General features: G+C 56.7%; 51 protein-coding genes and 1 tRNA gene (2 of these 52 only partly in view). 24 read left to right on the forward strand and 28 right to left on the reverse strand.

The window, feature by feature from the left end:
• Positions 1-414, forward strand: partial view of a type II toxin-antitoxin system HipA family toxin gene (locus tag ACP3PW_RS09050; RefSeq protein ID WP_426416374.1) — the 3' end only. Its footprint begins 693 nt before the window's first position; 414 of the gene's 1107 nt are visible here — the last part of the coding sequence; its start codon lies off the left edge, out of view; it ends in the stop codon at positions 412-414.
• 572 nt (positions 415-986) lie between these two features.
• Here ACP3PW_RS09050 and ACP3PW_RS09055 read toward each other — a convergent pair.
• Positions 987-1063, reverse strand: a tRNA-Met gene (locus ACP3PW_RS09055).
• 339 nt (positions 1064-1402) lie between these two features.
• Here ACP3PW_RS09055 and edd point away from each other — a divergent pair.
• From edd to ACP3PW_RS09080, 5 genes are all read left to right on the forward strand, one after another.
• On the forward strand, positions 1403-3232 hold the full coding sequence (gene edd, locus ACP3PW_RS09060; protein WP_426416375.1) for a phosphogluconate dehydratase: 1830 nt from the start codon (positions 1403-1405) through the stop codon (positions 3230-3232).
• Between the two features lie 14 nt (positions 3233-3246).
• Positions 3247-4263, forward strand: a complete 1017-nt coding sequence (gene glk, locus ACP3PW_RS09065; RefSeq protein ID WP_426416376.1) for a glucokinase — start codon at positions 3247-3249, stop codon at positions 4261-4263.
• Positions 4253-4891 (forward strand): bifunctional 4-hydroxy-2-oxoglutarate aldolase/2-dehydro-3-deoxy-phosphogluconate aldolase, encoded by a 639-nt coding sequence (gene eda / locus ACP3PW_RS09070; protein WP_426416377.1) that lies wholly within the window; start codon positions 4253-4255, stop codon positions 4889-4891. The genes glk and eda overlap by 11 nt, the downstream gene beginning before the upstream one ends.
• Positions 4892-4988: 97 nt before the next feature.
• The gene (gene pgl, locus ACP3PW_RS09075) at positions 4989-5705 is read left to right on the forward strand and encodes a 6-phosphogluconolactonase (protein ID WP_426416378.1); all 717 of its coding nucleotides are present in this window, start codon (positions 4989-4991) and stop codon (positions 5703-5705) included.
• Between the two features lie 401 nt (positions 5706-6106).
• Positions 6107-6973: a MurR/RpiR family transcriptional regulator gene (locus ACP3PW_RS09080; protein WP_426416379.1), complete on the forward strand. Its 867-nt coding sequence runs from the start codon at positions 6107-6109 to the stop codon at positions 6971-6973.
• Between the two features lie 110 nt (positions 6974-7083).
• On the opposite strand, the gene ACP3PW_RS09085 is transcribed toward ACP3PW_RS09080, so the two are convergent.
• The 4 genes from ACP3PW_RS09085 to ACP3PW_RS09100 form a co-directional block, all read right to left on the reverse strand.
• On the reverse strand, positions 7084-9822 hold the full coding sequence (locus tag ACP3PW_RS09085) for an EAL domain-containing protein (protein WP_426416380.1): 2739 nt from the start codon (positions 9820-9822) through the stop codon (positions 7084-7086).
• A 189-nt stretch (positions 9823-10011) separates the two neighbouring features.
• The gene (gene acs, locus ACP3PW_RS09090; RefSeq protein ID WP_426416381.1) at positions 10012-11964 is read right to left on the reverse strand and encodes an acetate--CoA ligase; all 1953 of its coding nucleotides are present in this window, start codon (positions 11962-11964) and stop codon (positions 10012-10014) included.
• 281 nt (positions 11965-12245) lie between these two features.
• Complete coding sequence (locus ACP3PW_RS09095; protein WP_426416382.1) at positions 12246-12872, reverse strand: 3'-5' exonuclease; 627 nt, start codon at positions 12870-12872, stop codon at positions 12246-12248.
• A 5-nt stretch (positions 12873-12877) separates the two neighbouring features.
• Positions 12878-14689, reverse strand: a complete 1812-nt coding sequence (locus tag ACP3PW_RS09100; RefSeq protein ID WP_426416383.1) for a putative nucleotidyltransferase substrate binding domain-containing protein — start codon at positions 14687-14689, stop codon at positions 12878-12880.
• A gap of 406 nt (positions 14690-15095) precedes the next feature.
• On the opposite strand from ACP3PW_RS09100, the gene ACP3PW_RS09105 reads away from it, so the two are divergent.
• Positions 15096-18590, forward strand: coding sequence for a PAS domain-containing hybrid sensor histidine kinase/response regulator (locus ACP3PW_RS09105; RefSeq protein ID WP_426416384.1), 3495 nt, complete (start codon positions 15096-15098; stop codon positions 18588-18590).
• Positions 18591-18608: 18 nt separating this feature from the next.
• Here ACP3PW_RS09105 and ACP3PW_RS09110 read toward each other — a convergent pair whose 3' ends face one another.
• The gene (locus ACP3PW_RS09110; protein WP_426416385.1) at positions 18609-19292 is read right to left on the reverse strand and encodes a response regulator; all 684 of its coding nucleotides are present in this window, start codon (positions 19290-19292) and stop codon (positions 18609-18611) included.
• A gap of 89 nt (positions 19293-19381) precedes the next feature.
• Positions 19382-20878, reverse strand: a complete 1497-nt coding sequence (locus ACP3PW_RS09115) for a diguanylate cyclase domain-containing protein (RefSeq protein ID WP_426416386.1) — start codon at positions 20876-20878, stop codon at positions 19382-19384.
• Between the two features lie 311 nt (positions 20879-21189).
• On the opposite strand from ACP3PW_RS09115, the gene dinB reads away from it, so the two are divergent.
• Positions 21190-22278 (forward strand): DNA polymerase IV, encoded by a 1089-nt coding sequence (gene dinB, locus ACP3PW_RS09120; RefSeq protein WP_426416387.1) that lies wholly within the window; start codon positions 21190-21192, stop codon positions 22276-22278.
• Positions 22279-22320: 42 nt separating this feature from the next.
• Here dinB and ACP3PW_RS09125 read toward each other — a convergent pair whose 3' ends face one another.
• Positions 22321-23391, reverse strand: coding sequence for a DUF3549 family protein (locus ACP3PW_RS09125; protein ID WP_426416388.1), 1071 nt, complete (start codon positions 23389-23391; stop codon positions 22321-22323).
• Between the two features lie 128 nt (positions 23392-23519).
• Positions 23520-24908: a sodium:proton antiporter NhaD gene (gene nhaD, locus ACP3PW_RS09130; protein ID WP_426416389.1), complete on the reverse strand. Its 1389-nt coding sequence runs from the start codon at positions 24906-24908 to the stop codon at positions 23520-23522.
• A 201-nt stretch (positions 24909-25109) separates the two neighbouring features.
• Between nhaD and ACP3PW_RS09135 the strand changes: the two genes are divergently transcribed.
• From ACP3PW_RS09135 to nudC, 5 genes are all read left to right on the forward strand, one after another.
• Positions 25110-25466, forward strand: coding sequence for a hypothetical protein (locus tag ACP3PW_RS09135; RefSeq protein ID WP_426416390.1), 357 nt, complete (start codon positions 25110-25112; stop codon positions 25464-25466).
• 64 nt (positions 25467-25530) lie between these two features.
• A complete protein-coding gene (locus ACP3PW_RS09140; RefSeq protein ID WP_426416391.1) occupies positions 25531-25995 on the forward strand; it encodes a DUF411 domain-containing protein in 465 nt (154 codons plus the stop codon).
• 188 nt (positions 25996-26183) lie between these two features.
• A complete protein-coding gene (locus ACP3PW_RS09145) occupies positions 26184-26474 on the forward strand; it encodes an SPASM domain-containing protein (protein ID WP_426416392.1) in 291 nt (96 codons plus the stop codon).
• A 72-nt stretch (positions 26475-26546) separates the two neighbouring features.
• A complete protein-coding gene (locus tag ACP3PW_RS09150; RefSeq protein ID WP_426416393.1) occupies positions 26547-26981 on the forward strand; it encodes a VOC family protein in 435 nt (144 codons plus the stop codon).
• A gap of 24 nt (positions 26982-27005) precedes the next feature.
• On the forward strand, positions 27006-27953 hold the full coding sequence (nudC, locus tag ACP3PW_RS09155) for an NAD(+) diphosphatase (protein ID WP_426416394.1): 948 nt from the start codon (positions 27006-27008) through the stop codon (positions 27951-27953).
• A 68-nt stretch (positions 27954-28021) separates the two neighbouring features.
• On the opposite strand, the gene ACP3PW_RS09160 is transcribed toward nudC, so the two are convergent.
• Positions 28022-28900, reverse strand: coding sequence for an NAD(P)-dependent oxidoreductase (locus ACP3PW_RS09160; RefSeq protein WP_426416395.1), 879 nt, complete (start codon positions 28898-28900; stop codon positions 28022-28024).
• Positions 28901-29012: 112 nt separating this feature from the next.
• Between ACP3PW_RS09160 and ACP3PW_RS09165 the strand changes: the two genes are divergently transcribed.
• Together ACP3PW_RS09165 and ACP3PW_RS09170 are read left to right on the forward strand one after the other, a co-directional pair.
• Positions 29013-29702, forward strand: coding sequence for an RluA family pseudouridine synthase (locus ACP3PW_RS09165; protein WP_426416396.1), 690 nt, complete (start codon positions 29013-29015; stop codon positions 29700-29702).
• Positions 29703-29837: 135 nt separating this feature from the next.
• Positions 29838-30434 carry a YitT family protein gene (locus ACP3PW_RS09170; RefSeq protein ID WP_426416397.1) on the forward strand — a complete coding sequence of 199 codons (597 nt, stop codon included), beginning with the start codon at positions 29838-29840 and terminating at the stop codon, positions 30432-30434.
• A 75-nt stretch (positions 30435-30509) separates the two neighbouring features.
• Here the strand turns inward: ACP3PW_RS09170 and ACP3PW_RS09175 are convergent, their stop codons facing one another.
• The 5 genes from ACP3PW_RS09175 to ACP3PW_RS09195 all read right to left on the reverse strand — a co-directional run bounded on the left by ACP3PW_RS09175 (position 30510) and on the right by ACP3PW_RS09195 (position 35949).
• On the reverse strand, positions 30510-30887 hold the full coding sequence (locus ACP3PW_RS09175) for a DUF3461 family protein (RefSeq protein ID WP_426416398.1): 378 nt from the start codon (positions 30885-30887) through the stop codon (positions 30510-30512).
• Between the two features lie 205 nt (positions 30888-31092).
• Positions 31093-31524, reverse strand: a complete 432-nt coding sequence (locus ACP3PW_RS09180; RefSeq protein WP_426416399.1) for a universal stress protein — start codon at positions 31522-31524, stop codon at positions 31093-31095.
• A gap of 14 nt (positions 31525-31538) precedes the next feature.
• Positions 31539-34136: a TRAP transporter permease gene (locus ACP3PW_RS09185; RefSeq protein ID WP_426416400.1), complete on the reverse strand. Its 2598-nt coding sequence runs from the start codon at positions 34134-34136 to the stop codon at positions 31539-31541.
• A gap of 103 nt (positions 34137-34239) precedes the next feature.
• The gene (locus tag ACP3PW_RS09190) at positions 34240-35220 is read right to left on the reverse strand and encodes a TAXI family TRAP transporter solute-binding subunit (RefSeq protein ID WP_426416401.1); all 981 of its coding nucleotides are present in this window, start codon (positions 35218-35220) and stop codon (positions 34240-34242) included.
• Positions 35221-35454: 234 nt separating this feature from the next.
• The gene (locus tag ACP3PW_RS09195) at positions 35455-35949 is read right to left on the reverse strand and encodes a YchJ family protein (RefSeq protein ID WP_426416402.1); all 495 of its coding nucleotides are present in this window, start codon (positions 35947-35949) and stop codon (positions 35455-35457) included.
• Between the two features lie 232 nt (positions 35950-36181).
• Between ACP3PW_RS09195 and dinG the strand changes: the two genes are divergently transcribed.
• Positions 36182-38311 carry an ATP-dependent DNA helicase DinG gene (gene dinG, locus ACP3PW_RS09200; protein WP_426416403.1) on the forward strand — a complete coding sequence of 710 codons (2130 nt, stop codon included), beginning with the start codon at positions 36182-36184 and terminating at the stop codon, positions 38309-38311.
• 33 nt (positions 38312-38344) lie between these two features.
• The gene (locus ACP3PW_RS09205) at positions 38345-39505 is read left to right on the forward strand and encodes a serine hydrolase domain-containing protein (protein ID WP_426416404.1); all 1161 of its coding nucleotides are present in this window, start codon (positions 38345-38347) and stop codon (positions 39503-39505) included.
• Here ACP3PW_RS09205 and ACP3PW_RS09210 read toward each other — a convergent pair.
• The gene (locus ACP3PW_RS09210; protein ID WP_426416405.1) at positions 39502-39993 is read right to left on the reverse strand and encodes a tetratricopeptide repeat protein; all 492 of its coding nucleotides are present in this window, start codon (positions 39991-39993) and stop codon (positions 39502-39504) included. The two genes, ACP3PW_RS09205 and ACP3PW_RS09210, sit on opposite strands and share 4 nt — an antisense overlap.
• 360 nt (positions 39994-40353) lie before the next feature.
• Here ACP3PW_RS09210 and ACP3PW_RS09215 point away from each other — a divergent pair, with 360 nt between their 5' ends.
• Positions 40354-41502 carry a 1-acyl-sn-glycerol-3-phosphate acyltransferase gene (locus ACP3PW_RS09215; protein ID WP_426416406.1) on the forward strand — a complete coding sequence of 383 codons (1149 nt, stop codon included), beginning with the start codon at positions 40354-40356 and terminating at the stop codon, positions 41500-41502.
• Between the two features lie 61 nt (positions 41503-41563).
• Here the strand turns inward: ACP3PW_RS09215 and ACP3PW_RS09220 are convergent, their stop codons facing one another.
• Positions 41564-42613, reverse strand: a complete 1050-nt coding sequence (locus ACP3PW_RS09220) for a GGDEF domain-containing protein (protein ID WP_426416407.1) — start codon at positions 42611-42613, stop codon at positions 41564-41566.
• Positions 42614-42615: 2 nt separating this feature from the next.
• Positions 42616-42882 carry a hypothetical protein gene (locus ACP3PW_RS09225; RefSeq protein WP_426416408.1) on the reverse strand — a complete coding sequence of 89 codons (267 nt, stop codon included), beginning with the start codon at positions 42880-42882 and terminating at the stop codon, positions 42616-42618.
• Positions 42883-42985: 103 nt separating this feature from the next.
• Here ACP3PW_RS09225 and ACP3PW_RS09230 point away from each other — a divergent pair, with 103 nt between their 5' ends.
• The 3 genes from ACP3PW_RS09230 to ACP3PW_RS09240 all read left to right on the forward strand — a co-directional run bounded on the left by ACP3PW_RS09230 (position 42986) and on the right by ACP3PW_RS09240 (position 44842).
• A complete protein-coding gene (locus ACP3PW_RS09230) occupies positions 42986-43444 on the forward strand; it encodes a glycine zipper 2TM domain-containing protein (RefSeq protein WP_426416409.1) in 459 nt (152 codons plus the stop codon).
• A gap of 142 nt (positions 43445-43586) precedes the next feature.
• On the forward strand, positions 43587-44099 hold the full coding sequence (locus ACP3PW_RS09235) for a sigma-70 family RNA polymerase sigma factor (protein WP_426416410.1): 513 nt from the start codon (positions 43587-43589) through the stop codon (positions 44097-44099).
• A gap of 8 nt (positions 44100-44107) precedes the next feature.
• On the forward strand, positions 44108-44842 hold the full coding sequence (locus ACP3PW_RS09240) for a DUF3379 family protein (RefSeq protein ID WP_426416411.1): 735 nt from the start codon (positions 44108-44110) through the stop codon (positions 44840-44842).
• On the opposite strand, the gene ACP3PW_RS09245 is transcribed toward ACP3PW_RS09240, so the two are convergent.
• The 10 genes from ACP3PW_RS09245 to ACP3PW_RS09290 form a co-directional block, all read right to left on the reverse strand.
• Complete coding sequence (locus tag ACP3PW_RS09245; protein WP_426416412.1) at positions 44814-45314, reverse strand: DUF2489 domain-containing protein; 501 nt, start codon at positions 45312-45314, stop codon at positions 44814-44816. The two genes, ACP3PW_RS09240 and ACP3PW_RS09245, sit on opposite strands and share 29 nt — an antisense overlap.
• The gene (locus tag ACP3PW_RS09250; RefSeq protein WP_426416413.1) at positions 45311-45700 is read right to left on the reverse strand and encodes an SseB family protein; all 390 of its coding nucleotides are present in this window, start codon (positions 45698-45700) and stop codon (positions 45311-45313) included. Before ACP3PW_RS09250 ends, ACP3PW_RS09245 begins: the two co-directional genes overlap by 4 nt.
• Entirely contained in the window at positions 45697-46179 is a 483-nt protein-coding gene (locus ACP3PW_RS09255; RefSeq protein ID WP_426416414.1) for a YiiD C-terminal domain-containing protein, read from the reverse strand. The genes ACP3PW_RS09250 and ACP3PW_RS09255 overlap by 4 nt, the downstream gene beginning before the upstream one ends.
• Complete coding sequence (trmJ, locus tag ACP3PW_RS09260) at positions 46172-46909, reverse strand: tRNA (cytosine(32)/uridine(32)-2'-O)-methyltransferase TrmJ (protein WP_426416415.1); 738 nt, start codon at positions 46907-46909, stop codon at positions 46172-46174. The genes ACP3PW_RS09255 and trmJ overlap by 8 nt, the downstream gene beginning before the upstream one ends.
• Before the next feature lie 168 nt (positions 46910-47077).
• Complete coding sequence (locus tag ACP3PW_RS09265; protein ID WP_426416416.1) at positions 47078-47554, reverse strand: LEA type 2 family protein; 477 nt, start codon at positions 47552-47554, stop codon at positions 47078-47080.
• A 68-nt stretch (positions 47555-47622) separates the two neighbouring features.
• Positions 47623-48411 carry a polyphosphate kinase 2 gene (gene ppk2, locus ACP3PW_RS09270; protein WP_426416417.1) on the reverse strand — a complete coding sequence of 263 codons (789 nt, stop codon included), beginning with the start codon at positions 48409-48411 and terminating at the stop codon, positions 47623-47625.
• A gap of 51 nt (positions 48412-48462) precedes the next feature.
• A complete protein-coding gene (locus ACP3PW_RS09275; RefSeq protein ID WP_426416418.1) occupies positions 48463-50706 on the reverse strand; it encodes a 7TM diverse intracellular signaling domain-containing protein in 2244 nt (747 codons plus the stop codon).
• Between the two features lie 115 nt (positions 50707-50821).
• Positions 50822-51796 (reverse strand): alpha-L-glutamate ligase-like protein, encoded by a 975-nt coding sequence (locus tag ACP3PW_RS09280; RefSeq protein WP_426416419.1) that lies wholly within the window; start codon positions 51794-51796, stop codon positions 50822-50824.
• Entirely contained in the window at positions 51796-53334 is a 1539-nt protein-coding gene (locus tag ACP3PW_RS09285) for a UUP1 family membrane protein (protein WP_426416420.1), read from the reverse strand. Before ACP3PW_RS09285 ends, ACP3PW_RS09280 begins: the two co-directional genes overlap by 1 nt.
• Before the next feature lie 3 nt (positions 53335-53337).
• Complete coding sequence (locus ACP3PW_RS09290; protein ID WP_426416421.1) at positions 53338-53982, reverse strand: ATP-dependent zinc protease; 645 nt, start codon at positions 53980-53982, stop codon at positions 53338-53340.
• 273 nt (positions 53983-54255) lie between these two features.
• Here ACP3PW_RS09290 and pyk point away from each other — a divergent pair, with 273 nt between their 5' ends.
• From pyk to ACP3PW_RS09305, 3 genes are all read left to right on the forward strand, one after another.
• Entirely contained in the window at positions 54256-55689 is a 1434-nt protein-coding gene (gene pyk, locus ACP3PW_RS09295; protein WP_426416422.1) for a pyruvate kinase, read from the forward strand.
• Between the two features lie 125 nt (positions 55690-55814).
• Entirely contained in the window at positions 55815-56582 is a 768-nt protein-coding gene (locus tag ACP3PW_RS09300) for a sulfite exporter TauE/SafE family protein (RefSeq protein ID WP_426416423.1), read from the forward strand.
• A gap of 289 nt (positions 56583-56871) precedes the next feature.
• Positions 56872-57037: the 5' end (the start) of an extracellular solute-binding protein gene (locus tag ACP3PW_RS09305; RefSeq protein WP_426416424.1), read on the forward strand. The gene runs 959 nt beyond the window's last position; the window shows 166 of its 1125 coding nt (coding positions 1-166); the start codon lies at positions 56872-56874; the stop codon falls past the right edge of the window.

The raw sequence follows: 57037 nt of genomic DNA on the forward strand, positions 1-57037 counted from the left end.
GATGAAAAGCAAGCCTTTGCCATCAAGCGATTTGATCGTGAAGGCGACCAACGTATTCACATGGAAGACTTCGCGCAAATTCTGGTGAAGTACCCTCACGAAAAATACACATCCGCTAATTACGAGAATATCGGTAAAGTCATTTATGACTTTTCTGGCGACGGGCTGGCCGACGCCCAACAGTTCGCACGGCGATTACTGGTGAACATTCTCTTGGCGAATGGCGATGCACATCTAAAAAACTGGAGCTTCCTGTATCTTGATAAGGTTACGCCTCAGCTCTCTCCCGCCTACGATATAGTCACAACCAACGTCTATATCGACAACGAAATCCACTACGCGCTTAACCTCGGTAAAACAAAGGCGTGGTATACCGTCACCATGGCACACTTTCAGTCATGGGCAGAGAAATAAGGTATTTCGTGGCGAGTGATCAAGCCCCACATGGACGACACCATGGCTAAGGCTAGGGAGCTATGGCCTGAAGCACTCAAAGCGCTACCGATGGTGGATGCCCATAAAGATGGACTTAGAAAGCATTGGGCTAAGCTCCAGGAAGATTTTAAAATCGAAGCTACAAAATAAAGGCTATCTTGTATCCAGCAGACACAAAAAGGGCCCCCTTTCGGTAAGCCTTTTTTGACGATAATTGGTAGCGGGGCCAGATTAATAACAATAGCTGCTGGCTATTGTGACCCTTCGGGCTTCGCCAGAACCTGACTCGTTGGTGATCGCTACGCAATCGCTCAAACTGACGACCTTCGCCGGGTGTATATGAGAGCTGAGCCCGAGGTCTTTTTGTGTATCCAGCAGACACAAAAAAGGCCTACCTTTCGGTAAGCCTTTTCTGACGATAATTGGTAGCGGGGGATATTTTAATGGTCGACCTTCGCCGGGTGTATAAGAGAGCTGAGCCCGAGGTTTTTTTGTGTATCCAGCAGACACAAAAAAGGCCTACCTTTCGGTAAGCCTTTTCTGACGATAATTGGTAGCGGGGGCCAGATTCGAACTGACGACCTTCGGGTTATGAGCCCGACGAGCTACCAGGCTGCTCCACCCCGCATCAACGTGCTGCGCATTGTAGGGACAGGTCGGTGGGGTGTCAACGGCCAGTTTCAATTAAAAGGAAAATAGATTTTTCTGGGTCCTTTTATCTCTCCTACCGGGTGATGCCACGGTGGTTTTGCGTTGAGATCTCGCTGGGGCGCTCCGGCGCCGGTCGGGAGGGCGTGTGAAGGTGGGTTTGCCGTAATATTGCTAAAATAACGTAATAAAGCCAAATTGGTGTGGATTGGTCGCCATTTTATCGATACTGTGTAGTAAAATTACGTTGCAGTTTTCCTGTAGGCTGGTTGGTGTCGGAGTTGGTTTGCGTGTCTGGATCCTATGAGGGTGTGTACCCATGAATGCTGTTATCAGGTCGGTGACCCAGCGCATTATCGAGCGCAGTGGTGATACCCGGGGAGCGTATTTGGCTCGCATGGAGCAGGCTCGATCGCAGGCACCCCATCGCGGGGAGTTGTCTTGCGGTAATCTGGCCCATGGTGTTGCGGCCTGCGAGCAGGGAGATAAGTCGGCGCTCAAGTTAATGAATGGGGCCAATATCGCGATCGTGTCGGCGTACAACGATATGCTGTCGGCGCACCAGCCTTTGCAGCACTTCCCGGAGTTGATCAAAAAAGCGGTGCAGGGTATGGGGTCGGTGGCGCAGTTTGCCGGTGGTGTGCCGGCCATGTGCGACGGGGTGACCCAGGGTCAGCCGGGGATGGAGCTGAGCCTGTTTAGCCGTGACACCATTGCGATGGCGACGGCCGTGGCGCTGTCCCATAACATGTTCGACGGTGTCCTGTGCCTGGGGGTGTGCGACAAGATCGTTCCCGGTCTCCTATTGGGTACCCTTAGTTTTGGTCATTTGCCCGCGATCTTCGTGCCGGCAGGACCGATGACGACGGGGTTGTCTAATTCGGAGAAGGCGCGGGTGCGCCAGCTTTACGCCGAAGGTAAGGTCGATCGCGCCGCGTTGTTGGAATGCGAGTCCCAGTCATATCATGGTCCGGGCACCTGCACCTTCTATGGCACCGCCAACAGTAACCAGCTGCTAATGGAGGCGATGGGGCTGCACCTGCCGGGATCTTCGTTTATTAATCCCGGTACCCCGCTGCGCGATGCCTTGACCTCGGCTGCCGCCGAACAGATCTGTCGAATTACCGAGCAGGGTGAGTACCGCCCGCTAGCCCAGGTGATCGATGAGAAAGCGATCGTCAACGGTATTGTGGCCTTGCTGGCAACCGGCGGCTCCACCAATCACACCATGCACCTGGTGGCGATTGCCCGCGCGGCAGGGGTATTGATCAACTGGGATGATTTCTCTGACCTGTCTGCGGCGGTGCCAACATTGACTCGCATCTACCCCAACGGCACGGCAGATATCAATCACTTCCACGGGGCCGGCGGCATGGCGCTGTTGTTCCGTCATCTGCTAACCCTGGGGTTACTCAATGACGATGTGTTAACCATCACCGGTAAGGGGTTGGAGCAATACACCGAAGAGCCTTTCCTGAGTGGTGACAGGGTGGTGTGGCGTGAGGGTCCCACAGCATCGCTGGATGTCGATGTAATCGCCAATATCGAGCAGCCTTTTGATGCTGACGGTGGACTAAAATTGCTGCAGGGTAATCTGGGCCGGGGGGTTATCAAAACCTCGGCGGTAAAGCCCGAGCACCGCGTGGTTGAAGCGCCTGCGGTGATTATCCATGACCAGCACGAATTGGAGCCGATGTTTCGGCGCGGCGAGTTGGACCGTGACTTCGTTTTGGTGGTGCGTTTCCAGGGGCCGCGGGCGAATGGTATGCCCGAGCTGCATAAAATGACCCCCATTCTTGGTGTCCTTCAGGACCGGGGTTTTAAGGTGGCGCTGGTCACCGATGGGCGTATGTCGGGCGCTTCGGGTAAGGTGCCCGCGGCGATTCATGTGACACCGGAAGCCTGCCGGGGTGAGGGGCTCGCCAGGGTGCAGGAGGGTGATGTGATTCGGCTGGATTCGGCTAGCGGGAAGCTCGAGGTGCGCTTAAGCAGCGAGGAGCTTGCCGCTCGCAAGCCGGCTATGGCGGACCTGAGCGCTAACCAGTTTGGGATGGGACGCGAGCTGTTCGCCGGTATGCGCCAGCAAGTGAGCGGGGCGGAGCAGGGTGCCAGCGTACTTTTTCAGCCACAGTACTCGCTGCCTGAATAGGGGCCGGGAGGAGTATGAGCATTGGTCATAATCAATCTCCGGCGTTAGTCGCTGATATTGGTGGTACTAACGCCCGCTTTGGAGTTCTTTATCCTGGCGAGCGTCGGCCGTGCCACATACGAAAGCTGTCGGTGAACGACTATGGGAGCATCGACGCGGCGATTCAGGATTATCTGGCGCAGGTCGGTGATGAGGTCGTTCCCGCTGAGGCGTGCCTGGCCATTGCCAGCCCTGTTCATCAGGATCGCGTGGCCGTGACCAATAGCCCCTGGTCGTTTTCCAAAGAGCGGCTACAGCGCTCCCTGGGGTTGCAGCGTCTGGTGGTAATTAATGACTATGCAGCCCAGGCCTATGGAATCCCCAGTCTGGAAATGGACGCGCTGTTTCAGATCGGTGGTGGTGAGGGGGTAGCCCGGCAGCCGTTGGCGGTGCTGGGGCCGGGCACCGGTTTTGGGGTTGGCGCTCTGGTGCGCCCAGACCCTGATGCGGTGGTGGTTGTGAGCGAAGGGGGGCATGTAGACTTTGCTCCTGCCAATGAGCTGGAGATCGAGGTTTTGCGCTATCTCTGGCGGCAGCATGAACATGTTTCGGTAGAGCGCCTGTTATCGGGAGCGGGACTCACCAACCTGCATCAGGCGATCGCATCGGTGCGCGGCTTGCAGGCTGAGGTGTTGGTGCCCGAGCAAATAAGCAGCCAGGCGCTGGAGCATAACGATCCCCTTTGCCTGGAGGTGTTGGGCTGTTTTTGCGCCGTTCTCGGTGCCGTAGCGGGCAACGCGGCGCTGATGCTGGGGGCCCGGGGCGGGATCTTTATTACCTCTGGTATTATCCCCCCTATGGCGAAGTTCCTTGCCGATAGTGACTTTAGGCGGCGCTTCGAAGCCAAGGGTCGGTTTAGGGACTACGTTGCGGCTATTCCTACCTACGTGGTGGTTGCGGAGCAGGCCGGTCTGATCGGAGCGGCCACCCTGTTGCGAACATCTGACAACTTACGGGGCTGTGATGGCCCAGAGGGACGTTATGGGCACTAATGTTGAAACGGTTCTGAATACCTCGCCGGTTATGGCGGTGCTGGTGATCGAGCGGGTCGAGGACGCCGTTCCCCTGGCCAAGGCCCTGCTTGCCGGGGGGTTGACGGTGCTTGAGGTGACACTGCGAACCGACGCCGCGCTGGATGCCATTCGCGCCATCGCCGCTGGGGTGAAGGGTGTTGTCGTAGGTGCCGGCACCGTGACGGAGCCGCATCAGCTACAGGCGGTGCAAGCGGCGGGTGGCCTGTTTGCGATTAGCCCTGGTGCTACGCCAGCCCTGCTTAAGGCCGGTGTTGAGTCGGAATTGCCGTACCTGCCGGCTATCAGTACCGTGTCGGAGCTGATGGTGGCGATGGAGTTTGGGTATCGTGGCTTTAAGTTTTATCCTGCCGAAAGCAGTGGTGGGACAGCGGCGCTCAAGTCCATCGCGGGGCCATTTCCCGATGTGAGATTTTGCCCCACCGGGGGTGTCGGTCCCGACAACTACCTGAGCTATCTGGCGCTACCCAACGTCAGCTGTGTGGGGGGCTCCTGGGTGGCACCGCCCGGCCTGCTTCGTGATCAGGATTGGGCTGCCATTACGGCCCTTGCGGCAGCGGCGGTCGCAGGGGCTGCGACGGTTCGCTAGTCCCGGCGGACACTGCCGCAGGAGGGGGGGCTGGCTTATTGCGCCCGCTTCGTTACCCTGTAGGAAGCAGTGCAATAGAGCAGTATGAAGGAGCGCGATGATGGATTCATTCTCAATACCTGAGGGGGTGGTGGCGTTTGACAGCCGTGCCGACCTGGATGGCCAGCTCAGTCGTGAGATTGCCGGGCGCCTGCGCTTAGCTCTCGAACGGCGGGCCCTGGCCTCGCTGGTTGTTTCTGGCGGGCGCACCCCTGTGGGTCTGTTTGAGGCTTTGTCGCAAGAGCCCCTCGATTGGTCCCGGGTCATAGTGACGCTGGCCGATGAGCGTTGGGTGGACAATGATGCGTCAGAGAGTAATGAGCGTCTTGTGCGCACCCATCTGTTGCAAAACCGGGCACAGGATGCCCGCTTGGTAGCGCTGAAAACCCCTGCTTTAAACGCCGATGCGGGGGAGGTTGAGTGTCGCCAGCGGCTGCTTGGGTTGCCCGAAACCCTTGATGTGGTGGTCCTGGGAATGGGGGAGGATGGCCATACCGCCTCCCTCTTTCCGAGTGCTGAGGGGCTGGGAAGGGCGTTGGACCTGAGCTCGGGGGTCGACTGCTTGGCGCTGTCGCCATCAACCGCGCCTAAGCCTCGAATGACACTGACACTACCCCGCTTGCTACGCTCCGAACAGGTTTATCTGCACCTGTGCGGTGAATCCAAGTTGCCGGTGTTGGCGCAAGCGCTGAAGCCGGGCCCGGTTGAATTGATGCCTGTAAGAGCCCTGTTGCGCCAAAGTCAGGTTCCGCTAGCGATCTACTGGGCACCCTGAGTCGGGGGGCGCCTCTCTTCTATCCATTGCATTTATTATCCGAAACAGCCCTCTGGCTTTGAGGTGCCTAGCAAAGCGGTGGCGATTCACTCAATATTTTCACACCAATCTTCTGGTTTTGTCGATCTATGCGGTATTTATTACGTAAGTAATATTACCTCTATCCTCGGTTTTGATCGCTTTAGGGTGCCTGTTTGGTGCGAGATGGATACTGCGGTAAGGGTATTTGGCTCGTGTTAGCAGGGGGCAGCCGATAGTTGGGTGATGTACCAACTAATAGGTAGTCAAATTACATCTTTGATATAGTTTGGTTATCGAATGCCGTGGAACTCGATTCGTTTACATCCCGTGTTGCCATCAGATTTCTGCATAAAGCGGAACAGTAGAGAGGTTTTGGAGTGATGACGCAGACCAATATGCTAACCATGATTGGCGAGGCGCTGGATGGGCTGAACCGTTCCGAGCGAAAGGTGGCGGAAGTGATTCTCGCCGACCCCCAGACCGCAACGCGATCATCTATTGCGGTGCTGGCCAAGGCGGCGCAGGTGAGTGAACCGACGGTGAACCGCTTTTGTAAGCGGTTTAATGTCAAAGGGTTTCCTGACTTTAAGTTAACCCTTGCCCAGTCTTTAGCGGGTGGCGTGCCCTATGTGAATCGTCATGTAGAGCCGGATGATAGCGCCGAAAACTACACCCCCAAGATCATTGATGCGACCATCGCCGCGCTGGTTTACGCCAAGGAGAAACTAAATCCGGCGGTGGTAAACCTGGCGGTGGACCAGCTGATTCAGGCCAAGCAGATCTTTTTTTACGGGCTGGGGGCGTCGGGCCCGGTGGCCCAGGACGCGCAGCATAAATTTTTTCGTTTCAATATTCCGGTCAATGCCTACGACGACGTGCTGATGCAACGAATGGTGGCCTCCTCCTGCGGCACCGGGGATGTGATTGTGACGATCTCCTATACCGGTAGAACCCGGGAAACCATCGAGGTTGCTGAACTGGCTCGTGCCTCGGGTGCCACGGTGATCGGTATTACGGCGCCCGATTCGCCATTGGCCGCGTGCTGCTCGGTGGTGTTGGGGGTCGATGCCCCGGAAGATACCGATGTGTATATGCCCATGACGTCGCGTACGGTTCATCTGTCGATCATCGATGTGTTGGCAACCGGGGTGACCTTGCGCCGCGGCCCCGACTTTCTTGGCCACCTCAAGAAGATCAAGGATAGCCTCAAAGCGACCCGTCACGAGCGTCAAGGCAGCGACACTTAGTCGATGGAGGGCGTTTAACGGCCTCGGGGCTCCTCTGGAGGTACATTAGTGTACGCAGCGGGAGCGCGTCGCTCGTCTACCTTGATCGGGCTGGGGCGGTTCGGGCTACTTTAGCGTGAAAACAGTTTGTCGCTGGTCTGGCGGTCGAGCACCGGCAGCTGCTGCATCAGCTGATCGAAGGTCAGGGGCTTGCTGTAGAAGTAGCCCTGGGCGTAGCTGCACTGCTGTTGGCGCAGGAAGTCCTGTTGTTCGGCGGTTTCAACACCCTCAGCCACTACGCGCAGGTTGAGGCGGTGGGCCATGGCAATGACCGCAGCGGTGATCTCCATGTCGCCACTGTTGTGGGGGATATCCTGCACGAAGGAGCGGTCGACCTTGATGAGGTCGATGGGGAACTGTCGCAGGTAGGCGAGGGAGGAGTATCCGGTGCCGAAATCATCAATCGACAGGGTGACACCGATGCGCTTGAGTTGGTTCATCTGCTCGATCGCCTGATCGACTTTGTCCATCAGCATACTTTCGGTAATTTCGAACTCAAGCTGAGCCGGGTCGATGCCCGATTCACAGATCGCCATCTCTATGGTTTCGATCAAGCTGGGCTCGCGGAACTGGCGCGCGGAGAGGTTGACGGCGAGCGTCAAGTGGCCGTATCCCGCTTCAGTCAGTTGTAAGATATAGTCACAACAACAACGAATGATCCAGTTGCCGATATCGATAATTTGGCCGGTGTCCTCGGCAATAGGGATAAAGTGATCCGGCGGGATCATGCCCCGCTGAGGATGCTTCCAACGCAACAGCGCTTCCATTCCGCAGATGGTGCCATCGGCAAGATCTACCTTGGGTTGCAGGTTTAGGGATAGCTCTTTGTTATCCATTGCGTTGCGCAGTTCATTCTCGAGGAAAAGCCGCAACTGCGCCTCCTCGTTCATATTTTCTGTGAAGAACTGGAGGTTGTTTTTGCCCTGGGACTTTGCCTTGTACATGGCGAGGTCGGCATGGCGCATGATGCTGTTGACATCGGTTCCATCGTCGGGTGCCAGGGTGATGCCAAGGCTCGCCGAAACCATGATCTGGTGATCGTCAATATAAAAAGGCTTGCTGAGAATGGTCAGTACATTCTGTGCAACGGTACCGGCATCCATCGGCTTTTCGACGTTGTGTAGCAGTATGGTGAACTCGTCCCCACCGATGCGGGCGACGCCGTCACTGGTGCGTACACAGGCTTTTATGCGGGTAGCGACCTGGGTCAGCAGCTGGTCGCCGGCGCGGTGCCCGAGACTGTCATTGATGCGTTTAAAATTGTCGATATCCAGAAACAGGAGCGCGATCTGTGTGGCGCTGCGCTGGCAGTTGAGTAGTGCTTGTTGCAGCTTTTCCTGAAACAGTTGGCGATTTTCCAGCCCGGTCAGGGGGTCGCTGAACGCCAGTTTTTCAATATGATCCTGGGCGTTTTTCTGATCCGTGGTGTCGAGATAAACCCCCATGTACTGGCACAGCTGCTGCCGCTCATCGAGTATGGGGGTGACGGTCATGTGTGCCCAGTAGAGGCTGTTCTGTTTGCTGCGAGCGCGTACTTCACCTTGCCACTGCGACTGCTGTTCGATCAGGGTTTGCTGAAGTTCGGTGCCCACACTTTGTTGCACCAGTTGCAGGCGTTCGAGCAGGGGGTGGCCGATCAGTTCGTCAGACTGAAACCCGGTGATGTTGGAGAATGCATGGTTAACATAGGTAAACTCACCTTTGCGGTTTAGCATCATCACGCCGCTGTTGCTCTGTTCTACAGCGTTGCGGAAGGCTCTTAGTTCGTCCAGCAGCCCCTGCTTTTCCTGATTCATGATCTGCAGCTCAAGAAAATCTGCGATGGAGGCGAGGAAAAAACGCTCGTCGCTGTGCCAGGTGCGCTCTCGGTTATCGCTGTCGGCGATCATTACCCCGCATATACTTTGGCTGGAGCCGGTCAGCGGTGCGAAAATTACTCGACTGTCGATCGCCGAGGGCAGGGTGTCCTGTAGTTCGGCGACGACTTCGCGGTGATCGCCTTGATGCAACACAATAATGCGTTGCTGGCGCAGGAGTTCGAGCAGCTGCGGATGGCTATGATCGCGAATCGTGTTGGGGGTGGCGAAACGTTCGGTGGCTATTTCGTACAGCAGGCTGTGGACGGCAGAGTTCTCGTCAAACATCCAGATACCGATGCGGTCGGCGCGCAAAATACGACAACACAGATGGCACACCTCCTGCAAAAGCTGCTCAAAATCGTAACGTTTACTGGACGCCATATCGACCAGTCGGCTGAGGGTCTGCTGTTGGCTCTGTATACGTTGCAGTTCGGTCGCGCGCGCATCCTTGAGTTCTATATGGGTCAGCAGTGACTCTTTTAGTTCCTGATTAGCGAGCGCCAGTTTGGAGGTGCCCAGCTTTAATTCCTGCTGTAGTTGGACGTTCTGGGTGCGCAGTTGTTCTTCGCTTGCGACCCGGTCACTGATGTCCAGCCAGAAGCCTTCAATTAGCTGGGACTGGTTTGGACAACGCTGACCCCGATCCTGAATCCAGCGGATGGATCCGTCTTTATGGCGAATGGAGTACTCGATGCAGTAATAGCCCTGCTCTTTGAGCAGGAGCTCCATCTGCTGCTGCAACTCCTGTTGGCGCAGCAACGGGATGACCGAGAGCAGCTGGGCGCTGTCGTCGGCACCGTGGGGTTCGTAGCCGCACAGGCTTGGAAGGGCGTTGTTTAGCCATTCGGGCTGCCAGGGAGGGGTAATATTGCGACGATACGCGACCCCGGGCAGCAGGTTGAGCCCGCTTGCACTGATGCCTTGTGTTGCGCTATCGCGGTGGACCGTCATTCCCTGTGGCTACTCCGAATTGTCGTAGGACACGGCATCCTGCTGTGTCTGATACATTAGTTTATATCAGTTTAGTCTGTTCATATCGGCTTACTATACTAATGCATCATATAGCTTTTAGTAACTAAAAAAAAACCCAGCCTTTTAGCTGGGTATAAGTCGTGCTATCACTTAGGAGTGTATTGTTATTCAGGCAATACGGTTAGCGCGTTCTGCAATCAGGTTGTCTACTACCGCAGGGTCAGCGAGGGTGGACGTGTCGCCCAGATTCTCGCACTCATCGGCGGCTATTTTTCGCAAAATGCGGCGCATAATTTTTCCGGAGCGGGTCTTGGGCAGGCCCGGTGCCCACTGGATGATGTCGGGTGTTGCGATGGGGCCTATTTCGCGGCGGACCCATTGACGCAGTTCGGTTTTCAGCTCCTCGCTGTCATCTGCATCGGCATTGAGGGTAACGTAAACGTATATACCCTGGCCTTTGATGTCGTGAGGGTAGCCCACCACCGCAGCCTCTGCGACCTGTGAATGTGAGACCATGGCACTTTCGATTTCGGCGGTTCCCATGCGATGACCGGAAACGTTGAGTACGTCATCGACCCGGCCGGTGATCCAGTAGTAGCCGTCCTCGTCTCTACGAGCGCCATCACCGGTCGTGTACATACCCTTGAAGGTGGTGAAGTAGGTCTGAACAAAACGATCGTGGTCACCGTAAACGGAGCGTGATTGCCCTGGCCAGCTATCGAGCATCACCAGATTACCTTCGGCGGCACCTTCGATAATGTTGCCCATGTTGTCCACCAGAGCGGGGATAACTCCGAAGAAGGGGCGTGTTGCCGAACCGGGTTTTAGCGCAGTTGCACCCGGTAGTGGAGTGATCATGATGCCGCCGGTTTCAGTCTGCCACCAGGTATCGACGATCGGACAGCGCTCGTCGCCAATGGTCTTGTAGTACCACTCCCAGGCTTCCGGGTTGATGGGCTCTCCCACGCTACCCAACAGTTTGAGGCTGGAACGACCGGTGCCGTTGATCGCTGCATTGCCCTCGGCCATCAGGGCACGGATAGCCGTAGGTGCCGTGTAGAGCGTATTAACCTGATGCTTGTCGACAATTTGGCTCATGCGGTTGCTTTCTGGCCAGTTGGGTAGCCCTTCGCACATCAGGGTGGTGCCGCCATTGGCGAGGGGACCATAGACCAGGTAGGTGTGGCCAGTAATCCAGCCAACATCGGCGGTGCACCAGTAGACATCGCCGTCCTTGTAGTCGAACACGTACTGATGGGTCATGGAGGCGTACACCAGGTAGCCGCCACTGGTATGTACTACGCCCTTGGGCGTGCCGGTGGAACCCGAGGTGTAGAGGATAAACAGTGGGTCCTCTGCGTTCATCTCCTCGGCGGGACAGAAGGGGGAGGCCAGGTTCGCCAGTTCATGCCACCACACGTCACGGTGTTGGTGCCACTCGATATCACCACCGGTACGTTTGAAAACAATCACTTTTTCGACGGTTTTTACCGCCGGGTTGGTGAGCGCTTCATCGACGTTTTTCTTGAGTGCAACCCGGCGTCCACCGCGTACCCCTTCGTCGGCGGTGATGACCAGTTTGGAGTTGCAATCGATTATACGGCCGGCGATGGCATCGGGGGAGAATCCACCAAATACCACCGAGTGGATGGCACCGATGCGAGCGCAGGCGAGCATCGCCACGGCGGCCTCGATCACCATGGGCATATAGATAGTGACGACGTCACCCTTACGGATACCCTGACTCTTGAGTGCGTTAGCGAAACGACAGACCTGCTCGTGAAGCTCGCGATAGCTTACCTGCTTGTCCTCGTTTGGGTCGTCGCCCTCCCAGATGATAGCGGTTTGGTCGCCACGGGTTTCCAGGTGGCGGTCGAGGCAGTTGGAGGCGACGTTGAGGGTGCCGTCCTTGAACCAGTTGATGTCAACGCGATGGTAATCGAAAGAGACATCCTTGACGCGGGTGAAGGGTTTTATCCAGTCCACACGCTGACCATGCTCGCGCCAGAATCCCTCGGGATTGACCACCGACTGCTGGTACATTTCGCGATAGGTGGTTTCATCGGCCCAGGCTTGCTGGGCGATGCTGGACCTGACGGGGTAGCTACTGTTGTCGCTCATGATGCGCTGCCTACTTGCTGTCGTTAGGGATGTTACGGGGGCGAAATGACCTGTTGGTGCGCCAACTCATTGCGTGTGTCGCCGTGGTCGCCAGTTTCTGGTGTGGGGGTTATTCAAGTTGGTGCTATTTTGGCCAGCGCCCTGAGGGGCAACCATTAGACATTGGTATATCCGGGAAATGTCTCGGGCAAGGGATGCCAAAGATGCGAACCAGAGCGCCTGTTTGGGGTAGGCGGGAGGGGTTTACTCGAGGGGATATTGTCTGTTTGTGAGCGGTCAACCTAGACGCTGGGTGGGGGGCCGTATTTGAGACGCACATACATCAGCGCCGTTGTCAGTGCATCGCCATAAGCGGTATGGCGCTCGAGCATGGGCAGGTCAAGTTTTTCCGAGATGGTCGCGAAGCGGGCATCTACCTCCATGTCGGGGTGTTGACGCTTGACCTTTTTCAAGTAGTAGTGGCTGAGCTCGACACTGCGATTGGGAAGGCTAAACCCGAACAGCTCTTTGTAGTGTCGATTGAGAATGCCGATATCGAAGCTGATGTAGTAGCCAAGAATCGGTCGGTTCCCGATAAAATGCAGGAGGTCAGTCAGTGCCTGTTTTGTCTCCATCTGTCCCTGCAGGTCGATTGATCTCAGTTTATGAATAAGTATCGCTTCCGGGTCCATCTCCTCGGGAGCGTTGAGCTTGATATCAAAGCGGCGGCTGGTGAGAATTTCGTTTCCGCGTACAGGTACCGCACCGATCGACAGTATATTCGCGCTCTTGATGTCGAGGCTTGTGGTTTCCATGTCCAGGGATATGTACTCGTCACCCTCATAGCGGTCGAATAGATAGCTGAATTCGCTGTTTCTAAATCGATAGCCGTTGATGTGTCGTAGCACGGTGCTATTAAGCATGCTCATAATGTTCAAGGGTTCTCCAGATGGAAGTGAACTTCCAGATACTGCTTGAACTTTTTAACCACGTGGAGCGCGTGACGTAACAGGTCGCGTTGGCTGCGCGAGTGTTTTCCGAGGTCGAGCAGTTGCGCGTCGGGTTGCTGGTCGCCACCGCGCTGCTGCTCCAGCTGAAGCTGCAGGAACAACTGCAGGGCTTCGGCCAGGTTGTCAGCCAGGCCGCGATCCAATACGCCGCTGTGGGCCAGCTCATTGATGCGCTCGAACGTGTTGCTCAAGGGCAGGCGTTGTTCCATGGCAAGGGCTCGAACGCCTTGAACAATTGGGAATACGCCGCCGCGGTTCAAATCCAGGCTGTGCCAGGAGAGCTTAAGCTGGCCGAAAAATGTCAGCGGGGTATGAAACTGCAGGGCGGGTCGGGTGAAATTGCGTACAAACAGGTGGTCGGATGAAATCTGGCGCAGTTGGCGCTGTTGGAAATCGTGAAACAAGCCCAGTTTGCCAGCCACACCGTGAACATCGATGACCGTAGCGATCTTCTGGATATTGTCGCCGGTGGGGTCGAGTATCCAACGGTTGCTCTGTTCCAGCCACTGTTGCAAGGGTTTTGCCCACATCGGATTGTCGACGCAGACTTCACCGTTGCTGGGGGTATATCCCAGCGTTACGAGTTCGGCGTGCATCGCCTGCATTACCGATGGGCATTCATCCCAGGAGTAGTTGTCCTCGATAATCAGGCCGTAATCGAGGGGGCCTTTGAGAATCTGCTCATTACGCCCGGCGCTCCCCATAAATACCAGACAGCAGTGCTGCTGCACCGCTTCGGGTACGTAGCGCTGGAATACTTTGCTAACCACCTGCTCGTGCAGTGTCGACAGCAGCTTACTGATAAATTGACTCTTGATACCGTTGGTCATGAGGCGCTCGATTAACTCATCGAGGCTAGCGACGGCATTTTGCAGGTCCCGTTCATCGTTGGCGCGGGCAATACGTAGGGCCAGAATATGAGAGTGCGTCGATAGCAGACTCAGGATGTGGGTCAGGGTCAGTACCCCAAGAACCTTGTCCGATGTGACGCTATCGAACACTACCACCCGTTCGATCTGGTGGCGGGTCATCAGTAACATTGCATCGAAAAGGAAGTCACCGGTTTGCACCGATACCAGTTCGTAATGGGCAAGGGAGGATACCGGCGTATCGAGAGGCAGTTGTTCCAGTACCGATGCGTGTAGCAGGTCTGTGCCGGTGAGCATGCCGTAGCCACGATCACTCTTGACCAGGGCGCAGTCGGTATGACTCTGTTTCATACGCAGGGTGATTTCGGCAATGCTGCTGTCGGCATCAATGATCTGGAGCGGAAGAATATTATCCGGTTCTATTTTATTAAGAATGAATTCGGAAAGATTCTGCTGGTCGTCGTTATCTTTTATGAGCTGTTGCTTGTCGACCAGGTCGGTCTGGAAATAACGGCGGAATTGAGTATTTTGATCGCTCAGAAGATCGAATGTGGTGCGAGGTAATTGGTAGCAGATCGCCTCTTCAAGGCAGACATATTCGTGCTTGCTATTGCCCGAAAACAGCGAGCGCACATCAAAAAGGTCATCGTGGATATAGTGGGCGTATATCTCTTCGTGATCCTGGCCATTGCGCTCTTCGACAACGCCCTTGTGGATGATATGCAAGCCATGGGTGGCCTGCTGGGCATGCAACACAATGTCACCGCTGGCGTGGTAGCTTAAATCCAGGTTGTCTATCACTACCTGACGTTCATTTTCGGTCAGGGTATCAAAGGGCGGGTTGTTAAAATTGAAACTGCCGGGCATAGCTGTTACCTACAGATAGGGGTGTCACCGCAGAACCTGATTACTCCTGTCTTGGGGAGCCTGCAAACAGATCTCTTATGCCTCTGATTGCCGGCAAGTGGCGATCAAAGCAACGGGTACAGGCATATACAGGTGGTCTGTCAAAAGTCATTAACGTCGAGGTCCGGCTTCTCTGAAAAAACGCAGACAACGCAATGCACTTAATTGCAGATTTCTTCGTTATAGTCGCTCGAATTTATGATAGTGACGATGCAAACTCCAGCAGACCTTAGTAGTAAGTTGATGACCACCTCGATGGGTGAGCAGAAAGCGGGCGTGGGCGGAGGAAATCAAAGCTTCGCTTGACGGCATCGTAAAATCCCTTAAACATGGTGCGACAGGACGCTATTTACAGCAGGAAGGGCGCATGTTTCAGGGGTGGTTGATCGCGGCGATCTCCGTGGTCTATATATCGATACTCTTTGTTGTGGCCTTTTATGGCGACAAAAAACTGGGGGATGACGGCCGCTTGCGGTGGCTGGTGTATAGCCTGTCGCTGACGGTGTATTGCACCTCCTGGACCTTCTTTGGTGCCGTAGGACAGGCGGCCAGCAGTCTGTGGTCATTTTTGCCGATCTATCTCGGTCCGATCCTGATGTTTCTGTTTGGCTCGAAGCTAATCGCACGCGTTATTCGCGTGAGTAAGCAGGAAAACATCACCTCTATTGCTGACTTTATTGCGGCTCGTTATGGCAAATCGCAGATGCTGGCCGTTTTTATTACGGTGATTGCGGTATTCGGCGTGCTGCCCTATATCGCCCTGCAGCTAAAAGCGATCATGATGGGCTATAACCTGTTGAGCGCCGGTAGTGAAGATCAGCTGGTGTCCGGGTTTGCCCTCGATTTTGGCCAGGATACCGCACTGCTTGTTACCCTGACTCTGGGTGCATTTACGATCCTGTTTGGTACCCGTCACCTCGATGCCACCGAACACCACCGGGGCATGATGCTGGCGATCTCTTTCGAGTCGGTTATCAAGCTGGTAGCCATCCTTGCGGTGGGCGTTTATATCACCTACTTCGTCTATAACGGCTACGGGGATATCTGGCAGAAAGCGCGCATGATGGCCCATACCCGTACCCTGATCGATACGGGCCCCAATATCTGGATTATGCTGGCGCAAACGGTGCTGGCAGCGCTCATGATCCTGTGTCTGCCTCGCCAGTTTCATGTCACCGTGGTGGAGAACCTCGAACCCTCGGACCTGGAAAAAGCCCGTTGGCTCTTTCCTGCGTATTTGATCGGTGCGGTGATCTTTGTGGTACCGATCGCGCTGGCGGGCCAGCTGTTTTTCAGCGGCGATGTCATTGCCGATACCTTTGTAATGAACCTGCCGTTGGCGATGGGGCAGAAACAGATCGCACTGGTTGCCTTTGTGGGTGGCGCATCGGCGGCGATCAGTATGGTCATCGTAGCGACCATTGCCCTTAGCACCATGGTCAGTAACGACATCGTACTGCCGTTGATCATGCGTCGGAATCTGTTTAACAAGACCAGTTTTGATGAGTTCAGCGGCTTGCTGCTTTATGTTCGCCGCACCACCATTATGGTGATCGTGCTCATGGCCTACTTCTACTACCGCATACTCGGCGGTGTCGATTCGCTGGCCTCTACCGGATTGCTCTCGTTTGCGGCGGTTGCCCAGTTTGCTCCGGCAATGATTGGTGGGGTGTACTGGAAGCAGGCTAACAAGAAAGGGGTGGTGGCGGGCCTTATCGCCGGTGTGGGGCTCTGGTTTTATACCATGGTGATTCCCACTCTGGTGCGGGCGGGCGCGATCTCCCAGGATTTTCTGGATGAGGGACCCTGGGGCATCCTTGCGTTGAGCCCGGAGGCCCTGTTTCGCATTTCGGTACTCGATAGCACCACCAACGGCATCGTCGTCAGTCTGGTGGCAAACCTGGTCTGTTTTTTGGTAGTTTCCTGGCTTACTGAACCGCGACTGTCCGAGAAGATGCAGGCGGCGATCTTCGTCGGAACGCCGGTCAGCGGCGGCGATGAGCTGTCCAGCATCAAGGTCACGGTGGCTGATCTTAGCGCCCTGGCGTCGCGTTTTGTCGGGCAGCGGCGAGTTACCAACAGTTTTGAGCACTTCGCTTTTCGTTTTCAGCAGAGCCTGGCCCCTAACCGCTATGCGTCGCGAGAACTGCTGGAGCATACCGAACGCTTGCTGGCGGGTGTTATCGGTGCCTCATCGGCACGGGTGGTGCTGCGCTCCGCGGTCAGTGGTCGGCGCATGCGCCTCGATGATGTGGTTTCCATTGTCGACGAGGCCACGGAGGCACTGCAGTTCAGTCGAGAGCTACTACAGGGGGCGATTGAGAACATCAGCCAGGGTATTAGTGTGGTTGATCGAGACCTGTACCTGGTGGCCTGGAATCGACGGTACCTGGAGATGTTTAATTACCCCGAAGGGCTGGTGAGGGTCGGGCGACCGATCGCCGATATTATTCGCTACAATGCATCGCGGGGGCTCTGCGGGGCGGGAGATATTGAGTCCCATGTAGAAAAACGGGTCAATTACATGCGGCAGGGAACGGCGCACTGCTTCGAGCGGGTGATGCCCTCCGGGCAGGTGGTGGAGATGCAGGGCAACCCTATGCCCGGGGGCGGGTTTGTTACCAGTTTTACCGATATCACCCCTTATCGGAAGGTGACCCGCGAGTTAAAGCATATCAACGAGGAGTTGGAGCAGCGTGTTGAACAGCGTACCAGTGAACTCTCGGAGGTAAACCGCCAGCTCGTTGGTGCGATGTCCGACGCGGCGACGGCGACCCAGAGTAAAACCCGCTTCCTGGCCGCCGCCAGCCACGACCTGATGCAACCCTTGAACGCGGCGCGGTTGTTTGCCGCCTCGTTATCGCAGCAGGGGGAGGGCAGCGATCAGGATATGGCGAAGAATATCGACAGCTCTTTACGTGCGGCCGAAGAGCTGTTGACGGATCTGCTCGATATCTCAAAGCTGGACGCCGGTGGATTTCAGCCCCAGTTTAGTGATTTCCCCATTTCAGATCTGCTGTCGGCGCTGTCGGTGGAGTTTTCCGCCATGGCGGAGAATTCAAATATGCAGTTCGCCATGGTTGGCAGCTCGGCTGTGGTCCGCAGTGACCTGAAGCTGCTGCGTCGCATCGTACAAAACTTTTTGACCAATGCCTTTCGTTACGCAAGGAAAGGGCGGGTGGTGCTGGGCTGCCGGCGGGCAGGAAAGCGTCTGCGGATAGAGATCTGGGACAATGGCCCGGGTATTCCACAAAGCCGCTTAACCGAGATATTTCAGGAGTTTCGTCGCCTCGATAGTCACGCGACTCAGGAGGTGAAGGGTGTCGGTCTGGGGCTTGCGATCGCCGATCGAATCAGCAAGATTCTGGATCATCCCCTGGCCGTGCGCTCGAAAGAGGGCCGCGGGTCCATGTTTTCGGTCGAGGTGCCGCTCGGAGACCCGGCCCAGGTTGCCGTTAATCTCCCCTCCCGCACGGCGGCGGGCAATGCCCTGCAGGGACGACGTGTGCTCTGCATCGACAACGAAGAAACCATACTGGAAGGGATGAAGGCGCTGTTGGAGCGCTGGCAGTGCGAGGTGTTCGTTAGCCGTGATCTGGCCGGCGGGTTGGCGTTGCTGGAGAGCGGTATTGAGTTTGATATCCTGCTGGCGGATTACCATCTCGATGATGGAAAGACCGGGCTGGAGGCGATTCTTGCTTTGCGCCACGCGATGGAGGTGCCACTGCCGGCGGTACTGATTACTGCAGATGGTCGCCAGGCGTTACAGGATGAGGCGCGGGAAGAGGGGGTTGCCTATCTGGCAAAACCGGTCAAGCCGGCTGCGCTGCGGGCACTGATGAGTAGTATTCAGCGCCGTTAGCCACGGCGCTATGTCGGACTATTCGGTGTCTGCGTCGTTTTCGTTGCCGAGTTGAGGGGGCTCGATCTCCAGCTGCTGTACGGCGATTACAGCCTGAGTGCGGTTACGCACCCCCAGTTTTTTGAAGATGGCGGTGGCGTGGGCTTTGATGGTCGCCTCGGACACGTTGAGGTCGTAGGCGATCTGCTTGTTGAGCATACCCTCGGTGAGCATACCCAGTACCTTGAACTGCTGCGGGGTCAGGGAGGCGATGCGCTCGGCCAGGTCCTGTTTGGTTTCGCGGCGTGCGGCAGTAGATCCGATGGATCCCTCCGGTTGCCATACATCACCCTCCAGAACCGTCTGAATCGCTTCGCCAATGCTTTGCTGGGAGGAGGACTTGGGAATGAAACCGGAGGCACCGTACTCAATCGCCTGATTGATGACGTATCCATCCTCCGTCGCCGATACCATCACCACCGGTATTTGCGGGTACTGTCCGCGAAGGTAGATGAGGCCGGAGTAACCGTGGGCACCGGGCATATGCAGGTCGAGTAACACCAGGTCGGTGTCGGCGTTGGCTTCCAGTACCTGCTGCAGCGACTCGATGGACTCAGCCTCTAGCAGGGTTACCGCCTCCACCGCCTGATTGACGGCTTGCTGCAGTGCCGTCCTAAACAACGGGTGGTCGTCGGCAACGATAATCTTATAGCTACTAATCATGACTAAGTCCCTGTTATAACAGGGAGATAGTGCCAGCCGCCTCGTGGCGAGTCAAATGACTTAGTTAATGGAGGGCCTTAGGGTACGGACTAAAGGGCTATTTCAAGCTCCGCTGGAGCGAGGGCCTCGGTGTAGCGATTGCGTCCCGCGGCTTTGGCCGCGTACATCGCGCTATCAGCCGCTTTCATTAGCGCCTCGCTGCTGGTTCCGTGGCGTGGATAGATGGCAACACCGATACTGGCGCCCACCTCTATAGGCCGGCCCGAAATCGTTGCGATACCCGCGATTGTCTTGATCAGTTGTTGGGCCAGCCGGCTCGCCTGATCCTCCTCGACCAGACCGGTATAGATGGCAACAAATTCGTCGCCAGCAAAACGTCCCAAGGTGTCGGCTTCCCGGGAACAGGCCTGCATGCGTTGGGCAACCTCCTGCAGCAGCAGGTCCCCGGCGTCGTGTCCCAGTTGATCGTTAATCGCCTTGAAACCATCAAGATCGATAAACATCAGGGTGAAACGCAATCCGTATCGGTGCGAGCGGTGGATCTCCTGCTCCAGCCGGTCGCGGATCAATAGACGGTTGGGCAGCTGGGTGAGCGGGTCGTGATAGGCAAGGCGAGAGAGCGTCGCCTCTTTCTCCTTGTGGGGTGAAATGTCATGCACGGTGACGATACGGTGCTCGCTGCCGTTGATATCGACGGCGTGGGTTACCTGGGAGGCATCGAAGGTCGAACCATCAAGGCGCACCCCCTGAGTGGCTTCGTGATCGATGAACAGGCGGGCGATTTTTTGGCCCACCAGGGTAGCCTTGTCGCATCGGTAGAGGGTTGTAGCCGTGCGGTTGCAGTTGATGATAGAGCCGTTGGCCGAGGTGACAAACACGCTTGAGTCAATGTTGTCGGTGACCCGGGTGAGCATTGCCAGGTTGAGCTGGTTGTGGTTCAGGTGAGCGAGCACCAGGCGCAATATCACCAGCGCGTTGGCCATTGCCAACAATAGGATCAGGCTTTGAAAATCGCGCATACGCTGGCTCTTGTTAAGAGCCGATTGTTCGAGGGAAAGCGTCAGGCGATTCATCTCTGCAAGCAGGGCATCATCCTGTGCAAGGGCGGTCTTTCGGGTATTGATAACCAGTAGTGGGTCGATGGCGGAAGTGGTGTCCGCAATGTCTGCAGCGGCCAGTAGCTGCCTTATTCGTTGGTTGAGGGGGGTCCAGAGCAGGAGCGCCTGCTCTATGGACTGTCGATCAAGGGGGGCATCCAGGCGTTGTAAGTTAACGGGTCGCCCATCCACCCCCAGGGTTCTGCCGCCGACGGCGAAGGCGCGCAGGGTTTGATCGAACAGTACGCTCGCCTCCCTGATCTCGCCCAGAGCATGGGTCGAGGTATCGCCGCCCTGTTCCAGCATCAGGGAAGCCTTTGACAGCTTTTGTGACAGCATGCGTTGGCGCCCTGCAATATTGATGGCAACCGCATCGCGCTCGATCTGGCGGGATAACCCGATATCGACCATCAGGGCGGTGAGGTCAAGGGCAAGGAATACGCCGATCAGGATCAACAGAGAGCCTAAGGGTTTGGGTCGAAAATGCATCTATCGCAGCCCCTTCGGGTGGGGCGAGGTTGAACCGCTGGGGGTGGGCATGGCAGGCTCCTTCTGCACGATCGGGGTTCAGGCTCCGCTGAACGAATGTGATGGTGGGTCGACGGCATTTTGTTGGTACTAATGTACTGGAAAGGCGGCACCGAAAACAATCGATGGCTGCCGGTCAGTTGCATCACCAGATGGGTAGGGCCAACGGATATCGTCTTACGGCTTATTGCTAAGCTGTTGATTTATACAGTGCCAAACCGGAAAATAACGAGAGCGGTGTCCCATTCTGATCTCCAGGTAGTGTTTGGCCGATGTCCCACCCCCCTCAACGAAAGATAATTCATGTCGATTGCGACTGCTTTTACGCCGCGATTGAGATGCGTGATGATCCTGACCTGCGGGGGATTCCTATAGCTGTCGGGGGAAGCCCCGATCGCCGCGGCGTTGTGGCCACCTGTAATTACGAAGCGCGTCGCTATGGCATCCATTCGGCAATGGCGGCAGCAACCGCCCGCAAACTCTGCCCGTCATTGCGCTTTATTCGCCCGCGCATGGAGGCCTATCGCGATGCCTCGCGGGAGATTCAGGCGATCTTTGCCGATTATACCGATCTTATAGAGCCGCTCTCTCTCGATGAAGCGTACCTCGATGTGAGTGAGTGCTCGCAATTAAAAGGCAGTGCCACCCTGATCGCAGAGCAGATTCGCCAGCGGGTGCGGGAGCAGGTCGGCATTACGGTCTCGGCGGGAGTGGCTCCCAATAAGTTTCTGGCCAAGGTCGCCAGTGATTGGAACAAGCCCGATGGTCTGTTTGTGGTGCTGCCTGAGCAGGTGGATGAGTTCGTGCAGCAGTTACCGGTTAAGCGCTTGCACGGTGTTGGGCAGGTAACCGCGAAAAAGCTCAAACGGCTGGGCATTGAAACCTGCGGTGAGCTGAGGGTCTTTAGTCAACTCAACCTGGTGGGCTATTTTGGCAGCTTTGGCGAACGGCTCTATCAGCTCGCAAGAGGGGTGGATGAACGGCACGTACAGAGCAGTCGCCGGCGCAAGTCCCTCAGTGTGGAGCACACATTTGACGAAGACCTGCCCTCCCTCGAGAGCGTGCTGGGGAAGTTGCCCGAGTTGCTGGCCGAGCTCGAACGGCGCCTGGAGGGGAAGCTTGGCGAGGGTTACGCCCTGAGCAAGCGTTTCGTGAAGGTGAAGTTTTCCGATTTCACCCAGACCACCCTCGAGACCCTCATCAGTGGTGGTCGCGAGCAGTGGTTGCAGGAACACCACTACGCGCCGCTGATGAGCCAGGCCTGGCAGCGCGGCGCGCGCCCAGTGCGGTTGCTGGGGGTTGGGGTGCGCCTGCGCGACCTGCAGCAGGAGCATGCCCTCGAACAGATGAGCCTGTTTTAGGCGCCCGTGGGCGGCTCCTTCAGGTTGAGGATAATGGGGTACTCAATGCAGGGCATCGTTCGGTTTTGCCTGCGACCCAAGGCTGAGAAATGCACCAATCGCGTTGCCCAATGAGTCCGAGCGCTCGGGGTTGCGAAACTGCGCCATTATACGCGGGGCCATATCGGGCAGCAGCAACAGGTCGAGCAGTACGCGATTAAAACATTTGTTACCGGCTGGGGTGATGGCCAACTGTTCGAGAAACCGTTGTAGCCGCAAGGGGTCTTCCAGGTCTTCCCAGCAGCGGCTGGCGATGGCCGCAAGAATTTCGGCGCTATTGGCGAGCGGACTTTCCAATAACTGGTCGATCAGGCGCTGGCGGATAGCGGGGGCCTTGCTGTGGGAGATTCCCCTGAGCAGGGCGGCCAGGAGACCCTCGGCGGCGTTTTCGTCAATTAAGGCAATCGCCCTTTGCGCGATCACCTCGGTGAGTGAATGATCGATCGCTTCGTTTTCCAGGCAGCAGCAGAGCATCTCCAGTGGTACCGGTGGTAACGCCGGTACCGCCCGGCGCAGGTGGCGGGCATTGTCGTCGTGTTCCAGGCGGGCACAGAGGTCGGCGATCCCTTGCAGCCCCAGCGATTGCCATTGGTCGTGGTCTGTTTTGGCAAAATAGTCATGGGCTGGTGTATAGAATGCCGAGGGTTGCCGTCCCAATAGTCGCGAGGCGCGAGCGTGGAAGCAGGCCATGCGCTCCTGCTCGGGTTTGAAGGCGTAGGGGGTCTCCTTGAGGGCATCCACCGTCGGGTCGACGCTGCCGAGTTCGAGTTTTTCCCCCACGCTCTTGATAATGCGCAGCAGAAAATCGTCGCGACTGGCACTCATTAGCTTGCCTTCGCGATCGAGGGGAAATTTAAGAAACCAGATCACCGGTACCGCCCCCTGACGCTGATCGCTCAACAGGAAACCCAGCCAGGCCTGTTGCAGGAATGGGTAGGGATAGGGGGTAGTGCCCCGCTCGAAATCCAGTAACTGCTGGCGTGGTAGCTTGCGGATGCGCCGTCCCATATCAAATACCTGCAGGCGGATATCGCTCTGCTCGAGAAATTCGGTAAGGGTGCCGATGGTGCTCATGCTGGGGCCCGGATCGTTGGAGTGGGGCGCACATTGTAGGCAGTTGCCCCCATGGGCTCAAGAAGGTTCCTCCTCCTGCAGGCTGCGGCTCTGCAGGAGGAGGAAAAGAGGGTCGCTACCCGGGTTGGTTAGCCGTTAATCAGAAAATGGGTATAGATACTTGCGGCGTAACCGAGGGCAATCACCGGTGTCCACTTGAGGTGGCCGAAGAAGGTGTAGTGCCCCCGCGCTTGTCCCATCAGCGCCACCCCGGCCGCGGAGCCTATCGACAGCAGGCTACCGCCTACACCGGCGGTCATGGTAACCAGCAGCCACTGTGTATCAGACATCGCGGGGTTCATGGTCAGCACGGCGAACATCACCGGGATGTTATCGACGATGGCGGACATGATGCCAACGAGAATATTGGCGGTGGTGGCCCCCAGCTCGCCGTAGATAAACTCCGAGGCCATGCCCAGATAGCCGATAAAGCCGAGGCCGCCGACCGCCAGAATGACACCGTAAAAGAAGAACAGGGTGTCCCACTCGGCCTGGGCGATCTTGGCGAAGATGTCGAAACGAGGGCCGCGGTTGCCGCCGGGAACATCGGTTCGGTCGACCCCTCCATCACCGGCTTTCTGGAGATAGAAGCCGAACAGCTTGAGATAGGCTAGTCCCGTCATCATGCCGAACACCGGCGGGATATGGAGGACACTGTGGAAGCTGACGGCGGTGACGATAGTCAGCAGGAACAGCCCCACAATCACCAGCCCGCCGTGCTTGATAGCGGCAGGTTCACTGCTCTCGGTGCTGGGTTTACCCTTGGGCAGGGCGAACTGCATGATCGCAGCGGGTAGCAGGAAGTTGACCACGGAGGGGACAAACAGGACGAAGAATTCGGTGAAGTCCAGTATTCCTTTTTGCCATACCATCAGCGTGGTGATGTCGCCAAAGGGGCTGAAGGCACCGCCGGCATTGGCGCCGACGACGATGTTGATGCAGGCGATGCCGATAAATCCGGGCTGGTCCTTGCCCACCGCCATCACCACCGCGCACATGATGAGTGCCGTGGTGAGATTGTCGGCGATCGGCGAGATAAAGAAGGCGAGAATGCCGGTGAGCCAGAACAGTGCCCGGTAGCTGAGCCCCCGGGCAACCAGCCAGTCACGCAGGGCGTCGAACACCCGGCGTTCGAGCATGGCGTTGATGTAGGTCATCGCCACCAGCAGGAAGAAGAACAGCTCCGCGTATTCGAGAAAATTGTGGCGGATGGCCCCTTCCACTTCGTGGGGAGACCCCATGCTATTGTAGGTGATGGCGATGATCGCCCATATAAGGCCAGCTGCCAGCAGTACCGGCTTGGATTTACGCAGGTGTATCTTCTCCTCAAAAATCACCAGAATATAAGCCAGTGCGAAGAGGGCGAGAGCCGCGTAGCCGACCCAGCTATGGGTCAGGTCGATGGCCTGGGGAGATTCGCTGGCGCTGGCAATAGCCGGGGTCAGCAGTAGCCCTAGCAGGGTTAAAAACCTTTTCATTTTCTACTCCAGAGTGCAGGCAAGGGTGCAGGCAGTTTTGATTTATTGTTGTTGGAAAAAAGCTGGTGCGCATTATCCTCTCAATCCGGTTTTATACAATGGTTAACTGATGAGGCCGCAAAAGAGGGGGCGGCAGAGCCTGCGAGCATCCGCATCATTACTTATATCCCGCTGCCTTGCCCGAGTGGTACAGTGCGCTTTATGAGACGCGCGACGACCCTACTACTAACCCTGAGCCTGCTGCTGGCACCATTGGTTGCCAGCGGCGTAAGCGCATCGATGGGAACGTCTATCGGGCACTCCATGGAGTCTATGGTTGCTGACTGTGATCATGCCTCGGTCACCCCCGATTGTTTGTTGAGCACACAGGGTCCGGCGCCGATGAGCGCGTGTGACGACTGCAGCGAAACCACAGCCAGCTGCTGCCAGTCTCCCGCAGCCGCCCTGGTGGAGGTTGTCGATGAGCCGTTACCCTTGACCGCCACCGTGCAGGCTAGCGCCGTTGTTTGCGGATGGGGCGCTTCCCCCTGTTATCCCATCGACCACCCTCCCCGGTAATTTTCTCCTGCCCCAAATGTTAGCGGCCGCTCGCGGCCTGTTCGATATTTTCAGGAGTACAATCATGACTGTAAGTAAATTACTGACCACCCTGTTGGCCCCCTTTGTTCTATTGTTGCCCCTCGTCGTATCCCCGGCGTGGGCCGAAACCCGGTTGCCCCTAATGACAGTGTACAAATCCCCTAGCTGTGGTTGCTGCGGTGACTGGATTACCCACATGAAGCAGAACGGTTTCGAGGTGAAAGTGCAGGACACCCACAACCTCAATCCCATCAAGATGAAGGCGGGCCTCACGCCGGAGATCGCATCCTGTCATACCGCCTTTGTCGACGGTTATGTCGTGGAGGGCCATGTTCCCGCCAGCGATGTAAAACGTATGCTCACCGAGCGTCCAGCCATTAAGGGCTTATCGGCACCGGGTATGCCGGTTGGCTCCCCAGGGATGGAGATGGGAGATCGGGTCGACCCCTACGATGTTGTGAGCTTTGACGAGGAGGGTTCTGTTAAGGTTTACCGCTCCTACCGGTAGATGATAAACGGGGAGCGTATTCGCGCTCCCCTGAAAACGGCGCTGCTGTCCCGTGCGGGTCCCCCAACTTCTATAACCGAGCCGCTAGCATAGAGGACCGGGAGTTACAGGCTCGCACCCTGCGTCAGATTATTGATCGTTACAAGCTCAAGGCGCTGGATCTCGATTTCATACCCGGTGCGATGGATGTGGTGAAACAGATCCATAAAAATCGGTTTAGCTGTATCCCTCGTAACAGTTCGCTTTTTATTACATCCGAGGGTAACTATCTCTATTGCTACAACGATATGTCCCATCACCATAGCCTGGGTAACGTCAAAGAGATGAGTGTGCGGGAGGCGATCGAGCTGCGTGAGCTAACCGAGGCGCGTGGTGATTTGTGCGACCAGTGCAATATGAAAGGGCGCTATCAGGGCGCCGAACTGGTACAGATGGCAGCCAAGTACATGGGGTCCCGCCTGATCGCGGCGGTGGGATAATCGTGATTCGGTACTCGACCTGCGCCCCAGCCCGATATACCCTACTAAAAAAGACGGGTATGGAGCGAAAACATGTCAGTAACCCCATTTCATATCGCGGTGCCGGTGCGGGACCTGGGTGAGGCGCGCGCCTTCTATGGTGATCTGTTGGGTTTTCCCGAGGGGCGCAGTGATAGCCACTGGATCGACTACAACATGTATGGCCACCAGTTTGTGGTGCACCTTAACGCAGCACTCGGGCCCGAAGGCAAGGTGACCCTGTGCCATAACGATGTCGATGGCCACGGGGTTCCGGTGCCCCACTGCGGTGTGGTATTGACCATGGTGCAGTGGCAAACCCTGGCCGATCGTTTGCGCAGCGCCGGTGTCGAGTTTGTGATCGAGCCCTATATCCGCTTTGTCGGCCAACCCGGCGAACAGGCGACGATGTTTTTTATGGACCCCAGCGGCAACGCCTTGGAGTTCAAGGCGTTCGCCGATATTGATAGCCAGCTCTTTGCCAGCTAAGCCGGTCGGTAAAAGGAGCATTTGATGGCCTATCGATTACTGCAATACATCGGAGCGACGCTGGATCGTGCTGATCATCGGCGCGATGACGCCGACTGGCTGGCGCAACGACAGCAGCACCCCCATACCCGCTTGGTGGTGGTGTGGCGTAATCAACATCTTTTCGAAGAGTCGACCACGCCGACGCCGCGGCTGATCGAGGGTGACCTGGCGGCAGAGTTGATGGCCCTCGGCGAGGAGCTGACCTTTCTGGGTGAGGTGTCGGGGCGGGCGCTGTTTACCGTAGACCTGTCGGCCCTGGAGGAGGATGAGCTGCTGAGCCGTGTCGAAGGCGTCCGACTGCTGGACCTGCGCCTTGTGGGTCCGTTGTTGGAGCGGGACCTGTCTGCCCAGCTCGCTTATGCGCGGGGAATGCTCTATTGGCATCGCCAGCACCGCTTTTGTGGTCGTTGCGGCTCGCCAACCCAAAGTGCCCGAGCCGGTCATGTGCGCCGTTGTAGCGATGCTACCTGTGGCCGCGAGAGCTATCCGCGCACTGACCCGGCGGTGATTATGCTGGTGGAGCGTCCTCCCGGGGCGGGGCACCCCGCGTGCTGTTTACTGGGGCGACAGAGCAGCTGGCCCGCCGGCGTTTACTCCACTCTGGCGGGCTTCGTCGAGCCAGGAGAGTCCCTTGAAGGAGCGGTGGCGCGTGAAGTTGCTGAAGAATCCGCGATCGAGGTAACGGACGTCCGCTATCAAGCCTCGCAACCCTGGCCATTTCCCTCCTCCCTGATGCTGGGCTTTCGTGCTCGGGCGGTGACCGACGGAATTCAGGTGGATGGGGTGGAACTGGAGGAGGCGCGCTGGTTTAGTGGACAGGAGTTGCGAGGCGCAGGTGAGTGGAGCGATGAGGGGGAGGGGCTCAAACTGCCCCGCCGCGACTCAATCTCCCGAGCCTTGATCGATGCCTGGGTTGCCGAGCAACCCTAGGGGTAGGGTCTTTTTGCCCATCCGGCTTCTGAGCCAGCAGCGAAGGTATGGGCTTATAGCCCGGTACTCTATTGATTTTTGAGCAGCTCCACCAGTTCGGGCACCACTCCGTCGACACGATTCTTTTGCCCTGTGAGGTAGGTATCGCGAACGCTGCAGGCGATGCGGTCGGTTAGCCCTCCCTGCCGGGTCATCTCGGTGTAGTACCCTAAATCCTTGGCGGCATTGGCCAGGGAAAAGCGAAAGGTGCTGCTGTCTCCCTGCTCAATAAAAGGGCGCAGGCGTTCAAACACGACACCAGCACCACCGCCTTTGCCCAGCACCTCCAGCAGTACGTCGCTATCGACGCCGGCCCGTGCCGCACCGGCGGCGGCCTCGGCCAGTACGGCGGAGAATCCGAGGGAGACGAAATTGTGGACCAGCTTTAGCCGGTGACCGGCACCAATGGGGCCTGCGTGGGTGATGTTTTCAGCAAAACTTTGCAGCAGCGGCAGCGCCTCGGTGAGTAGCTCTGAATCACCCCCTACGATCAGGTTGAGGCGACCCTCGGTGGCCTCTTTGGGGGTGCGGGTCATGGGGGCGTCGAGGAAGCGGATTTTGCCGTCGGCCAGCCGGCGTGCTATTGACTGACTGGTCTCTGGGAGCGAGGTAGAGCAGTCGATCACCAGCGCCCCCTCGGGCAGATGGTTGGCAAGCCCGTCCCCCTCGAACAATACCGCTTCTACCTCGGGGGCACCGGTCACGCAGAGGATCATAATATCGGTTCCCTGTGCCAGCTGCGGGCGTCGGCTGCAGGCTTTGGCTCCTGCAGAGACGAGGGCTGTGGTCGGCTGGTTGCCTGCGCGGTCAAGGAATTTGAGGGCGTAGCCCGCCTTGAGAAGGTTGCTGGCGATACCGATGCCCATATGCCCAACCCCGGCGATGGCGATCTGTGTCTGTGCTGTCATGGCGAGCCCCTTGGTGAACTGGCGTTGTTATTATTGGTGTCTTCAGTCTACCCCAGCGGCGCCCGTGCGCAATGAGGTATACTGTCGCGCTTTCCGATTTAGCCGCGCTTTTATGACCGACGCTCTTGACTATTACATCGCCCCTCCCTGCCTTGAACCCTTGCAGGTGGTGCGCGAGGATCCCGGATTCTGGCTGGTGAGCAAACCATCGGGACTGCTTTCAGTTCCCGGGCGCGCCCCCGAGAATCGGGACTCGGTGATTACCCGGCTGCAGGAGCGAGGAGGGGAAGCCTGGGCGGTGCACCGTCTCGATATGGATACTTCGGGGCTGCTGGTTGTGGCGCGGGATAAGTTGTCGTTGAGTGCCCTGAGCCGGCAGTTTCAGCAGCGTACGGTGTCCAAGCGTTATCAAGCCATGGTCTACGGCGTGCCGCAGGAAGATACGGGGACGATCGAGTTACCCTTGATCTGCGACTGGCCTAACCGCCCTCGGCAGATGGTGGACTGGCAGCAGGGCAAGCCCAGCTTGACCCATTGGCGTGTACTGGAACGGGATCCGGTTCATAACCGCTCATTGCTGGAGCTAACCCCGGTCACCGGGCGCTCCCACCAGTTGCGGGTACACCTTGCCGAGATCGGTCACCCGATTCTGGGGTGTCGTTTTTACGGCCATGAAGACTCTATCCCCGCCGCGCCGCGCCTGATGCTGCACGCCTGGCAGCTAGCGTTTGATGATCCCGCCCAGGGGACGCGTGTGGAGGGGAGCAGTAAGAGCGCGTTTGAGACCCTGCTGGCGCGCTGAAGCTTTCTTTTTAGCGTCGATCGTGGACAATAGCGCTCGCCGCTGTGCCACCCGATATCATTTGGGTTCCTATTCACCCTGTGTCAGGCCTGTTTTCAGCCCGGACTGCTATTTTTGCCGTAAAGGATCTTTGCCATGAGCAACAAACACACCACCTTCGAGGACGTTCAGGCTATGGTGACGGCCACCGCTTTGATCTCGCTGGGCGTCTTTCTGCTTAATTACGCAGGTCTGTTGGCCGGCGGCACCACGGGCCTGGCGCTGTTGCTGCAAAAACTCACTGGAGTGACGTTTGGCGTGTTGTTTGTGGCGCTTAACTTGCCGTTCTTTTACCTGGCGTTAAAGCAGATGGGGCCCCGGTTTACCCTTAAAACCTTCGCCTCCATCATCATGGTGGCCTTGGCGACGGAGTTTCTGGACCGGGCCATCACTCTCGAATCGGCCAATGAGGTCTACTGCGGTGCGATGGGCGGATTGATGATCGGTTGCGGTCTGCTGATCCTGTTTCGCCATAAGGCGAGTCTGGGCGGGTTTAATATTCTCGCTCTCTACGTACAGAAGCGTTATGGCATCAGTGCCGGTAAGTTCCAGATGGGGCTCGATTGTGGCATTGTCTTCGCTTCTTTCTTCGTTGTTACCCCCTGGATTCTATTCGTCTCCGTTATCGGGGCTGTGGCGGTTAACCTGGCGATCGCGGTTAACCACAAACCGGGGCGCTACGTGACCTCTTGAGGGCGGCTCTGTAAAAAGCTCGCCAAAAAAAGCCGCGCGGAGATCCGGGCGGCTTTTTTACAGCGCTGAAAACCCCTACAGGTTTTCGATCCGCGCTTCGAGCTCTTCGATCTTGTTGGAGACGACTCGCTGCAGGTGCTTGAGTTCGTTCAGAATCTCTTTTTTTGCATCGACGACGCGATTTTCCTGCTGGGTAATCTTATCCAGCTCTGCAACCACTTCACGCAGTGCCGGGGAGATCTCGGTGACGTTGCGGAACTTTTGGGTACCGCTATCGACCATCAGGGTTTTCTTCTGGCGCGGGAACTTGAACTTTTCGCTCTTGGCGAACAGGTCACCCTTTTGCTTGTGGTAATACACCTTGAGGATGTCGAATTCGGATTCGGACCGCAGCTGATAGCGCTCGATACGCTCGTAGTGTTTGATGCCCATGCTTTTCAAGTGTTCGTACATTGCAATGCTTCCCTAACTGGGCCAGTTGGCGTTTTATGGACGTGCTGGCGATTGTGATATTGATGTCAGTATTGTGGCAAATAACAAGCGATTCGTGGATACGCATTTATACCCATGCAGACCGTATAAGGCGCGGTAAAGCGCGAGCGAGTCTCGGTTTGCCTGTGCGCCTGGTCACACTTTTAAAAAGGGTTTGCTTGTGGGCCTAATCTTTGATGATCATCAGGTTGGTTTTGCAGTGTTCGGAGATTTTTGAGGTCACCGAACCGAGGAAGAATTTGTCGACTTTTCTACTGTCGTGGTTCGCCATGACAACCAGGTCAATAGACTCTTTTTCCACCTCTTTGAGGATCCTTTTATAAGCGGTGCCCTCGACGACCGTCAGGGTACAACTGATATCGTCGGGGATATGCTTGTTAGCAAAGTCAGTGAGGCGGGATTTGACCTCTCTATGGGCTTTGGCAAGGACATCCCGCGGCAGGTAGTTGGACACCATGGGCATGCTGACACCGGGAATGACGGTAAGCAGGTGCAATGGTGCCTTGCTGGCTCGGGCCTGAAAAATCGCTGCATCCAGCGCTTTCTGTGACGGGTGAGCATTGCTCAAGTCGACCGGTAACAGAATTTTCGTAAACATCAGACCCTCCAGGATCAGGTGTGCTGCAGTTCGGATTGCTGCAACTTGTAGCGCCGACGTTGGTTCAAAAACACCCCAGCCAATAGCAATAGCGCGGGTAGAAACATTAACTGTCGGGGTGGGCGTTCGTTAGGGGTTTGGACCTCAAGAATTTGCCAGTCAAAATCGAGCCCGCTTTTGCTGGCGGGACCTCCGAAATCAACCGCATCGACGATGACCGAATCACCATCGATCAGTAGCTCCAGTCCGGCATGGGCCAGGCGGGTTTCACCATCGGCCTGAGGGCCCAGGGGGAGCAGGACGATCTTTTCAATTGACTTTCCGTCGAGGTTTTCACCGCTGACCCGCAGGCGTACATCAGCATCTTCGGGCAGTGATTCGACGATCTCTACAATCTCATGGGAGGGGCGTAGCACCAATTCCGGGTATACGAATTCCCACCAGAACCCCGGCCTGAATAGCGTGAAAGCAACAACTAACAGGGTAATCACTTCGAACCAGCGGGTGCGTACGAACCAAAATCCCTGGGTGGCGATGGCAAACACCAGCATCGCGGCCAGGGCGCTCACTATGGTGAGAATCAGCTCAAAAACGGAGCCGATGCCGATCAGCAGCAGCTGCGTGTTGAAGATAAACATGAAGGGCAATATGGCGGTGCGGATATCGTAGATAAAGCCTTGAACACCCGTACGAATCGGATCGCTCTGGGCGATTGCGGCGGCGGCAAATGCCGCCAGTCCCACGGGAGGGGTATCGTCGGCGAGAATGCCAAAATAGAACACAAACAGGTGCACGGCGATCAGGGGCACAATGAGTCCGTTTTGCGCTCCGAGGGCAACGATCACAGGAGCCATCAGGGTGGAGACTACGATGTAGTTGGCAGTAGTCGGCAATCCCATGCCCAGGATCAGGCTGATGATGGCGGTGAAGATCAGCATCAAGATAACGTTGCCGCCGGAGATGAATTCGACAAATTCGGTCATCACCAAACCGACGCCGGTGAGAGTGACGGCACCGACCACAATACCTGCGGCAGCGGTTGCTACACCGATGGCGATCATGTTGCGAGCGCCGTTGGTGAGGCCTTGAATCAGGTCTCCAAATCCGTTCTTGAGGGCTTCTGTTACCGCAGCTTCCTTGCGAAATAGTGCCAGCAAGGGGCGGTGAGAAATAACGATCAGAATCATAAACAGGGTGGCCCAGAAGGCGGACAGACCGGGGGAGAATCGCTCAACGGTGAGACACCAAACCAGTACCACCAGCGGCAACAGAAAATAGAGGCCGCTCTTGAGGGTTGGCCCCACGGGGGGCATCACCAGGGTTTCCGATTTGGGGTCATCGATCTGCAGGGGGGGAACACTGGCGGCGTAGCGGACCAGGCCAATGTAGGAGAGTAAAACAGCGGCCCCCAATACGTAGGACGCGGTCGCGCCAAACATCTCCTTGCTCCAGCCGACGCCGTAATACACCACTGCGGTGAGAAGGCAGAGCCCGAATATGGTGCCAAAGAAATTCATCAGCGATTGAGCCAGGGTGGGCTTATAGGGGCGAGGCAGACCCAACATTCCAGCCTTTACGGCTTCGAGGTGGACGATGTAAAACAGCGCCACGTAGGAGATCCCTGCGGGCAAAATCGCGTGTTTGATCACCTCGACGTAGGAGATGCCGACGTACTCCACCATCAGGAAGGCAGCGGCCCCCATGATCGGCGGTGTGAGCTGGCCGTTGGTGGAGGCGGCCACCTCGATGGCGCCCGCTTTTGTGGCAGGAAACCCAACCCGCTTCATCAACGGGATGGTAAAGGTGCCGGTTGTTACCACATTAGCGATGGAGGAGCCGGAGATGATTCCGCTCAGGCCAGATGAAACCACCGCAGCTTTGGCAGGTCCCCCGCGGTAGTGACCCAACAGAGAAAAGGCAACCTGGATAAAATAGTTGCCGGCACCTGCTCGGTCGAGCAGTGAACCGAACAGGACAAACAGGAATACAAAATTGGTGGAAACACCTAGGGCAACGCCGAACACGCCCTCGGTGGTGAGCCAGAAATGGGACATCCCTTTACCAAAGCTGGCACCCTTATGGGCGATGACATCGGGCATATAGGCTCCGGCAAAGGTATACACCAAAAATACCATGGCCACTATCATCAGGGGGGGGCCTAGTGCGCGTCGGGTGGCTTCCAGCAGCAGTACCATTCCGATCCCGGCAACCCAGAGGTCAAACCCTGTAGGAGCCCCGGAGCGATTGGCGACCTCGGTATAAAAAACATAGAGATAGGAGGCGCAAAAGGCGCCAACCAGGGCAAATAACCAGTCCTGCCAGGGGATTCTATTGCGGGGCGAGCTGCTTAACGCAGGATAGGCGGTAAATGAGAGAAAAATAGCAAACGCGAGGTGTATCGCGCGGGCTTCGGTGTCATTTAAGACGCCAAAGCGGAAGATAAAGGGCAGCGGTGAGCTGTACCACAGTTGAAACAGGGACCAAAAAATAGGAACCAATAGCAGCATGGTGCCTGGTATACCCTTGGGCATCCGCGACCCACTGTCGGATTCTGCAATCATCTGTTGCAGATCGTCGTCGGTGGTCGTCGTATCTTCCGTGGGGAGGGTCATATCGAAAAATCCCTTTAGTAACGATCTGCAGAGGAGATATCAGGAGGGGGAGAGGGAGCGGGGCAGAAAGCTGCCCCGCCGGCTTTAGTTATTGTAAGCCCGGTTACATCAAGCCTGCCTCTTTGTAGTAGCGAGCAGCACCATCGTGCAGGGGCGCAGACAGTCCGTCCTTAACCATCTCCTCCTTTTTCAGGTTGGCGAATGCCTGGTGTAGTTTTTTGAAGTCTTCAAAATTATCAAACACCGCTCGAACGACCTGATAGACCACGTCTGGACTGGTATTGGTAGAGCTGACGAAGGTTGCACCCACACCGAAGGTCGCAACATCCTCGGGGCTGCCGTTGTACATGCCTCCGGGGATGGTTGCTTTACGGTAGTAGGCGTTATCCGCGACCAGTTTATCCACTTCAGCTCCGCCCACGGTAACCAGTACGGTATCGCAGCTGGTGGTGGCTTCCTTGATGGAGCCGCTGGGGTGTCCCACAGTGAAGACGATGGCATCGACCTTGTTATCGCACAGGGCTTTGGCCTGTTCGGCAGACTTAAGTTCGGAAGCGTAGGCGAAGTCGTTAAGGGTCCAGCCCTTGGCGGTCATCAGCACTTCCATCGTGCCACGCTGACCGGAACCTGGGTTGCCGATATTGACGCGCTTGCCTTTGAGGTCGTCAAAGTTGGTGATGCCAGAGTCGCGACGGGCGACAACGGTGAAGGGCTCGGGGTGAACGGAAAATACCGCGCGTAGATCCTTGTTGGGACCCTGCTCTTCGAACTTACTGGTGCCATTGTAAGCGTGATATTGCCAGTCAGACTGGGCAACCCCCATATCCAGTTCTCCGGCACGGATGGTGTTGAGGTTATAGATAGAACCGCCGGTGCTCTCTACTGAGCAGCGGATGCCATGCTCCTTGCGCTTCTTGTTGACCAAGCGGCAGATCGCACCGCCGGTAGGATAGTAAACGCCGGTTACACCGCCGGTACCGATAGTGATGAACTGCTGCTCGGCCAGTGCCGAGGTGCTGGTCAGTGTCGCAACGCCAAGCCCAATTGCGGCCAGACCATAGGTGCATTTCCGAAAGATTGACATAGTAGCCTCGTTCCTTTTTTGTGTTGTCTATTTATTTGATTGTGGTGATGAGGGTAGCCAGTAGACGCTTTCCGGTGAGCAGTTTTCCCGACCGAACTCCTGAGATTGGTAATCCGTCCGTAGGCGTCCTCTGGTAGATCGTTGATCTCTCTCTGACCAGAGCCAGAGTACATAGTCCACTATAGACGATTATTTGGCGGATGGGGCATCCATGGGGATCACGGAGCCGGTCGTTCACGGGCGGTCACAGCAGCGCTTGTATTTTTTTCCGCTGCCACAGGGACAGGGTGCGTTTCTGCCGATTGCTGGAGCGTCTATGGTGGGGTCAACGAAGACCCAACGATTGTGTTCGCGGACAAAACTGGAGTGCTCGTGATGGCATTGCAGAGTATCCTTCCCGTCGAGTCTATACCAGGCGTTAAACTCAACGCGGCCAACCCTGTCGGTGTCTGTACCGGCCTCGGCAGAGAGGATTTCGAGGCGAAGCCATCGGGTTCGCGCCAACCAGTCAGCAAGGGATGAACGATCCAGTAGGGCACGTTGATCGGACCGGGTGGTGCTAACGAGGTAATCGATATCGCCAAGGGCGAAGGCGCTGTAACGTGAGCGCATCAGTTGAGTCGCCGTGCGTGGCTGGGCCGACTTGCGGTGCAGGGGGGCGCAGCAGTCGCTATAAAGGGACCCGCTATGGCAGGGGCAGGTACTGGGAAGAGGTTTGAGATCGGGCACGTTGCCAGGTCCTTGTGGCTCATGAAACCCCTTCATCTTTATACGGTCAAGGGAGTTTCTCCTGAGTTCACAACGATACCCAATTACTTTTTTATGCGCTAGTGGGAGTCGATTTCACGCTGTTCCCGGTTTAGGCCATGCAGTAGAATGGAGAGCTATTTTTCGGCTTCCCCGGGGTTAGCATGATTGTTCTGGTCGTACCTGTTGTTTTCCTGTACCGGGTTTTCCGGTAATGCTGAAGGACGAGCTAAAGCAGAGTATCCAACAGGCCTATCGTCAGTTTCTCGACAGCAAGCAGCTAAAAGCGCGCTACGGGCAAAAACTGATGATTGCAGAGATCGCTCGTACGCTCGGAGCCATAGACGCCGACGACGAGGGGCGGCGCTGCTCGGACCCGGCGGTGGCCGTGGTGGAGGCGGGCACCGGCACGGGTAAAACCGTGGCCTATGCCCTGGCCGCAATCCCGATTGCACAGGCGACAAAGAAACGCCTGATCATCTCCACCGCTACCGTGGCGCTCCAGGAGCAGATTGTCTTCAAGGACCTGCCGGATATCCGACTCCAGAGTGGCCTTGAATTCAGCTATACCCTGGCCAAGGGCCGGGGGCGTTATGTGTGTCTGACCAAACTCGACCACCTGCTGCAAAGTGGTCAGGAGAACGTCGCCACCATGGAGCTATTCGCCCAGGATGGCTTCCATATCGATGTCGATGAGCGCGCGGTCAAACTCTATCAGGGGATGGTAGAGCAGTTGGCTACCAACCGCTGGGACGGTGACCGGGATAACTGGAAAGAAGAGCTGGACGACCCCACATGGCGTTCGGTGACCACCGACCACGGACAGTGTAGCGGGCGTCGATGCACTAACTTCGGACAATGCGCTTTCTATAAAGCGCGGGAGGAACTGACCCGCGCCGATGTGGTGGTGGCGAACCATGATCTGGTATTGGCTGACCTGGCTCTCGGTGGGGGTGCGATCCTCAGTGCACCGGCCGATAGTATCTACATCTTCGATGAGGGGCATCACCTGCCCGACAAAGCGATCAACCATTTCGCCCACCATAGCCGCCTGCATGGCACCGAGAGCTGGTTGGAACAGAGCAATAAGCAGATCACCAAACTGGTGGCCCAGAGAGCCCTGCCCGGAGACCTTGGTCGTTGGTTGGAGCAGCTACCCGTTCGCCTGCAGGAAACCCTCGATAGCCAGCGGCAGATGTATGCATTGATCGAGTCGGCGACTGAATTTCCCTACCCCGACAGTTTTAAGCCCTGTTACCGTTTTCCAAATGGCGTTGTGCCCGGACCTGTGCGGGATTTGGCCGGAGACCTCAAGGCCCTCTATAGCGTCGTGTGTGAGCTGCTCACTCGACTCTGTGATGAGCTGAAAGAGGCGATGGATGGCAAGGTCGAAGGGGTTGACGTGATCGATGCCGAAAACTGGTATCCACTGCTGGGCGCGATGCTCTCACGGGCTGACGCCAGTTTGGGGTTATGGCAACTCTATGGGGTCGAGGATCCTGAGGGTGAGCCACCCGTCGCGCGCTGGGTGTTGTTGCTGGAACAGGATGGCCATTACGACCTGGAGGTGGCGTGCAGCCCGATTCTCGCGGCCCGAACACTGCGGCAGAGTTTGTGGAATAGCTGTTACGGAGCGGTGGTGACGTCGGCGACCCTGACCGCGCTGGGCCGTTTTGATCGTTTGCAGATGCGCGCAGGCATACCCGACGGCGCCAACTGCTCCGTGGTCCCGAGCCCTTTTTATCACAGTGATGCGGCAACGCTGCGTATCCCTGCGCTCAGCGCTGATCCCAAATTGCCGGAGCAGCACACCGAGGCGATCATCGAATGCTTGCCCGCATTGCTGGAAGAGCAACCCGGCGCGCTGGTGCTGTTTTCTTCCCGCCGGCAGATGCAGGAGGTGTTTGCGGGGGTCGGGCGCCAATGGCAACAGCGAATTCTGATGCAGGGTGATCGCTCCAAACAGGAGCTATTGACCCAGCACCGCCAACGCATCGATGACGATAAAACCAGCGTCATCTTTGGCCTCGCCAGTTTCGCCGAGGGGGTTGACCTGCCCGGACGTTATTGCGAACAGGTGATCATCGCCAAGATCCCCTTTGCCGTGCCGGATGATCCGGTGGAAGCAGCATTGGGGGAGTGGATCGAATCTCGTGGCGGTAATTCGTTTATGGAGATCAGCGTGCCCGACGCTTCGGTACGATTGGTGCAGGCCTGCGGCCGATTATTGCGTACCGAAACGGACCGCGGGCTGATCACCATTCTGGATCGACGCCTGGTCTCGGCCCGCTATGGTCGCGCGCTACTGGACTCGTTACCGCCGTTCCAGCGTCGCATCGACTGACCCCGGCTGAATGCCCCCCAATGAGGTAGTGCTATGAATGCTCCAGTGGTACAAGGCTTTTTTGACCTTCGATTCGAACCCCTGCGCGATACCTTCGCTGAGCTGTTTGCCGAAGGCAAAGAGTTGGGGGCGGCGCTGAGTGTGAGCATCGGCGGAGAAACCCTGGTCGATCTTTGGGCGGGGCATACCGACAAGGAGCAGAGTACGTGCTGGCAGCAGGATACCCTGGTCAACCTTTTCTCGTGCACAAAGGGAGTTGCCAGCGCCGCGGTGTTGATGCTGGTCGAGCGCGGATTGCTGGCGTTGGAGCAACGGGTAGCCCATTACTGGCCTGAATTTGGGTGCAATGGCAAGGAAGATATCCGCGTCGAACAGCTGCTCTGCCACAGTGCGGGGCTGTCGGCGATTCACCCCCGGGTGGCAGATGATGAGCTATTCGATTGGGCCACCATGGTGGGTTATATCGAGCAAGATAGCCCCTGGTGGGAGCCTGGCAGTCGCCACGGTTATGCCCCGATCACTTTTGCCTGGACAGTCGGCGAGCTGTTTCGGCGAGTGGCTGGCGAAACCCTCGGCAGCTTCGTACAGCGTGAACTGATGCAGCCCCTGGAGCAGGAGCTCTATATCGGGCTGCCTGTTGAGCTCGATAATCGGGTTGCTCGAATTACCCAGTCTCCCGGCAGCGACATTCCCGACAACTCGGTGATGCGGGCGATACTGGGTAATCCCCAGGGGGTTACGGCCCATGCCTTTACCAACCCGCTGTCGATAATGAACTCGACCAATAAACCCCAGTGGCGGCGCATGGAGCTCTGTTCGGGCAATGGTCAGGGGACTGCGCGGGCGCTGGCGGTGTTCTATGACCTGCTCGCCAATGGTGGCTGTTATCGCGGCCAACAACTGCTAGCAGGGGAGTTGATCGAACGCGCGAGACAGGAGCGGGTGCGAGGAAAAGATGCGGTGTTGGGCTGCGATAGCCGTTTTGGTTTGGGTTTTTTGCTCCATCAGGAGGGTGACCTGGCGGGGCTGGGAGTCGAGGGGAACTTTGGTCATCAGGGGGCGGGCGGAGCGCTGGGGTTTGCGGATCCTGCCCGAGGCGTTGGCTTTGGGTATGTGACCAACCGCATGGGGACCGAGGTTCTGATTGATCCCCGGGCCGACCGATTGCTCAAAGCGCTCTACCGAAGTCTTTAATTCAGATACAGGGTTTTGAGCTGCTCGACCAACAGTTGAGCTTTCTCCAGCTGTATCGGATTGAGTTCAACGGCAACCAGTTGTTGGGCAACCTGCGCCTGCTGCTGGACTGGAGAGACCTGCTCTCCACTCAGGCTGAGCCAGAGATAAGCACTGATCAGGTTGCGGTCGGCACCCCGTCCGTAGAAATAGGCTTCGCCGATATAGTACTGACCCAGCGGGTCGCGCACATGGGCCGCGTCCGTATAGAGGTCAAACGCCTTGTCCAGATCCTTGTCGACTCCGTTGCCGGTTTCATAGGCCTTCCCTAACAGCGCCTTGGCACTGGCATCACCCGCACCGGCTGCCTGTTGCAGAAGGGTGATCGCCTCAGAGGTGCTGCCGGCAGTGAACAGGGTCTGGGTGTCGCTGTAGAGATCGGCGCGGGTGCTGGTGGACAGCGCCAGGAGGCTGGAAACAATCAGGGTAAACAGAAAGTGTTTGGTCATGGATATCCGATTCCAACATTTAGAATGACTCGGGCGCCGGTGTTGGCCCTGATCGCCGCCGGGTGACGGTCGCGAATGGGGTCGGCGCTTAACTGTCGCGCATTATAGGGTATTCGAGAGGGAATCCCAATGATCCTGTCGCAGGGAGGTGAAGTGGGTAGCATCCACCCAATATCTATCTTGCAGATGGCCGCTGGGCTTGCAGGCAGCGCCCTCCACGTTACGCAGATAAGATGATTATTTACAAAGAGTCGCTCACCGTAGCAGATTCATCGGCTTCGAACCGGTATAATTTGCCCCGAATTGGTGGGCCTCATGTTGTATTGCCCCCGTAGTTGAAACTGCTAAATCGGTACGTTGATGGATACCTACAAGGATATAAGACCCTATCGAGACCATGAGGTCCGAGAAGTGCTGGATCGGCTGCTGCAGGACGATGCCTTTATTGGCACCCTGAGCCGGTTTCGTTTTCCACGGTTGAGCCAATGGTTCCCTTTCGTATTGCACCCCCTGGTGCGCAAGATTTTGCAGCGCGAGTTATCCTCGGTCAGCGATGTGCATAGTTTACAGGTCAAGGTAGAGGGTTACGTCGAACGTACCCTGCGCAAAACCACAACCGAGGTAACATTCGAGGGGCTGGACCGATTGCAGCCCGACCGCCCCTACCTGTTTATGGCCAACCATCGCGATATTGTGATGGACCCGACGCTGGTCAATTTTGCAATCTATCATCAGGGGTTAAAAACGCCCCACATCGCGATCGGTGACAACCTGCTCAAGCAGCCCTTTGTCAGTGACCTGATGCGGCTTAACAAAAGCTTTATTGTTAATCGGTCCGCCCAGGGGCGGCGCGAAAAACTGGCAGCCTTCCAGCAGCTATCTGGCTACATTAATGACTCCATTGCAGAGGGAGATTCCATCTGGATCGCTCAGCGCGAAGGACGAGCGAAAGATGGAAACGACCAGACCGATAGCGCCATTATCAAGATGCTGGCAATCAGTCAAAAAGGGCATCCATTTAACGAGGTGATCGAGCGTTTGCACATAGTGCCGGTATCGATCTCCTACGAGTTCGACCCCTGCGACAAACTCAAGGCACGGGAGCTCTATGAAACCGAAGCCCATGGCAGCTATACCAAGCAGGAAAACGAAGACGATCGCAGTATCGTGACCGGTATCGTGGGGTTTAAAGGGCGAGTACACCTTGCCTTTGGCGAGCCCCTCGGCGACGGCTTTGAGGATGCGCGTCAGGTGGCCGCGGCAGTAGACCGCCATATCTGGCAATCCTATCGCTTGTTCCCTATTAACTACCTGGCGTTTAAGTACCTCCAGGCCGAGTACGATGATATCGAGCCGGTTACGTTTGGTGCTGGCGAGCTGGGCAGCGATGCCGATGGCAAGGAGTTTGAGGAGCGCCTGCGGTTGTGCCCGGTAGATCACCGCCACCGTTGGCTACAAATGTACGCCGCGCCGGTGGTTAACCGTTTGCGGATGGGTCAGGAGGATTAGCCAGCTAACGCCATCGGCACCTGTGCCCGGTTTTGGGTGGCGGGTAGGCCAGAGATTATGCTTATTCTCCGACGCCTTGAAACGCGGAATCGCTGTGATCGTCGCGCTGGCGTTTTTGCCGCAGCAGATCGTGGTCCGCATCTCGTAACAAGTCCTTGACGCTCGCTGCTTGTTCCGGCGATGGGGCGCTGATCCCGCAGGTGACGCTGATGGGGACCAGTTTGCGATTCATGAGCAGCGGGTTGGTGGCCAGGTAGCTTTCGATTCGCTGGCGCACATGGCGCGCGTCGTAGCGGTTCTGATTGGCCAGCGCGACCACAAACTCATCGCCCGCGAAGCGGAAGACCCGGTCGTTAGCACGCACCAGGTGGTTTAGTCCCTCGGCCACATGCACCAGCACCGCGTCGCCGTAGTCGTGACCGTACTGGTCGTTGATCTGCTTAAAACGGTCGCAATCGATAAACAGCAGGGACATAGAGGCCTGATAGCGCTCGCAGCGCTCCAGCTCCTGCTGCAAGTGAATCTCCATTTCGCGCCGATTCAGCAATCCGGTCAATGGATCGCGGGTCGCTAGATACTCAAGCCGTTCACGGGAGATAACATTGGACAGGCACAGAGATGCCTTTACCGACAGTTGCTCCAGATGAAAGGTGCCCAGCTCGGGGTGGTAGCGCTCGCTGTCGCTGTCCCCCAGCATGATGGCACCCACCAGCTTTTTCTCCAGTATCAGCGGAATCACCGCCAATGAGCGTACCTCACCGAAATAGTGGGAGGGGATCAGGTGGCTCAGTTCATCCATCGAGTTGCTGAGCATGGGTTTGCTGTCGAGTGTTTGCAGTGCTTCAAGTTCACTGCTGTCGAGGCTATGGAGGTGGTGCTGGAGCCAGTAGGAGTTGCTGAACTTTTCGCCCAGATTGGGGATGGGGTTATCCCGCACCAGGGTAAGCCAGGCAAACGGGATGTCGAAACTGGATTTGATCAGTTTGATCAGTTTTTCGAACAGGTCGTCACTGTGGGCGCTGGAGAGGATCGAGACCTCGATATCGAACAGCTTGCGGGCGATCTCCTCATTCGCCTTGAGGGTTTCGATCAGGGTCTGGATATCGCTCACTATCAACGGGTCTCCGGCAGGGGGGTATGTGAACGTTGCTGGTCATACTGCAGTGCCAGCACTCTAAAATGTTCTTCAAACTGGTCGCGCGTGAAGCGCCGTGAGCTCACGTTAGCATACTCGGTCATCAGAAACTGCAGTTTTTCCTCGCTCTCCCCGCACAGGGAGCGCAGGTAATCACGTTGTGCCCAGCGCCTGATCAGGCGATAGAGGTAGAGGTGGAATAGCAATGCACTGAGGGTGGCGATAACTATAATTACGTATACCATTGGTGGCATGATCTCCTCATACTGTGGGCATGGATTGAGCCGATTATACTGCACAGCGCAATTATCAGGCGATACGACCTATTCTTTTCGATGGAGGTGCAAAATGAAACGATTTTATTGGCTGGCGCTGCTGGCGAGCGTATTTGTCCTGAGCGGGTGCGTGTCCAACCTGTCGGGGCAAAGTTACTCTCGCGATGAGGCACGCCAAATCCAGCAGGTGAAGCTCGGTGTGATTCTTGATGTGCAATTGGTGCAGATCGAAGGTACCAAGTCTGGCGTTGGCGCCATTGCTGGTGCCGCGGCGGGGGGCATTGCAGGGTCGACGATCGGTAGTGGCAAAGGCAGCGATATAGCCGCCATCGCGGGTGCGGTTGCCGGAGGATTACTCGGTGGCGAGGGTGAGGAAGCGTATACCCGGACACAGGGGGTTCAGCTAACCATCGAACTCAGCGATGGCACCTATATCTCGGTAGTACAGGAGGAGGATCCGAACGTTACCTTTACCAAGGGAGATTCTGTGAAGGTGCTGACGTCCAGCGGCGTGTCCCGGGTTGTGCAGTAAAGGGGGCGTAGCGATGCTTGGTTAAAAGGGCGCAGGTCGCGCCCTTTTAACGTTCCGGCGGGGGTTCCCTTACATCGTCCTATCACATTACTTAAAAACATCAGGATGAAAGAATTTGGACGTCGGACCTGTCCCTATCCCCATGAACACTAAACAGAACCTTTTTAATTCGCTGGTGGAGGCTTATCAAAAGCCGCTGTACCGCTATGGCTACTGGCTTTGTGGCGACCGGACCATTGCCGAAGACCTGGTACAGGAAACCTTTTTGCGCGCGTGGCGAGCTTTGGACTCGCTGCAGAATATGAACGCCGCAAAATCATGGTTAATCACCATCTTACGTCGTGAAAACGCGCGTCGGTTTCAAAAAAAGAGCTTTGAATACAGTGATATACCCATGGATGCCATTGCTGATGAGCGCTCCAGTGGGAGTTTTTCGGCAGAGCTGGAAAGCCTGCGTATCGGTATTACCGGTCTCGAGGAGATGTACCGCGAACCGCTGTTGATGCAGATGGTGATGGGGTTTACCCAGGAGGAGATCGCGGAGCAGATGGAGATACCGGCCAATACGGTAGCAACCCGGTTGCGGCGGGCGCGATTACAGCTACGCGATCTACTGATGGACGCCGAAGACGAAGTGGGAGGGGCGACACAATGATGAACTGTATGGAATTTCGTCGGGTCTCGCTGGAAGATCCCCAATGCCTTCCTCTGGAGGCGGATCAACATCTGGCGCAGTGCACAGGGTGTCATGCTTACTATCGAAATCTGTTGCAGCAGGAACGGTTGCTGGAGAAGGCCTTTTCTATCGATGTGCCGGAAGATCTTGGTGCTCGTGTCATTCTGCGTCAGCGCCTCGAAGAGCAGGGCGCGGGGGAGGGCTTATCAAACTCCCCTCAGTCACCGACAGCACCGGGGTGGCGACGATGGGCGACCGGATTTGCCCTGGCGGCGTCGGTGGTGGCTGTCACCCTGGGTATTAACCTGACCCAAAGCGGCGATCCGGCCCAGATCGCACAGATGCTGGTGGCTCATATTGAGGAGGAGGCGCATACCCTGCAGGTGCAGGAGCCGGTCTCTCAGGGACGCCTGGCCTATACCCTCAATAACGTGGACATTAAGCCTTTGGCGCACCTTGAGGATGTCACCTTCGCGGGAAACTGCCTGGTGGATGGCAAGTTAGCCGCTCACCTGGTGGTGCAGACCGAAAAGGGGCCGATCACTGTGTTGATGATGCCCAACAGTACCCTAAGGGCGTTCGATTACGCCGGAGTCGGCCGTTCACGGGTACAGACCGTTGCGCTGGAGCGGGGAACCCTGGCGCTGATCGGGCCAGATAATGGTGATCTGGACCGTGTTCGCGAACGGGTCGTTAGTTCGGTTCGTGTGCATCGGATTTAGCTTTCGCCGCAGCTGCTTCACGGTACGCACTATCAAGGCGTTGCAGGGCCTCTGCGGCGTTGCGTACCTCCAGTTTAAGTTCATTCTCCAGCGCCTCGCGCGCCTGGTCTTGCAATAACTTCTCTGGAGCGGACAGTGCATTACGAGCCTGATGGGTGGCGAACTCCCTTGAGCGTTCGTACATCTGTTCGATCACTTTGTACTCTGGGGATAGCAGCAGCTCGGGGTCGAGTTTCTCCAGTAATAGCTTGAGTCGAATACAGCCTTCGGTAGGGTTGAGCTCATCCTGGGTCATGCTGCGGGAGATGACGTTGATCGCGTCCAGCAGGTTCTGGCGTTGCTCCTGCTGTAACTCCTGAATACGGCGCGTATTGATGTACACCTGTCGCCATAGGACGATGGCATAGATCGACAGACCGATAATGAGCAGGGTGCCCAGCAGTACGAATAATTGGGTAAAGGATCCACTCATGAGTCGTCCTCCAGCAGCGAACGAATGACAGGTTGCAGCGATCGTATGACATCGCAAGGCAATACCAGGTTATGGGGAGTACCGGGATCGATCACTAAGTTGGTCGATTCATCAAGCTCCAGCAGGGGCCAGTAACCCGGTACGGGCAGTATTTCGCACTCAAGTTGCAGCTGGGTGGCCATCTGCAAAGCGTTGTCGGCGCTGCTGAATAGCGCCAGGGCTCCCTCGCCGGGGGCAATTTCCAGTTGCAGCAGCTGAGGCTCCTCCCCCTCTTCATGACACTGGGAGAGCAGCTGAATCTCGCTTGTGACCAGACATTCGAGAATCGCATCGAAGGCCCTTTGGCCCTCGCCTGTGGTGGCTTGAAGTGCTTGCAGCAGTGTCATGGGGTTGTCCTCAAACGAGCGACGTAGCGGCCCGAATAGCGCAGGGCCGGTATCTCGTTGCCAATGACAACCTCCAGCTGAAGGCTGGCACGACCGCGCTCGCGCAGCTGCTCAAGGAACTGCTCTCCAATCCCACTATGGTCCAGTTCGCAGCGGCTGCAGAGCCTCCCCGCAACCGGTTTCAGGTACGCCAGTTGGCTGTCGGCGACGACCACCTCATTGTCCCCCAGCCGGTCAGCCAATAGTGTGGTAAAGCACCAGCCGGTAATGGTCGCAAGGGTGGCCAGGCTGCCCCCGAAGGCCGTGCCCTTATCGTTGATATTGGGCGTCAGTGGAGCGCTGAGTTGTAAACAGTCGCCATCGTAGCGATCAAGGCGCAGCTCCATGGCTGCGAGCAGGGGGATCTGTTGGAGGATCCGTTGCTCGAGGGCGCAGGCCATCTCCTGTGGGTTTAGCCTTAGGGCCTGTGGCTTAGTCATTCTTATCCTGTTCGCGGGCGCTGGCGTTTTGCTGGATCCGGGTGAGGATTCCGCGCAGGATATTGAGTTCTGTTTTTTCCGGCCGCGCGCGGTTAAACAAGCGCTTGAGCTTGGCCATCGACTGCCCGGGGTGGTTGGTAATAATAAAGCCGACTCGATCCAGGGTCTGTTCCAGATGATCATAGAAATACCCAAGCTCGCGATTTTCGGGTAGCTCGACCGCAGGCGCAGCATCGGTGGGGTAGTCGCAGCTGGCGAGATAGACCTCGTAGCTGATCAGTTGAACGGCCGCGGCCAGGTTCAGTACCGGATACTCGGGGTTTGCCGGAATATAGGTGTGGTAGTTGCACTGTTGCAGCTCGTCATTGTGCAGGCCCATGGTCTCGCGCCCAAACACCAACGCTATTTTGTTGCTCGAGGACTCCTTCGCAACCTGCTCGCCGCACTGGCGGGCGCTGAGCTGGGGTAGGGAGAGATTGCGGTTGCGAGCACTGGCGCCGATCACAACCGAGCAGTCGGCGATCGCTTCCTGCAAACTGTTAACCACAATGGCGCTAGCCAGCAGATCCTTGGCCCCGGCGGACATCGACTCCGACTGGGGGGAGGGGTGCTCCACGGGATCTACCAGATAGAGGTTTTTCAACCCCATGGTTTTCATCGCCCGCGCAGCGGAGCCAATGTTTCCAGGGTGAAACGTGTTGATCAGGACAATTCGGACGTTATCGAGCATGGCAGTTTAATGAGTCACAAAAGCGCCATTATAACCGTATAGGGAGGTGACACGGGGGGTAAATTGCAAACTTTTGCAGCCCTCTCGTGGTTTGCTTCTTACTCGGTGGGTGCCTGGTGTTGCAGCGGTGCAGGTGGCGCTCTATAGGCATGGCCGCAGACGCATGAATTACTGTTGGCTCAGGGGGATCTCGCCGCTCTCCTCTACGCGAACGCTGGGAATCCACCAGTCGCTCAGGTCGAGCCGCCCCTTGAAACTGTAACTGAGTTCGCTGCGCGGATTGGATAAAAGCTCGTGCAGCAGGCGGGCGCCGTTGAATACATCGGTGGATGCGGTGACATCAAATTCGCTCTCGCCATAGGCGGGGACATCGCCGATATCACCGCTGGCGCCGCTCAATAGCTCGTAGCCCTCAATGCTGACGCTGTAAAAGATTCCCTCCAGAGGCAAGGCTGTGGAGTTGGGGTTGAGGATGCGAAGCCCGATTTTAAAACGTTGACTCAGCCCCTCGGCGGGAAGCAGCTCAATGCCGGTAACGTTGAGGCGGGGCTTTTCGTATTCGGGCTGCAGGGATGCACAACCGGTTAACGCCATCAGTAGCAGAAGGGCGAGAACCCTCTGCAGGTATCTGGAGAACGTGGGCATGAAACACCTCGGCAGTTGGGGCTGTGGTTGGGGCTGCCCGGCTCTATAGGCGGAGCCGGGTAGCTTCCCTAGTATTTTTCCGGAACAAATGTTTGTTCGTCGATCGGTGTTCTAATGTAGCCCTTTTTATTAATGGGGGGCAGATCGATAGCGGGGTAATCGATCGCCTTATAGGGGACCATACTCAGCAGGTGATCGATGCAGTTGAGGCGCGCCTTTTTCTTGCTGTCAGCATTCACCACGTACCAGGGACTGTGTTTTGTGTCGGTGTAGGAGAACATGGTGTCCTTTGCCTGGGAGTATTCCGCCCAGCGGCTGCGAGATTCCAGATCCATGGGGCTGAACTTCCAGCGCTTGATCGGGGTGGTTACTCGCTCCTTGAAGCGCTTTTCCTGCACCTCATCGGAAACCGAAAACCAGTACTTTATGAGAATGATTCCAGAGCGGATCAGCATACGCTCGAACTCGGGGCAGGTGCGCATAAATTCGTCGTACTCATCATCGGAACAGAATCCCATGACGCGCTCTACTCCCGCGCGGTTGTACCAGCTTCGGTCGAAGAGAACGATCTCTCCGGCCGAGGGGAGCTCGGAAACATAGCGTTGGAAGTACCACTGGGTCTTCTCCTTTTCGGTGGGAACTCCGAGGGCAACAACGCGACAAACCCGTGGATTGAGCTTCTCCATAATACGCTTGATAACGCCGCCCTTGCCCGCGGCATCGCGCCCTTCAAACAGTACGACGACTTTGAGTCCCGCCTGTTTTACCGACTCCTGCATCTTCACCAGTTCGGTCTGCAGATGAACGAGCTGGTCTTCGTACCCCAGTTTTTTCTGTTTCGGTTCCTTCTCTGTCATGCTCATCTCCTGAATGCTTTATTTATTCCTGGTTTTGGCGGTCTGGCTAGTCTAGGCAAGCGTGGACAGACTGTCATCACGGCTATCAACCGCTTCAACTGCAAGTGGCGTCAAATTTCGTGTCAGTTTCTCCAGTGTATCGGTCGGGTCGCTTTGGGCGGCGATGCCGATGCTCAGTGCCAGGTTAAATCGATCGTCATATTGCTGTGTAAGTTGTAACCGCAAGTCTCGATAAAGGCTTTTGCACAGGTTTTCTGCACTAATAAGGTCATGACCTGGGAGCAGGAGCATGAGTTCGTTGTTGCCATAACGTCCCAGGATATTGGATCTCTGCATTCGCTTTTCACAACACTGTACCATGGTTTTAAACAGTAGCGCCTGCCCTTCATTGTCGAGAGGGTGAAGGTCCAGTAAATTCTCTTCGAACTCCCAAAGAGCGATGCTAAGAGGCTCTCCATGTCTGTTCCATTGGCGCATGGTACGCTGTGCATGTTTGAGGAAAGCGGTGCGGGTCAGTGCTCCGGACTCCTCCGTTTCGGTACCGTCAATGGTGACCCGGTAACGACGGTAGTTCAGGATCTGCTCCTTTATGGTGCCGCAAAAGCGTGAGGCTTGCCGAAGCTGGTGTTGGGAAAACTCCTGCCCGGACTCTGGTTCGATAAGGATGACAGACCACTCTCGGTGCCAACTATAGAGTGGGATGACTGCCAGGGTGGAGGAGTCGCTATCGGGCGCATTCTGGCTGCGATGCTGTAGCATCATGGCTTCTCCCTGACTGGAAACGCCTTCGAGTAGTTTTAACCGACCGCTGATCTCCTGACTGAAAAACTCCTCCAGCTGCTGGTTGAGACTGTAGACGCGGATACTGCCGGTGTTGCTGTGCAACAGTGCACAGCGACGAATTTCCAGTACATTGGCCAGTGTGTTAACCAGCTCTCCGTACACCTGCTGCTCAGAGCTGCGTGAATGAATAGATGAGATATATTGGGCAACAGCGTCGGATTTGTGGCGACGTTTTTTCTCATTAGACGCGCGGCCGTCCACATCCCGGGATAGCTGTTCAGCATCGTCGCGTTCACGACGTATGATGTTGATACGATCGGCGAGACCAACAGAAAGAATGATCGCCTCCAGCGCTGCGGCGACGTGGATGCCGTAAAGAGTGATAGGGCTCTGCTCCATGAATCCCAGTGCGCTGAGGGTCGCTATAAAGGTCGCTGTAAGCAGAAACACCCAGCCCGCCAGAAACCAGCGTGCCTGCCTGTTACCTTTTTGTAGCGCAATGATAGAGGCTATTACCATTAGCGGGGCGAGGGCGAAATTGGCCCAGTTATGGACGCTGGCGGTAATGGAGTCGAACTCGCGAATGTTGGCGGTGCACAGCGCCGCTACCAGTAGCAAAAAAACGATCATCACCCAGATCGCCTTGTTGAGCAGCGGAGTGTAGTGAGCCAGGTTAACGAAACTTTGGTTAAAACGGGCCGCAGCAGCTGCGGCAATGCAGGCGGTGAAAATAAGTTGCTGCACCCCCCAGTCGGGAAGGGAGAGCCAGCTCAGTTGATAGAGTGTCGTTTCCCGGGTCATCAGGAACATACACAGGGCCACCATATAGACGGCATAGTGCAGGTAGTTTTGATCGCGCAAAATGGCGAACAGGGAGAGGTTATAGAGCGCGAGCACCAGCATTGTGGTGAAGATGGCTGTGAGGAAGACGGTCATTTGGGTGTCTTCTATGGACAGTGCATCGGCTTGCCACAGTTTGACGGGGACCCTGATGGTCAGGCTGTCTTCAAGGTAGATGTAATAGGGCCTGGTGTCATCGCTATCGAGCGTGATGGGAACCCGGTAATGGTAGGGTTCGGGAGACTGGTAGTTACGGAAGTGGTCGTACCCCAGGGAGTGACGTTGATAGCCGTCATCGGTCGGAGCATAGACCTGCAGGCGATCGTAAAAAGGGCGTCGGAACTCCAGTGTCCGGTTTAACGAAGCGCTGTTTTGGGGCGCCAGCATGAAGCGCAGCCAGATACCATCTCGAGTGCGGGGCAACGAAAAGGGGATTGTAAGGCTCTCGTTAAAGAGCCCTCTTTGATAAGCCCGTTCAACCTGCTCAATGCTGAGCATGCCTCGGTTGGTGCGCCAGTACTGTAGGTGGGGAGCGATGTCGATGACCGACCGGGCATCAACCGCAACGGGGGATTGCTCCGCAGCCTGGAGGGGGGGGAGCCACGTCATGGTCAGCACTACAAACAGGGTCGTCAGATACCCCAAACTGAGCTTTGGTAGAGGAGTTGGCATACGTCCAGTCCGTGGGATTGCACCAACAAACTCTATCATGAGAGTTGAGAGGCCACTAGCGTGGCCCCGGTTACTGTGGTGCAGTTCTATTTTTATAGCGCGGGGGAGGCGGCGTTCAATTCCGACTGGAAGGCTCATCAGGGGGACGCCCCCCAAATTGCGTTACGGCATAGGAAGCCCGCTCCTCGACGCTAATGTCCGGGTGGGATAGTGTCTCGATCGCCCGTAGCCGAGGGAGCAGACCGGTACCGTTCGCAATTTGCACCGCCAGTCCAGGGCGGGCATTGAGTTCGAGAATCATTGGTCCCTTATGCACATCCAGCACGATGTCGGCGCCAATATAGCCCAGTCTGGTCATCTCATAGCTCGATGCGGCCAATTGCAGGATACGTTCCCAGTGGGGTACCGCCAACTCGGCAAAATGAGCGCCCGTATCGGGATGGTGTGACACGGGGCGATCGTATTGCACAGCATGCAGCGCTTTTCCCGTCGCAAGATCAATGCCCACCCCGACCGCGCCCTGGTGCAGGTTGGCTTTACCGTCTGACGCCTTGGTGGAGACGCGCATCATCGCCATCACCGGAAACCCTTTGAAGACAATGACGCGAATATCCGGTACACCCTCGTAACTGAAATCATCGAACACGCTGTCGAAGTGCACCAGCGACTCCACCATGGCGACATCGGGTTTTCCCCCGAGACTATAGAGTCCGCTGAGTATATTGGATGCGTGGCGTGTTATGTCGGCTTGAGATACCCGCTCTCCGCTGGGCTTCAGATAGTATTCGCCATCGTGCCCGGTGATAACAAGGATGCCCTTGCCCTGACTACCCTGGGCAGGTTTGATAACAAATTCGCTGTAGAGCTCCAGAATGCTTGGTAACGTCTTGACCTGAAACTGATGCTCAACGACACCCAGTAGCTTGGGGGTCGAGGCCTGGGCTTTTTCCGCGACTAGTTTGGTTTTCAGTTTATCGTCAACCAAAGGGTAGTAGCGACGATCGTTGTAGCGAGATATGTAGGCAACGTTGCGGCGGTTCATGCCCAGCATGCCCCGCTCACGCAGCTTTGAGGGTGTGGTGAAAAACATCAGCGTTCCTCAACCATGGCCTGGAAACGGCGCAGTTCGGTGAGGCGGTAGCCTGTGTACTGGCCCACCAGCATGATGATCCCCAGCAGCACCAACAGCAGCTCCGGGAAGTTAAAGGTCAGGTGTTCCACCAGCGGGTTGGTCATTGCCAAATAGGCACAGACCGCTACAAGCAAGCTGCCTCCCCCCTGAATCATAACCTCTTTGCCACCATCCTCCTCCCACAGGATTGACATCCGTTCGATGGTCCAGGCAAGGATGATCATCGGGAAGAAGGTGACCGTTAGCGCCTGACTCAATCCCATCTTGTGACTGACGACACTCATGGTGGCCATGATCAGTATGACCACGATTACCACCGCCGATATACGGGCCACCAGCAGCAGATTGAGATTGCTTAGGTACGAGCGAATCCATAGCCCGATGGATACGATAATCAGGAAGATCGCCAGTCCGGTAAAGAGCGTGGTCTGGATCAGGGCAAGGGCGATCAGGATCGGCATAAAGGTGCCGGAGGTTTTGATACCTACCAGAATCCGCAGAAACACTACCACCAGTGCGCCGATCGGTATCAGAAGAATATGCTTGAAGGTGTTCTGAATCTCGATCGGTAGGCTGTAGATGGAAAAATCCACCAGCGCTGCCTCTTTATCCTGGCCCAGAGCCACCGCCAGCGTCTTGGCGGGGCGGTTGTTCTCGATTACCGAGAAGGTGACTCGGGATTTTGTGCCTCCCTCGACATCTAGCAACGATACTCCGCCCCGTTGCCAAAGCAGAAAGTTGTCCGGTATGCCGGTGTCGCCGGTGGTGGGGTCGAACAGTACCCAGCGCTTGCCGTCGAACACCTCAACCAGTTCGGTAAGTGGCTGGCGCTTGCGGCCATCTTCGAGGGGCAGTCCGCGGACGATGCGCGAGGGGATACCGGCCTGGCTCAATACCACCATCATGATGGTCGCTTTCTGGCCAATCGAGGAGGGGTTGTCGGTGTTGAGCAGCAGGTTCATCTCCATATTGCCGCCGGGATTGTTGATCTGGCGCACCAGTTCGTTGGCGAAACTCTTGGCATCGGCGGAGCGGGTTTCGATCGTCTCGGCTATGGTTTGCACCGCGGTCTGGGTGGAGCGTTTCATCTCCGGTAGCGGCCGCACCTCGGGGGGCTGCTCCGGTGCCAGCGGGGAGGCGGTGGGGGAGTGGAATAGCTGTAGCTTGTAGAACAGGGTTTGAGGACCATTGGCTTTGCGCCGGGCCCACTCGGCGCGGCGCTGGGGGCCTTCGCTATCCCAGCCAAAACCGTATCCCGGGGAGCTGAAATCCTGACTGATGATCACATCGTTAGGGCCACTGTCGGGCAGTGCGAGAGAGACCTTGACGGGGTTGTTAGTGGCGTTGAATACTACCTTGGCTTCAACGGTCCAGATCGAGCGTTGCTCCCCCGGAAGCAGGGGGAAACCCAGTTCAATCTTCTTGTAGGCGGTTAAGCCCAGACCCAGCATGATGCAGATCAAGGCCAGCAGGTATACCTGTGCGCGAGCAGACATGGATTACTTTCCTGGTTGGGCGGGGGAACCGGCGACGTTTTTCTTGCTGACGTCTACCACAAAAAGATCAGCTAGCAGATTTCTACCTACCAGAATCTTGTAATCAAAAGCTTTCCGGTCGGCGAGAGTGACCTCGATGCGTTCGCTGACCTTGCCGATTGTAACGGTCACTTTTACCGCAAAACGTTTCACATCTTCGGCGCCATGGCGTTTGATCGAGGCGATACGGGTAACGGGGCGCTCCAGGGTCTGTGAACCCTTGCTGTCGGGGCCGAGGGTTTTGAATTTCACCCAGCGTTTTCCATCGCGCTCAAACTCCACCGTGTCCCATGCATGGATCGATGTGGTGGTTGCGCCGGTATCAATACGCGCTTCGGTTACAAAATTACCGGGAGTGATGCGGGCTTTCTCCACCTCACCGATAACCATCATATCACCGATGTTCTGCTGCTTGGCGGTGGAGGGTACTGTCGATTTGGTAGCCGGTTCTTCGGCGGGTGGCAAAGTATTTTCTGGCTGGCTTGCCGTTGCCGGGGCGGTTTCCGCTTTGTCCGGGGTGACGCTACTGGTAGCCATTGGGGAGGTTGTCTGGCAGCCGGCGAGCAGAAATAGGGTGCAGCCGAACAGTAAGGCCTGAGTAACACGCATAATCACATCCTTGGTAATCGATGGGTTTTGAATCGATAGGGCGTTTGTAACACAGTAGAGATTAGCAAAGAAAGAGGGGGCGGGGGTTACCGAGCGGTAACAGGCGGATACGCGACCTCTCTGGAAGGGGGGGGGGTGGCCACGTACAATATCGGTATCGTCATGGATAGCACTTCGCATCAAAGGCCCGGGTGGTTTTGTGGTCAACGTACCTCCCTGGACTTTTTCGCGCGTACTGTCACCGCTTGTTGAACCATTGGGAGGATTAAACGCATGATCAGACGGACCAAAATTGTCGCAACCCTGGGGCCTGCGACCGACGACCCGGCGGTGCTGGAACGGTTACTGCTGGCAGGGGTAAATATGGTGCGCCTGAACTTCTCCCATGGAGATGCCGATTCCCATCGTCGGCGGGCGCAGCAAGTGCGCGAGATCTCCCAGCGCGTGGGTATCAGTGTCGCGGTACTGGGGGATCTACAGGGTCCAAAAATCCGTATTTCCCGTTTTACTGATGGCAAGGTGATGCTCAAGCGTGGCGCTGAATTTTGCCTTGATGCCGGGTTGGGTAAAAATGAGGGAAATGAGAAAACCGTCGGGATCGCTTATAGGGATCTTCCCGGTGACAGCCAACCGGGGGATGTACTGTTACTCGATGATGGCCGCATTGTGCTTGAGGTCGACCGGGTTGACGGAGATCGCATTCATACGCAGGTAAAGGTCGGTGGCGAGATCTCCAACAATAAGGGGATCAACCGGCAGGGAGGCGGGTTGTCCGCCCCTGCGCTCACAGAGAAGGACAAAGAGGATATCGTCCTAGCTGCTGAGATTGAGATCGACTATCTTGCGGTGTCCTTTCCCCGCAATGCCAAGGATATCGAGCTGGCCCGCCAGTTGCTGCGCGACGCCGGCGGTAAAGCCTTTATCATGGCCAAAATCGAGCGTGCCGAAGCGGTTGCTGACAATGTAACCCTCGATAGCATTATTCAGGCTTCCGATGCGGTTATGGTAGCGCGTGGCGACCTTGGGGTTGAAATCGGTGATGCCGAACTGATTGGTAAGCAAAAAGAGATCATCGCTCATGCCCGCAGGCTCAATCGGGTCGTGGTGACGGCCACGCAGATGATGGAGAGCATGATTCACAACAGTCTTCCGACCCGTGCGGAGGTGTTCGATGTCGCCAACGCGGTGCTCGATGGTACCGACGCGGTGATGCTCTCTGCCGAAACCGCCACCGGCGATGATCCTTGTGCTGTGGTGGAGGCGATGTCCCGCATCTGTATTGGAGCCCAGAGCCACCGCTCGGTCACCATCTCCCGTCACCGGGTCGATACAACCTTCTCCTCGGTGGAGGAGACGGTAGCGATGGCGGCGATGTACAGTGCTAACCATCTCGAAGGGGTTTCGGCAATCGTTTGCCTGACGGAGTCCGGCACCACTCCCTTGCTTATGTCCCGTATCAGTTCCGGCCTGCCGATCTACGCGATGACCCCCTACCCTGCTACCCAGCGGCGTGTCGCCCTCTACCGGGGGGTGGAGCCGGTGCCTTTTGCTATTGAAGAGTTACCAGAGGGTGAGTTGGAGTTGCGCGCCCTAGCCGAGTTGCGCGAACGTGGCGCCATCAAAACCGGTGAGCTGGTGATCATGACGCGGGGGGACAAGCTGGGGGTAGGTGGCGGAACCAATAGCCTGCGCATCTATCGCGCCTAGTCACCCACAGCGCCTGAACCATCGTTTCTGCAATGTGGAAGCGATGGCTGCGCCTGACTTGAAAGGGGTCCGTGGAATCGCCGCCTCCAGGGTGCCAGCCGTTTGAATAGATTGAGGGTGTTACCGTGGAGTACGAGCTAAACTTGGTGGTTATTGTCGCGCTGGTGGGTGCGGGTCTGATCTCCGGGTTTATCAATACCCTGGCCGGAGGTGGCTCCATGCTCAGTCTGCCCGCGTTGATGCTGGTGGGGATGCCTGCGGAGATCGCGAACGCCACTAACCGAGTAGCGGTGTTACTGCAGGCGTTAACCGGCTCGAGCGGATTTAACCGCCACGGCGCGTTGGATCACCGCGCGATCATGCCCATTCTGGTGCCCACTTTACTGGGCTCGCTGCTGGGTTCCCTGATCGCCTCTTATCTGCCCTCGCAGGTGCTCAAACCGGTGTTACTTGGCGCTATGGTAATCATGGCTCTGGTAATGCTGTTCAAGCCCGCGACCATCGTTCCCGAGACCGGCTCCGAACCCCTGGCCTTCGCCCAGCGCCCAGCTGCCTGGGGGGGGATGTTCGTTGCCGGTTTGTACGGTGGATTTGTGCAGGCCGGGGTGGGATTTATTCTGCTAGCGGCCCTTGCCGGTGGTCTGCGTTATGACCTGGTGCGTTCCAACGCATTAAAGAACGTCTGTACCGCGGCCCTGAGTGTGGTGGCGTTGGGGGTGTTTATTGCTCGTGGGCAGGTGTTGTGGATCCCTGGATTGATTCTGGCCGTGGGCAGTATCGTTGGCGCTTACCTCGGCGTTAAGTTTGCGATCAACGTGAGCCAGCGCACCCTGAAATGGATTCTGCTGGTGATGGTGTTGCTGGCCTGCGGGGGTGCGCTGCTCAGTGGTTAGCCCCTTAACGTCGAACCTCAGTCGGCGTTTATAACGCCAGGGGTGCCTTGGGTTTGGCGCCCGCTCCTTGTTAAAGGTTCCTCTTGCTAGTGATTTTGTTGCTAGCGTTCGCTCCATAGCGCTCGGGTTGTGACAAGTAAATTAATATCCCGATGTGACAGTCGTCTAATAAAAACTACAAAACGTAAAAAATACCAAGGCATTGTGTTCGGCATTTCGCTACACTGCGTCAGTGATTTGACCCGTCTACTCAATTATTGCGCCGGTATTCCCGGTATTGCAGGTGTTTATGAAGTTCCGCTCCCCTCTTTCCGCCCTGATTAGTGCTGTTCTGCTCCTTGTTGTTATTCCTGCCCATGCCAAGACTCTGCGGGTTCTCAACTGGTCTGATTACGTCGATGAGGCGATGCTGGAGCGCTTTCAGCAAGAGCAGGGTGTCGAGTTGGTCTACGAGC

Origin of the sequence: Aestuariirhabdus sp. LZHN29 (assembly GCF_049985285.1) — a bacterium.
Lineage (GTDB): Bacteria > Pseudomonadota > Gammaproteobacteria > Pseudomonadales > Aestuariirhabdaceae > Aestuariirhabdus.

Excerpts from the sequence above, each read along its gene's own strand:
- ACP3PW_RS09135 (WP_426416390.1), top strand. The coding sequence starts at position 25,110 with ATGAGACGCGCGACGACCCTACTACTAACCCTGAGCCTGCTGCTGGCA.
- ACP3PW_RS09265 (WP_426416416.1), bottom strand. The coding sequence starts at position 47,554 with ATGCCCACGTTCTCCAGATACCTGCAGAGGGTTCTCGCCCTTCTGCTA.
- ACP3PW_RS09215 (WP_426416406.1), top strand. The coding sequence starts at position 40,354 with ATGGATACCTACAAGGATATAAGACCCTATCGAGACCATGAGGTCCGA.
- eda (WP_426416377.1), top strand. The coding sequence starts at position 4,253 with ATGGGCACTAATGTTGAAACGGTTCTGAATACCTCGCCGGTTATGGCG.
- ACP3PW_RS09225 (WP_426416408.1), bottom strand. The coding sequence starts at position 42,882 with ATGGTATACGTAATTATAGTTATCGCCACCCTCAGTGCATTGCTATTC.
- ACP3PW_RS09140 (WP_426416391.1), top strand. The coding sequence starts at position 25,531 with ATGACTGTAAGTAAATTACTGACCACCCTGTTGGCCCCCTTTGTTCTA.
- edd (WP_426416375.1), top strand. The coding sequence starts at position 1,403 with ATGAATGCTGTTATCAGGTCGGTGACCCAGCGCATTATCGAGCGCAGT.
- acs (WP_426416381.1), bottom strand. The coding sequence starts at position 11,964 with ATGAGCGACAACAGTAGCTACCCCGTCAGGTCCAGCATCGCCCAGCAA.
- ACP3PW_RS09095 (WP_426416382.1), bottom strand. The coding sequence starts at position 12,872 with ATGAGCATGCTTAATAGCACCGTGCTACGACACATCAACGGCTATCGA.
- nhaD (WP_426416389.1), bottom strand. The coding sequence starts at position 24,908 with ATGAAAAGGTTTTTAACCCTGCTAGGGCTACTGCTGACCCCGGCTATT.
- ACP3PW_RS09150 (WP_426416393.1), top strand. The coding sequence starts at position 26,547 with ATGTCAGTAACCCCATTTCATATCGCGGTGCCGGTGCGGGACCTGGGT.
- ACP3PW_RS09275 (WP_426416418.1), bottom strand. The coding sequence starts at position 50,706 with ATGCCAACTCCTCTACCAAAGCTCAGTTTGGGGTATCTGACGACCCTG.
- ACP3PW_RS09115 (WP_426416386.1), bottom strand. The coding sequence starts at position 20,878 with ATGCATTTTCGACCCAAACCCTTAGGCTCTCTGTTGATCCTGATCGGC.
- pgl (WP_426416378.1), top strand. The coding sequence starts at position 4,989 with ATGATGGATTCATTCTCAATACCTGAGGGGGTGGTGGCGTTTGACAGC.
- ACP3PW_RS09080 (WP_426416379.1), top strand. The coding sequence starts at position 6,107 with ATGACGCAGACCAATATGCTAACCATGATTGGCGAGGCGCTGGATGGG.
- ACP3PW_RS09190 (WP_426416401.1), bottom strand. The coding sequence starts at position 35,220 with ATGTCAATCTTTCGGAAATGCACCTATGGTCTGGCCGCAATTGGGCTT.
- ACP3PW_RS09165 (WP_426416396.1), top strand. The coding sequence starts at position 29,013 with ATGACCGACGCTCTTGACTATTACATCGCCCCTCCCTGCCTTGAACCC.
- ACP3PW_RS09255 (WP_426416414.1), bottom strand. The coding sequence starts at position 46,179 with ATGACTAAGCCACAGGCCCTAAGGCTAAACCCACAGGAGATGGCCTGC.
- ACP3PW_RS09100 (WP_426416383.1), bottom strand. The coding sequence starts at position 14,689 with ATGCCCGGCAGTTTCAATTTTAACAACCCGCCCTTTGATACCCTGACC.
- ACP3PW_RS09110 (WP_426416385.1), bottom strand. The coding sequence starts at position 19,292 with ATGATTAGTAGCTATAAGATTATCGTTGCCGACGACCACCCGTTGTTT.
- dinG (WP_426416403.1), top strand. The coding sequence starts at position 36,182 with ATGCTGAAGGACGAGCTAAAGCAGAGTATCCAACAGGCCTATCGTCAG.
- ACP3PW_RS09125 (WP_426416388.1), bottom strand. The coding sequence starts at position 23,391 with ATGAGCACCATCGGCACCCTTACCGAATTTCTCGAGCAGAGCGATATC.
- ACP3PW_RS09175 (WP_426416398.1), bottom strand. The coding sequence starts at position 30,887 with ATGTACGAACACTTGAAAAGCATGGGCATCAAACACTACGAGCGTATC.
- glk (WP_426416376.1), top strand. The coding sequence starts at position 3,247 with ATGAGCATTGGTCATAATCAATCTCCGGCGTTAGTCGCTGATATTGGT.
- nudC (WP_426416394.1), top strand. The coding sequence starts at position 27,006 with ATGGCCTATCGATTACTGCAATACATCGGAGCGACGCTGGATCGTGCT.
- ACP3PW_RS09280 (WP_426416419.1), bottom strand. The coding sequence starts at position 51,796 with ATGTTTTTCACCACACCCTCAAAGCTGCGTGAGCGGGGCATGCTGGGC.
- ACP3PW_RS09210 (WP_426416405.1), bottom strand. The coding sequence starts at position 39,993 with ATGACCAAACACTTTCTGTTTACCCTGATTGTTTCCAGCCTCCTGGCG.
- ACP3PW_RS09250 (WP_426416413.1), bottom strand. The coding sequence starts at position 45,700 with ATGACACTGCTGCAAGCACTTCAAGCCACCACAGGCGAGGGCCAAAGG.
- ACP3PW_RS09160 (WP_426416395.1), bottom strand. The coding sequence starts at position 28,900 with ATGACAGCACAGACACAGATCGCCATCGCCGGGGTTGGGCATATGGGC.
- ACP3PW_RS09290 (WP_426416421.1), bottom strand. The coding sequence starts at position 53,982 with ATGCGTGTTACTCAGGCCTTACTGTTCGGCTGCACCCTATTTCTGCTC.
- ACP3PW_RS09205 (WP_426416404.1), top strand. The coding sequence starts at position 38,345 with ATGAATGCTCCAGTGGTACAAGGCTTTTTTGACCTTCGATTCGAACCC.
- ppk2 (WP_426416417.1), bottom strand. The coding sequence starts at position 48,411 with ATGACAGAGAAGGAACCGAAACAGAAAAAACTGGGGTACGAAGACCAG.
- ACP3PW_RS09105 (WP_426416384.1), top strand. The coding sequence starts at position 15,096 with ATGTTTCAGGGGTGGTTGATCGCGGCGATCTCCGTGGTCTATATATCG.
- ACP3PW_RS09230 (WP_426416409.1), top strand. The coding sequence starts at position 42,986 with ATGAAACGATTTTATTGGCTGGCGCTGCTGGCGAGCGTATTTGTCCTG.
- ACP3PW_RS09180 (WP_426416399.1), bottom strand. The coding sequence starts at position 31,524 with ATGTTTACGAAAATTCTGTTACCGGTCGACTTGAGCAATGCTCACCCG.
- ACP3PW_RS09245 (WP_426416412.1), bottom strand. The coding sequence starts at position 45,314 with ATGAGTGGATCCTTTACCCAATTATTCGTACTGCTGGGCACCCTGCTC.
- dinB (WP_426416387.1), top strand. The coding sequence starts at position 21,190 with ATGTCCCACCCCCCTCAACGAAAGATAATTCATGTCGATTGCGACTGC.
- ACP3PW_RS09240 (WP_426416411.1), top strand. The coding sequence starts at position 44,108 with ATGGAATTTCGTCGGGTCTCGCTGGAAGATCCCCAATGCCTTCCTCTG.
- ACP3PW_RS09235 (WP_426416410.1), top strand. The coding sequence starts at position 43,587 with ATGAACACTAAACAGAACCTTTTTAATTCGCTGGTGGAGGCTTATCAA.
- ACP3PW_RS09170 (WP_426416397.1), top strand. The coding sequence starts at position 29,838 with ATGAGCAACAAACACACCACCTTCGAGGACGTTCAGGCTATGGTGACG.
- trmJ (WP_426416415.1), bottom strand. The coding sequence starts at position 46,909 with ATGCTCGATAACGTCCGAATTGTCCTGATCAACACGTTTCACCCTGGA.
- ACP3PW_RS09085 (WP_426416380.1), bottom strand. The coding sequence starts at position 9,822 with ATGACGGTCCACCGCGATAGCGCAACACAAGGCATCAGTGCAAGCGGG.
- pyk (WP_426416422.1), top strand. The coding sequence starts at position 54,256 with ATGATCAGACGGACCAAAATTGTCGCAACCCTGGGGCCTGCGACCGAC.
- ACP3PW_RS09185 (WP_426416400.1), bottom strand. The coding sequence starts at position 34,136 with ATGACCCTCCCCACGGAAGATACGACGACCACCGACGACGATCTGCAA.
- ACP3PW_RS09285 (WP_426416420.1), bottom strand. The coding sequence starts at position 53,334 with ATGTCTGCTCGCGCACAGGTATACCTGCTGGCCTTGATCTGCATCATG.